Below are 41,682 nucleotides of genomic sequence, written 5' to 3'. Positions count from 1 at the left end.
TCCGAAGAAACCAAACAAGAAGAAAAGCATTTTGCTATTGTACTACTTGTATTGTTTATGTAATTCTATCAAAGAACGCTTCTTTTATTTTTGCTTTGTTTTCTAAAGCGGGTGCAAAGGTAAGGAGTTTAAAAGTAACAACCAAATGTTTTCGGAAGTTTTTTTTAAAAGTTTTTTTTTCGTTAAGCTACCTTCTAAAACTCTTTTAGCAAGAGCGAAGGTATCAACAAAAAGAAGATCCTTTTTTGCGAACCGGACTGCAAAGATAAAGACTTTTTAGATTCACTTCCAAACTTTCAGAGAAGTTTTTTTTAAAAGTAAAACCGCATAAGTCAAACCCTACAGGCGCTTTATCAACATTTCAAGAAAACACTTTGTCTCTCTTGCAAAGCGGGTGCAAAAGTAGAAGCTTTTGCCATACAAAGCAAGAAGATCATACTCTTTTTTTAGAGAAGAAAGGAGCCAAAAGGCTTAAAGAGCTAGGCATCAAGGGGTAACAGCAGGAAAATAAATGCAAAGAAAGAAGGAATGAGGGAAATACGAAGAATAAGTATACCTTATATTATATAAGGGGAAATGTAAGCAGAGGAAAAAGAGGGTTATTGCAATAGTAAGAAGGAAGGCAAGGATGGAAGAAAAAGACTCCAAACAAAGTGGGGGTCTCAAGAAAACAAAGCAGGAAGGTGGTAGTTGAAAGGCGAAAGGCAGACATTAGCGAAGGAGCAAGAAGAAGGAAGGACAGGATAGACTATTCAATAGCTCAAGCCAAAAGAGCCCGACGAAAAAAGAGCGGCTAACCTTGGTTGGACGACTGGCTAACCATCGTTGGACGACTGGCTAACCATCGTTGGGCGACTGGCTAACCTTGGTTGGACGACTTACCAACCATGGTGAGCCGATAAATGCAAAAGGAAGATACTTGAAAGAAAAAATAAGAAAAGAGAGAAAACAAGACTACTAAACACTTGCTAGTACATAATTATATAGAAGCACAAACAGTATACTTAGTTACTATAAAAAGATGCTACATAAAAAGAATATCGGCTTTTTTTTTATACTTTTGTCACAAGATACAGTCGACTACAAAAATCACATAGAAAAAATGAAGATCATTGATTTAATAAACTCCAACGAAAAAACAGCTTTTTCATTCGAAATTTTACCCCCACTAAAAGGTACGGGTATCGAAAAACTGTATACTACAATTGATACATTAAAAGAATTTGATCCCAAATACATCAATATAACGACTCACAGAAGCGAATATATTTATAAGGACTTGGGTGAAGGATTATATAAACGAGACAGGCAGCGTCGAAGACCAGGCACTGTTGCTGTTGCTGCCGCTATTCAAAATAAATATAACATCAAAACAGTTCCCCACATTTTATGTAGCGGGTTCACTAGAGAAGAAACAGAATATGTTCTTATTGATCTGCAATTCTTAGGAGTTACAGATTTGCTGGTTCTTCGTGGAGACAAAGCAAAGCATGAATCTGTATTTACACCTGAAGGAGATGGTTATTACCACGCCATACAGTTGCAAGAACAAATCAATAACTTCAATAAAGGAATCTTTGTCGATGGCACTTCAATGCAAAACATGGAACAGCCTTTTTCTTATGGAGTGGCTTGCTATCCAGAGAAACATGAAGAATCACCAAATATAGAAGACGATATTTACTGGTTAAAGAAAAAGGTTGAAGCCGGAGCTGAATATGCGGTCACACAGCTATTTTATGATAACAAGAAATATTTTGATTTCGTAGATAGAGCACGTCAAGCAGGAATCACTGTTCCCATTATTCCGGGCATCAAGCCTTTTAAAAAGCTGTCACAGTTAACAATGATTCCAAAAACTTTTAAAGTTGATCTTCCCGAAGATTTGACTAAAGAGATTCTTAAATGTAAGAATGACAACGAAGCTCAACAAGTGGGAATTGAATGGTGCATTGCTCAATGCAAAGAACTCATTGAATACGGAGTACCTAGCTTACACTTCTACACAATCTCAGCTGTGGACAGCATTAGAGAGGTAGCTCAGAAAATATATTAGATATGCAATTCGGAGATGTCATAGGACAAGACCACATTAAGCAGAAACTTATTGAGGAAGTAAATGAAGGTCGCATTCCTCATGCGCTACTTTTATGTGGTAATGAAGGGGTTGGAAAACTTCCATTGGCGATAGCTTACGCACAATACATTTGCTGCACTAACAAGCAATCAACCGACTCATGCGGAACTTGCCCTTCGTGCATCAAGTTCAAGAAACTAATACATCCCGATTTGCATTTCATGTTTCCCATCGTGAAAAATGCAAAAGCAAAAAAAGAAATTTGTGATGATTACATTTCCGATTGGCGCCATTTTTTAGAGAAGATGCCCTATATGAGCATTAACAATTGGCTGAATGAACTTCAGGCAGAAAACTCACAAGCCATAATTTATGCTAGGGAGAGCGATGAGATCATAAGAAAGCTTAGCCTTAAATCAAGTGAAGGAGGACATAAGGTTTCAATTATCTGGTTACCTGAAAGGATGCATGTAGTGTGCGCAAATAAATTGCTTAAACTTCTGGAAGAACCACCCCAGAAAACAATATTCATCCTTGTTTCCGAAAATCCAGAGATGATTTTACCTACCATATTGAGCAGAACACAACGTTTAAATATTCCTCGAATAGAAGAGAGTTGTATTGCCAATACACTACAGACCAAATATGCAATTGCTTCAGCAGATGCGCAAAACATTGCTCACACAGCTAATGGAAGTTTTGTTAAGGCTCTTGATGCCATCCATTTAAATGAAGAAAAAAGGCTTTTTTTTGATTTATTTGTTAGCCTAATGCGTCTTTCTTACCAACGGAAGATAAAGGAAATGAAAATATGGAGCGAAAGCGTAGCCGCTATGGGAAGAGAGAAACAAAAAAACATGCTTGATTATTGCCAGCAAATGATTCGAGAAAATTTCATCTTTAATCTGAAGCAAAAAGATCTTACTTACTTAACAATCGATGAAGAAAATTTTGCCAAACGCTTTTCTCCTTTCGTTAATGAGAAGAATGTTATAGGAATTATGAATGAATTGAGCCAAGCTCAAAGAGATATAGAACAAAATGTAAATGCCAAAATGGTTTTTTTTGATTTTTCCTTGAAAATGATTGTGTTATTAAAACAATAATGTATCATTGTAAAATCAAAATTAAGGCCCTATAAATATAAGAAACAATATGGACTATAAATTAAATAACGGTAGCGGAAAACTTTGTTGCAAAGGTTGTTCCCGACAAGATAAAAAACTTAATACTTATGATTGGTTGGCAGATGTCCCCAATAATGCCGAAGAATCAGATATGGTTGAAGTTCAATTTAAAAATACTCGTAAGGGGTATTATAAAAATAGCAATAAAATAAAGCTTGAGAAAGGTGATACGGTTGCCGTTGAAGCTACGCCTGGGCACGACATCGGGGTAGTAACACTTACAGGTAAGCTAGTACCTTTGCAAATGAAAAAGGCGAATAACCGCCCTGATGCTGAAATAAAACGTATCTACCGCAAAGCAAAGCCTGTAGATATGGAAAAATATAATGAAGCCAAAGCCAAAGAACATGCAACCATGATTAAGGCTAGACAGATTGCAGCCAATCTCAATCTTAACATGAAAATAGGAGATGTTGAATATCAAGGCGACGGTAATAAAGCTATTTTTTACTATATCGCTGATGAGCGTGTCGACTTTCGTCAATTAATCAAGGTACTTGCCGAAGCATTTAGAGTGCGCATCGAGATGAAGCAGATAGGGGCACGTCAGGAAGCTGGCCGTATAGGAGGTATTGGGCCTTGTGGCAGAGAACTCTGTTGCGCAACCTGGATGACAAGTTTTGTCTCTGTATCAACCAGCGCAGCTAGATTCCAGGACATATCTCTTAATCCACAGAAGTTGGCTGGTCAGTGCGCCAAATTAAAATGTTGCATGAATTATGAAGTCGACAGTTACGTCGAAGCCCAAAAGAAACTGCCATCTAGAGAAATTGAATTAGAAACTAAAGATGGCACCTATTATTTCTTCAAGGCAGATATTATGGCAAATCAGATAAGCTATTCAACAGATAAAAATTTCCCGGCTAATCTGATAACTATTAGTGGTAGAAGAGCTTTTGAAATTATAAGTATGAATCGAAAAGGGGTTAAGCCAGATACATTAATCGAATCTGAACGCAAACCTGAGCCTAAAAAGCCGATTGATTTACTGGAGCAGGAAAGCCTTACCCGCTTTGATAAACGTCATGGGAGTAGTGATAACACATCAAATAATTCCCAAAACAGAAAAAAGAAAAAAAGTAATAACAGGCCTCAGCAGGCGCAAATGCGTAACGAAAAAGAAAATTCTAGAGTCCAGGCCCAAGCGCCCAATGACGCTCAACAAGTAAAAGAAGAACAAGGTTCGCACAATAAACCCAATAGAAATAACAGAGACCGTAACGGAAGAAGAAATTTTCCTCGTCCTCAAGAGAGAAACAAAAAAGATGATCAGCAAGTTAAGGAATAGTATTATAATTACTCTTTCTACACTGTTTTTATTCAGTTGTGATAATGGCTCTGTGTATCATAGCTTTAAGCATGTTAATCCGAAAGGATGGAGCAAACATGATACTCTTTCGTTTGAAATTGGGCTAAAAGAAACTGCTTACCGATATAACATACGAGCACAAATAAGAAATTTGAGCTCGTATGCATATCAGGATTTATATTTGTGCATAAAAAGCAATATTCCTGATTCTACCATCTGGCAAACTGATACTATTAAGTTTCAACTGATTAATAAAGAAGGAGAAATTATTGGTAAAGGATGGGGAGATTTATATGAGCTATCAGTTCCATATAGAGAAAATATACTAGTAAAACCAGGCAAATATACGATAAAGATCTCTCATGAAATGAAGGATAATTACCTGAAAGGGATTAATGATGTGGGGATTAAAGTAGAATAAGGGCTTATCTAACGGCGACTTCTACCCGCATCAATTCTTAAAAAGATGAACAGTAAAATGCTAAATCCCCAAAGTGAAGAACCTCCATAGCTAAAAAAAGGTAAAGGTATACCAATTACGGGTGTAAGACCTAATACCATACCTATATTAATAAACAAGTGAAAGAGGAATATACTTACTACAGAATAACCATACACACGCCCGAAGGTTCCATGTTGCCTTTCAGAGAGTGCAATCAATCTTAAAATAAGGATCAAAAACAGGAGAAGAACAATTGAAGCGCCAACAAAACCCTGTTCTTCCCCTACCGTACAAAAAATAAAATCGGTATCTTGTTCGGGTACATACTTTAGTTTTGTCTGAGTTCCATTCAGAAAACCCTTGCCTGTTAATCCTCCAGAGCCAATGGCTATTTTGGATTGATTTACGTTATAACCGGCTCCTGATAAATCTTCCTCCATGCCTAATACAACCTTAATTCTTATTTGTTGATGAGGTTCCAATACTTTATTGAAAACATAATCGCATGAATATAAGAAACCGATAGACGTAATTGTAAACAAACCAATAAGTGCATAAGAAAGAAAGCGTTGGCTTAGGTACAAATAAAACAAGTAACACGCTGCACCAATACACAACGCCCACAGTATCCAAACCAGATTAAATTCGTAGACGTATTCAGAAACTAAAAAAGACAATCCCAAAGTTAAAACACTTACTCCTAAAATATTTCTTACCAATAACCATTTTCTTTGATAAACCCATAACATGCTCGCCGTAAACAGAAGAATAAGGCACAACACAACGAACTCGCCCAGCGGTGTAGGCGTTTCTGCAATGAACAATTCGCTAAAGCGAATACCAATGATAAAATATAAAACAGCACAAAGTCCTAGAAAAAGCACCGTACCAGACATGCCTTCTCTATATAATACAAGAAAGAAAGCTAAATAAACCAAAGCAGAGCCTGTTTCTCTCTGCATGATGATAAGTATCATTGGTACCATAATGATAGCGAGCAAGCCTACAAAATGCCTTAATTTATTTATACTAAACGAATATGAGTTCATATATTTTGCCAAGGCAAGCGCAGTTGCAAACTTAGCGAACTCAGCCGGTTGCAAACTAACTGGTCCTAATTGCAACCACGAGCGGGAGCCTTTCACATCTGGAGCAATGAATATAGTTACCAGTAATAGTAACAGCATTCCTATATATATAAAATAAGAAAACATATCAAACAACTTGTCTTCAAGCATAAGCAAAACAAAGCCTATTCCAAAAGAACATACAATCCAAACAAGTTGCTTACCTGCACGAGTTGAGAAATCAAGGAAGTCAGGATTGCCGTAATCATAACTCGCACCACAAACACTAAACCATCCACAAGTAATCAACAAAAGATAAATGATAATGGCAACCCAATCAATTGATTTCCATAGACTAATACTCCTTGAAGCCATACTGAATTAAATTAGTGTTACTGATTTCATCAACAGTTTTCATACGTTCGGGTGAAAGAGTTCCTTTTAAATATTTTTCCATTAACACTGAAGCAATAGGAACGGCCCACGTAGCCCCAAAGCCAGCATTCTCTACATAAACGGCAATGGCTATTTTAGGTTTATTCATCGGGGCAAATCCCATAAAAATAGAGTGGTCCTTACCTTTATTTTGTGCTGTTCCTGTTTTGCCGCACACCTCAATGTCAGGTAAATTGGCTCCACGGCATGTTGCGCCATATGCTGTTCCTACAACCGCTCCGCGCATTCCTTTTACTACTAAATCGTAGTATTGAGGCGAGATTGTTGTATATCTTGGGCAGCGATACAAACTGTCTAATTGATCATGCTGTATCTTTTTCACAATATGAGGAGTTATAAAATGTCCCCTATTCGCTATTGTTGCAGCCAAATTTGCCATTTGGACAGGCGTAAGCAATATCTCACCTTGGCCGATAGAGGTATGAATGATCCTCAGTCCTCCCCATCTCCCTTTACCATATATTTTATCATAGAATTGTGCATTAGGAATTAAGCCGCGCTTCTCACCAGGTAAGTCAACCCCAAGTTTATATCCAAATCCCATAGAAACCATATGATCTTTCCAAACAGTTAACGCTTTAGCAGAAGAACCGTATTTTTTATTATCTATCATTCGATACAGTCCCCAACAAAAATAAGAATTACAGGAAGTAGATATAGCCGGCATAAAAGAAATAGGTGAAGGGTGTGCATGACAGCCAACACGTAAGCCAGGCACAACAAAGCCATGATAACATGGGAATGTGGTGTTTTCATTTACAATTCCCTCCTGCAAAAAAATCATTCCTTGAGCAGTCTTAAAAGTTGATCCGGGGGGGTATGCAGCCATAAGTGGTCTATTAAACAATGGCTTCAAAGGATCTTTCTCTAACTCCAGATGATTTTTTCCTCGTTGGCGTCCTACCATAGCCATAGGATCATAAGAAGGCGCAGATACAAAACAGAGAATCTCGCCCGTTTCAGGTTCAATAGCCACTATACTTCCCATTTTACCATGCATCAGCTTCTCCCCTAACGTTTGCAGCTCCACATCTAAACTTAGTGTTATATCCTTTCCTGGAATAGGTACTTTATCGTAAATGCCGTTTTTATAATGCCCTTGAATACGACCATGGGCATCTCTTAAAAGAATTTCAACCCCTTTTTCTCCTCTTAAATACTTTTCATATGATTTTTCAACACCTTGTTTTCCTATATAATCCCCCCTCACATAATAGTCATCTTCTTCAATATCCCTCATTGAGACCTCACCAATATCTCCCAAAGCATGTGCAGCAACATTATATGTATATTGACGAATGGTTCTACGCTGTATATAAAATCCCGGAAAACGAAATAGTTTTTCTTGAAACACACCACACTCCGCTGCCGATAGCTGAGTCATAAAAACCTGATGTGTATATTTAGAATAACCTGGGTTCTGCTTCCTATCACGAATATCAAGCATCCTTTTCAAGAAAAATGCAGGTGTTATGTTCAGAGTCTTACACAGATCAGTTGTATCCAACTGCGTTATTTCGTTAGGAACAATAGTTATATCATATGCTGGCTGATTAAAAACCAACAATTTACCGTTTCGGTCGTAGATAGCTCCTCTAGATGGATATTGAGTCTTTTTAAGAAACGCATTGCTATCTGCATTTTTCTTGTAATCATCAGTCATTACCTGCAAAACAAGAAGTCGCAGAATATAGGTTAGCACAATAAATACAGCTATACCACCAATTACAAACTTACGTTTTTCTAAAAGATAATCTTTTGCCATTTTATTTCTTCACTCCTTCAAAAGCCAAAATACAACTCAACGTTAGCAACGTACTAGACGCTATTCGCAATATTAGAGATCCTATATCTGCAAAAGAAAAGAATTCAATCGTCAACAAGGCTCCATGGTGAATCAACAAACAAATTAATAAATACTTTATAAAAGAGAAATTTCCTATCGTTTTAAATGATGGAACTATATTATCAAAGCTATCACGTGGTGTAAACAGAGTTAATAAAGGAGGCCTGACAAAAGCCATCAAGACAGTAGCCGATGCATTAATACCTGGCGTATTTGAAAAGACATCAATTATTAAGCCTAAAAAGAATGCCCATAACAATAATTCATTACGAGAAACAGAAGACGGGAACTTCAAAATAAAGTAAGTATAAAGAAAAGGAGTTGCGTATCCTGCGAGATGAATGTTATTGAGAATGAGCACCTGCAAAAGCACCAACCCCACAAACCATAATATACGATATATGTAATTTATTATCATTGCGCCTTTGTTTTTAATTCAAGTTCTTCCTGCTCTATCCTCTGAACATCTGTTATAACCCTCACATTACTGATTTTACCAAAATTAGTGGCTAACTTCACTTTTAATAAATAAGAAAGTCCATCATTAGAATCGGCCATATCATCAACTGTGCCTACCATCACCCCTTCGGGAAAGACAGTGGAATATCCACTCGTTATGATTGTATCCCCCAAATTAAATTCTGCATGTCGAGGAAGATCTTTCAGATAAGCGTATCTAGAATCACCATGCTCCCACTTCAAATAGCCAAAATAGTCGCTGTTCTTTATCTTACAACTAATGTTTGATTTACTATTGAGCACAGAAATCACAACCGAATAATGTTCTGACGCCATATAAACAATACCTACAACCCCTTCTTCTCCTATCACCCCCATCTCAGGTAAAATTCCATCTGATTTCCCTTTATCAAGTGTCAAATAGTTATTAACCAAATTCAAACTATTGTTAATAACATGCGCCGGAATTGTTTTATATTGATAACTGCTTAGTTCTTCTAAACGATTAATTTCAAGAGAATCTACATTTCTATCTTTCAATGCATTACGCAGAAAAGTGAGTTGACGTTCTAGAATCGTATTACGTTCAAGAAGAGTTTCATTTGCCGATTTCAAGTAAAAATAAGACGTAATCCCTCCCGAGATCGCATATACCTTGCCTGATATCGCATTCGCAGAGGTGAAATAGACACTTTGCTGATAATTATTAAAGCGAAACAACATAACCAGACTAGCTATCTCCAATAAAAGAAACACAAACCAGTAGTTATATTTAATGAGAAAATTCAGTAAATTCCGCATAACACTAAGACGTCAAGAGCCAATGTATTAACAGATACATTCATCCGTAATACATTGGCACGTTCATATTTTCACTATCAATAGCCTTATTTATCTCATCAAGAATGAAAAACGATCCACATTTTTTAAAGCAACACCTGTTCCTTTTGCTACTGCATGCAAAGGATCCTCTGCAATATGAAAAGGAATGTTGATTTTATCAGTTAATCGTTTGTCAAGACCTCTTAACAATGCGCCTCCACCGGCTAAATAGATACCGTTATGAACAATATCCGCATAAAGTTCTGGCGGAGTCTTCTCCAATGCACTCAAAATGGCCGTTTCTATTTTTGAAATAGATTTCTCAAGACAATGAGCAACCTCTTGATAACATACAGGTACCTCCATAGGCAAAGCCGTAATACGGTTAGGCCCATGTACAATATAGTCCTCTGGGGCGTCATCACCCAACTCAGTTAAAGCAGCTCCAACATTTATTTTTATACGTTCGGCCATTCTCTCACTAACCTTCACATTATGCTGTCTGCTCATGTATTCCTGGATATCCGCAGTCAAGTCATCACCTGCTATGCGAATTGAGTTATTAGAAACAATACCCCCCAAGGAAATAACTGCAATTTCAGTAGATCCACCACCTATATCAACAATCATATTTCCTTCAGGCGCTTCCACATCAATACCAATTCCTATAGCTGCCGCCATGGGTTCAAAAAGCAAATACACATCTCGTCCACCAGCATGTTCAGCAGAATCACGTACAGCACGCAATTCAACTTCAGTACTTCCCGAAGGAACCCCTATCACCATTCGTAATGAAGGAGAAAATAGATGATTACGGGTATTAACCATTTTTATTAATCCACGCATCATTTGCTCACAAGCATAAAAATCTGCAATAACTCCATCTCTTAAAGGACGGATTGTTTTTATATTCTCGTGGGTTTTTTCATGCATCATCTTTGCTTTGTCGCCAACCGCAATCATTTTATCGGTTCTGCGATCTAAAGCCACAACAGAAGGTTCATCCACTACAATCTTACCATTTGAGATAATAATTGTATTGGCTGTCCCAAGGTCCATTGCTATTTCCTGAGTAAAAGAGAATAATCCCATTTTTATTTTCTTTGTTAGTGTTTAAAATGACGAATACCCGTGGTAACCATTGCAACACCATGTTCATTACAATAATCAAAAGTTTGTTGGTCTCTCACTGAACCACCGGGTTGAATTACCGCCTTTACACCTTCCTTGTGTGCAATTTCAACACAATCGGGGAAAGGGAAAAACGCATCAGATGCCATAACAGCACCTTCAAGTTCAAATCCAAAAGCTTTCGCTTTCTCTATCGCCTGCTTCAATGCGTCAACACGCGAAGTTTGTCCAACTCCGCTAGCTAACAATTGCTTTCCCTTTGCTAAAACAATGGCATTCGACTTACTGTTTTTTACAATCTTATTGGCAAAAAGCATGTCTGAAATTTCTTGTTCTGTAGGGATAGTATTTGTTACTGTCTTTAAATCGGCAGTTGTTTCTATATTTAAGTCTCTTTCTTGTACCAAGACCCCGTTCAACAAAGAACGGAATTGAGTCTTAGGCAATTTTTGTTCTTTACGGACTAAAATAATTCTATTTTTTTTCTGGCCCAATATTTCAAGCGCATCGACATCATAATCGGGCGCAATAATTACTTCAAAGAAAATTTTATCTATTTCTGCCGCGGCTTCTCTATCAATAACAGCATTGGTAATCAATACGCCACCATAAGCCGACACGGGATCACCTGCCAACGCATCTTTCCAAGCCTCCAATACAGTGGGTCGAGAAGCTAAACCACATGCATTATTATGCTTCAATACAGCAAAAGTCAGATCTTCAAATTCATCAATCAACTCAACAGCTGCATTGATATCCAACAAGTTATTGTAAGAAATTTCTTTTCCGTGAATCTGATCAAAGATAGCATCTAGATTACCGTAGAAGAAGCCTTTCTGATGAGGATTTTCTCCATAGCGAAGAGCCTTTTGATCATTTGCAGAACAACGAAATGCTGAATTTTCTGCTCCATCAAAATAGTTAAAAATAGCAGAATCGTAATGTGAAGAAACAGCAAAAGCCTCTTTCGCCATCCAGCGGCGCTCTTCCAACGAAGATGTTGCACCATGCTCCATCAACATATCCAACAAGGGCTTATATTGCAATTGTGAAGCAACAATCACCACATCATTGTAATTCTTAGCAGCAGCTCGAATCAAAGAAATCCCGCCGATATCAATCTTTTCTATGACGGTAGCCTCATCAGCCCCCGAAGCCACTGTTGCTTCAAACGGATACAAATCAACAATAACCAAATCTATTTCGGGGATTTCATATTCCTCTATTTGTTGTCTGTCTTGTTCCAGTTCACGACGACATAAAATTCCGCCGAAAATTTTCGGATGAAGTGTTTTCACTCTTCCCCCCAAGATTGAAGGATAAGAAGTCAGGTCTTCCACAGCTTTACAAGGGTAACCCAATGATTCAATAAACTGTCGTGTACCTCCGGTAGAGAGGAATTCAACTCCGTCTTCATGGAGTTTTGTAATAATTTCGTCTAATCCTTCTTTATGATAGACTGAAACAAGAGCGGTTTTTATTTTCTTCAATCCAGACATTTTACTAAGAGTTATGTAATTGATGTGCAAAGTTACAAAATATGTTCCATCAAACGTTATAAATAAGGTGTAAATTAATACTAAAAAAGCTCCGCTCCTCAGTGTGAGGAGCGGAGCTTAATCTATTTGTGTGGAAAAAGCAAATTCTTACCAGATAGATGCTCGTTGCTCAGCAGGCAAAAACAACTTATCTTTTTCGGTTACGCCAAAGGCATCATACCAAGCAGCAATATGAGGAAGAGCTCCGTCAACACGCCATTTCCCTAACGAGTGCGGATCAATTTTCGTCAGTCGCAGAATCTCTTCCGGACGGATATTCCCAGCCCAAACATTAGCATATGCTAAGAAGAATCTTTGTTCAGGAGTAAAGCCTTGTACGGTATTCAGCGGCTTATCTGATGTTGCCTTTTTAAAAGCTTGAAAAGAAACCTGCAAACCACCATGATCGGCAATATTCTCACCTAAGGTAAACTGACCGTTAGCATGTACTCCTGGTGCTACTTCAATACTATCAAAATGGTTAATCATAACCGCGGCTCTTTTTTCAAAATTCTTGGCATCTTCGGCAGTCCACCAATCCTTCAGGTTTCCATCCTTATCGTACTGGCGTCCCTGATCATCAAAGCCGTGTGTCATTTCGTGACCAATCACAACCCCAATGGCTCCGTAGTTAAATGCATCATCTGCATTCATATCAAAGAAAGGATATTGCAATATACCAGCAGGGAAACATATTTCGTTTGTAGTAGGGTTATAATAGGCATTTACAGTTTGAGGAGTCATCAGCCATTCATCCTTATCGACAGGTTTGCCTGCCTTTGCAACCATTTCGGCATATTGCCATGCACTGGCACGTTCTATATTAGCCCAATAAGAGTCGTTCTTCACTTCTAAAGAAGAATAATCTTTCCATTTGTCAGGATAACCAATCTTCACATGAAAAGTAGCTAGTTTTTCCAAAGCCTTTTCCTTGGTAGCCTCACTCATCCATTCAAGACCCTTAATACGTTCGCCCAAGGAAGTTTGCAAATTTCTCACCAAAGTTACCATGCGCTCTTTGGCTGCGGCAGGAAAATACTTTTCTACATACATTTGTCCAACAGCCTCTCCCAGCGAACTGTTTACCGTACTTACGGCACGTTTCCAACGAGGTTGCTGCTCTTGTTTGCCAGACATTGTCTTCTCGAAGAAATCGAAGTTCTGTTGTTCAAAATCATCACTCAAATAAGAAGCAGCTGAATTGATCACATTCCATTGCAAGTAGTCAATCTGTTGATCCATTGATACTGAATTAATCACATCATTCACCTCTTTCATTGCATTTGGCTGTCCTACATTAATTTCCTTAACAGCCGAGAGTCCTACAGACTTTAAAAGAGTATTCCATCCGAGTACCGGATATTCCTTGTTCAGTGCCTCTATGCTTTTCTTATTATAATTTGCCCGCGGATTACGAAGTTCCACTCTGGAACGTGCAGCTTTAGCCAAACGTGTTTCAATATTCATTACTGATTCAACCGCTTTCTGAGCCGATGCTTCATCGCGTCCTGCCAAGCGGAACATCTTTGCAACATGTTCTTTATACTTTTCGCGTATCTCTTTTGTTTTATCATCATTTTCCAGATAATAATCACGTTCACCCATACCGATACCACCTTGATATGTTTGTACCAGATTAACTGTACTATTCATATCATCGGCACTGACATACAAGACAAAATAAGGGAACATACCTTTTTGTTGCATCTCTGCTATCATTGAGACAATTTGAGCTTTGTCTTTGAGCGACGCAATCTTATCTAACTCAGCCTTAATAGGTGCTGCTCCCTCCTTATTTAATTTCACACTATCTAGTGCTATATTATATAAATCACCTACTTTTTGCGCTACGCTACCTTTTTCATGCTTTGCAGCTGCCAGTTCTTCTATTAATTCACGTAACTGCTTACGATTGTTTTCGGCCAACATATCGAAAGAGCCAAAGCGTGAATACTCATTTGTTAGAGGATGTTTCTGCATCCAACCACCATTAGCAAACTGATAGAAACTTGTTCCGGGAACAGCAGTTGTATCCAAGTTTGCCACATCAATACCCGAGGATAGTGTAGCATCTTTATTGCTACCACAGCTTGTGCCCATCAGGCACAGCGCCAAAATTGGTAAATAATTTCTCACTTTCATCATAAAATAACAATATACATACCGAGCCTTCAAGAGACTCAAATCTGTTTAGTTAATAAATAGGGGTTTATATCTATAGATAATCAAAAAAACGTTTTTAATCATCCATTTGTTTTTATTTCATCCAGTTCGATTGAAGATTGTTCCCACTCCTCAACTGTTCTATCAAGTTGCATTTTCAGTTTTTGATGCTGCTCATAAAGAGACATATCCGATGCTCCTTCTACAGTGCCCATTTTAGTTTCAACAATCGCTATAGCTGATTCCAGTTCTTCAATTGCTTTCTCGCAATCAGCGACTTGCTTCTCCATTTTCTTTATCTTCTTATTCAGCTCTTTTTGTGCCTCATAAGAAAGTTTATTATCGGAAACAACACCTTGTGAATCTGCAATTGTTGAAGTTGCACTACCTCCGGAAGGAATACTTTTCTGAAGTTCATTCAAGTCTTCCAATTTTTTCCGTTGCAGGAATTCATAGATTCCCCCCAGATGTTCTTTTACCAATCCGCTACCGAACTCATATACTTTAGTCGCCAGTCCATCTAAAAAGTCACGGTCATGGCTAACTAAAATTACCGTCCCCTCAAATTCACGAATTGCTTCTTTCAATACATCCTTGGAACGCATATCCAAATGGTTGGTCGGCTCGTCAAGTATCAACAGATTCACCGGCTGTAAAAGTAACTTAATCATAGCCAATCGGCTACGTTCGCCACCCGACAATACCTTTACTTTCTTATCAGAGGCTTCACCTCCAAACATGAAAGCACCGAGTATATCGCGAATTTTATTACGAATATCACCCACAGCCACACGGTCTATCGTATCGAACACAGTAAGTTCACCTTCAAGCATTTGTGCCTGATTTTGTGCAAAGTAACCTATTTGAACATTGTGTCCGATGAGTAATTTGCCATCGAAATCAATCTCATTCATAATGCACTTCACCAAGGTCGATTTTCCTTCACCATTTTTACCGACAAAGGCCACCTTATCTCCCCTATTGATGGTAAGATTGACATCGTGGAAAACAACATGATTGCCATACTTCTTCTGTACATCTTCGCAGATAACCGGATAGCTTCCAGAACGCGAAGCAGGAGGGAATTTGAGACGCAGAGCCGAATTATCCTCTTCATCCACTTCAATTCGCTCTATCTTCTCCAGTTGCTTGATGCGGCTTTGCACCTGCACAGCCTTCGTAGCCTTATAACGGAAGCGCTCAATGAAATCTTCCGTATCCTGTATTTGTTTTTGTTGGTTTTCGTACGCACGCAGTTGTTGCTCGCGACGCTCCTTACGTAGAATAACATATTGATCATAAGACACTTTATAATCATAAATGTGTCCGCACGAAATCTCAATGGTACGAGTCGTCACATTATTAATAAAGGCCCGGTCGTGACTCACCAGCACAACCGCATTGGCACGGGTAGAAAGAAATGTCTCCAACCACTGAATTGATTCTATATCCAAATGGTTGGTCGGCTCATCCAATAACAAAACGTCGGGCTGGCGAAGCAATAATTTAGCTAATTCAATACGCATACGCCAACCGCCACTAAATTCGGAAGTGGGACGATCAAAGTCTTCTCTTTTAAATCCCAAACCCACTAGAGTCCGTTCTATTTCTGCATGGAAATTGGTGCCGCCCATCATCAAGAAGCGTTCATTCTCATGTGTAAACCGGTCAATGAGTTTATGGTAATCTTCTGATTCATAGTCGGTACGTTCAGCCAGCTCCTGATTCATGCGCTCCAGCTCTTTCTGCATATCAAAAATATGTTCGAAAGCTTTCTCAGCTTCTTGCATCACCGTATTTTTATCGGCAAGTACCATGACCTGGGGTAAGTATCCAATGGTCGTGTCTTTAGGCAAAGCAACAACACCGGAAGTAGGTTGTTGCAAACCTGCCAATATTTTAAGCATAGTCGACTTACCGGCACCATTCTTGCCGACCAATGCAATTCTATCTTTCTTATTTATAACATAGGTAACGTCTTCAAATAGCGGAGTGGCGTTAAATTCTACTTTTAAACCTTCAACTGAAATCATTCATTTATCCTTTTTGTACGAACGGCAAAGATAATGAATTCTTGAATATTTATTTAACTATCAAGCATCTATAAAGCCTGAGTCACCAATCAAAAAACAAATTTCAAAGCAACTACACCTTATTATATAGAAAGAGGCTGCCTCTATGTGAAGCAGCCTCAACAAATTCTTTGTGAAATCAATGTGCCTATTTAGAACAACTTGGCAGGATATTCACCCGCATCAACCAAAGCCTGTATCTTATCAACTACTCCCTGGCGATCTTCAGCATAAGTCACGCCGAACCATTTAGATGTAGTATCCAACACTTTCACGCGGGCTGTATTTTCATTGATCAGCTTGTTGACCATCAGCGGAATGAAATATTCAGCTTTCAGATTACCCATGTTCTCTTTGAGGAATTCAACGAAATAATCTTCCGAATACTGAAAATAATCAGGAGTAAATCCCCACATATTCATAGAGACCGGTGTGTTGTCTGCAATCGACACCAATTGACCATTCTCATCAGTAAAAGAAACTTTTCCATCGATACGCTCAATAGCAGTACGCTCAACAACCGTTGTAAGATAGCCTTCCGCATTTGTTTCGCATACCCCACGTGCCACAGAACCACTTTCCGACAATGTATTACCTACACGATAGCCCACCATGCAGTAATCATTCTTTTTGCCGGTCATTGCTGATAATTCTTTTCCCAATACGGCAAAACTGTCGCGACCATAAAAGTCGTCGGCATTGATAACGGCAAACGGTTCATTAATAACCTCTTTACCCATCAGTACGGCATGATTGGTACCCCAAGGTTTCACACGGTCGGCCGGGCAAGTGAAGCCTGCCGGCAATGAGTCGAGTGATTGAAACACCAATTCTACCGGGATGTGATTTTCATATTTGCTTAAGATCTTATCTCTAAAATCTTGTTCAAAGTCTTTACGAATAACAAAAACGACTTTACCAAATCCGCCGCGTATAGCGTCGAAAATAGAATAATCCATAATGGTTTCACCATTAGGACCTAGTCCGTCAAGTTGTTTGAGTCCCCCATAACGGCTGCCCATACCAGCAGCCAACACAAATAAAGTTGGTTTCATATGTACCTGAATATTAAAAGATTAATAGTACGGTTTGTAACTGTTTGCAAAAATACAAAATTTACCTTCTACACGGGTCTAATTATGATTCATTTCTTTCTAATATAACGTATTTAATTAAAACGGATAGCCTATAGCCAAGTGCCAGCCCAGTCCGTCTTTGAACTTCGGAATGTTATAATACCCTTTACGTGATGTAGTATAAGGCAAGTGCAAAGCCACTCCGCAATCCACCCTAATTACAAGGAAAGAAAGATCGTAACGGAGTCCGGCACCGGTTCCAACTGCAATTTCATCGGCCAGCCCTTTCCATTGAAACTTACCACCGGGTCGTGTTGCGTCTTCTCTAAGAAGCCAGACATTACCTGCATCCATAAACACCGCTCCATGCAAATCTTGTATAATACGAAAACGATATTCCATGTTCGCTTCCAAACGAATGTCACCTGTCTGATCAATGTACGCATATTTATTATCCGCTGCCGGATGATAACTTCCCGGTCCTAAGCTACGTATTGTAAAAGCACGTATACTATTGGCTCCACCTACATAGAACTGCTCACTATACGGAGCTACATCCGAGTTTCCATAAGAATAAATGAGTCCGCCTGCCACCCGCGTTGCAAGCGATTGATTCTTATCAATATTCCACGTGTAGCGCAGCTCCGAATTTATCTTCATGAATTGTGCAAAAGGCGCACCCAGCAAGTCTTTCTGTTCGCTGAAACTCTTCCCGAAAGCCCTATAAATGCACGAAGTAATATTACCGGCCGAAGTCAGTGTTGTTTCCCACCACAACCTATTTCGCGCATTTCTTTTTCCGCTGGTATCATACGTGTACGTATAACTCATGGAAGGAATAAACTGATTATTCAAGCTCAAGTAGAGCGATTTGTTCTCATTAGCTATGGAATCAAACAAATGCGTGGTACTTTGCAGCACATTGAATTTCAGTTTAAACGGAATGATAGTATGCTTGCTCGTACGCGTAGGGTTAAACACATACGTTGCATCGCCTCCAAAAGCCAATATCTTGAAGAAGCGAGCCCGGTTCAATTGGTCGGCATACAGATTAAAGGTAGTACTTGCCGGGAAATCATAATCTTTTTTGCCCAGTCGGGGAAACAGAACCCGGGGAATAAACAAGGAAGCCGACACCCCGTATTCATAAGAGTTCATTAACGAACCATTATCGGTGTTCTGCGCTCCCGTTTGCCATTCATACGAACCCTTCAGTCCAAGAGTCAGATTCTCGCCACCGCCAAACAGATTCTTTCTTGTCACACTGAAAGAAGCTCCCGGACCTGTTTGGTCATTACTTTTTGTTGTAATGTTGAGATCGAGTTCACCGTCGAGAGGCAAGTCATACGCCGTGCGGATATTCACGTTCAGCACATTGCATGCATCCGTCGAGTCGCGTGGCGTGTAATTCATCTCCACATAGCGAAACATACCCAACTGCGTGATACGCTCTTGCGTACGCGTATCTCTAAAATAAGAATAAGTCTGGCTCGGATGGAAACGCAACTGCTTGTATAAAACATCCGGTCGCACCTTCAGCTTGTCGTAATAATAAATCTTCAAGTCCTTGTACATCATCGAATCATTGGGCGCTTCGCCATACACACCGTTCAAGTGCACAGCTATGTCGCCCACATTCCATTTTCTCAGCGCCTCTTTAGGCACGCCCGCCTTGGGCACTATCTTCATTGAAATCTTACCGGGAACCAAAGTCGTATCGGCCAGAAAAGAAAAATAATCGGGCCGGTAATAATAATACCCGCGATTACGCAGCAAACTACTCAGTCGGGTACGCTCTTCGTCGAGGGTGATAACATTAAATTGTTTCCCAACATGCAACAACGTTCTCTGCTGTCCGGCTTGCAAAGTATTCAATAAATCGGGAGTAAACCGTTCGTATGTTACCGTGTCTATCAGATACGGGTTCTTCATATCTACCAAATATTGCACCTTTGCCTTCCGTGGATTCTTTTCATCGGGTATGATCTGATACCCCACTGTTCCGTTAAAGAAGCCATAATCGTGAAGCAAGTTGGTACCTACCTTGGCACGAATATCAGGATTGACAGTAGAAATAAATACAGGCTTAGCCGCCAGTTTATTGAAAATGAACTTCCCCAGTCCCTTTTGTCTGTTGACAAAGCTATTATAAATCCACAACCCATAAGGAAACGGAAACCGATGCACCGAACTTCCTAAAATAGAATTGTTGGGAGCCGTAGCCAATGCGGCCGTCAGCTCGGTCATAGTCTCTGCCCCTGCTCTGTCTTTCGCCTCGTTCCTGACCACCATTTTTTTCTGTCCCGTATACAAAACTTCGCCTTCGGGCAGGTTGCGCGTAGTAGAGCAACCGGCAAGCACAAGCAGGAAACAGGTGGTTATCGCAGCCAGATAAAGAGTATTTCTTACCTGCAACTGTTGAATGGTGATTCTATTCTTTTTCATCATGTTACTTCTTCCGTTTAAAGATAAAGAGTTCGCTTAACCGGCTCATTTTCTTGCGGAGCACAATACCCACTCCGGTCTCGGTAATCTCTCCTTCCAAAATACTTTCGTTGTCCTTGTTGTGGAACAGTCTGACATAGCGTGTGCCCGAATTATCCAACCGATACTCAAGCGACACATTATCAATGAACGATTCGTCTTGCTGCGTTTCATTTCCGGTTGAGATCGTTCCTCCGATCACAACCTGCACACGGTTATTAAAGAAACGCTGGGCATAACGGAAATTGTAATCCGTACGTTTACCACCCGCATCAGCTCCATCATAATTTTCCATTCCGAAGGAAATGTTGACTGTCTTCAGTGCCGAACCCGCCACATTAGCAATCTGCTTCTGCAATACGGAGTTCAATGCAGCACCCATATCCAGTCCGCCGCTTTTGTTTCCTGCGCCTGCCATGTAAACACCTGTGGCCAACAAAGCGATGGCTTGCTTGCTGCGCTCTTCGACCGACATGGCCGCCAGTTCATTTTGTACGCTCATGTCTTCGGGAGCTTCCAGGTTAAACAGAAGTTCCAGGTTTTCCATGCGGTTTTTAACCCCCACACTGACATCAAAGTTAACCATGCGTGGCGATCCTCCCTCCTGAGAAACAGAAGCACGCACCCTTTCGGTAGCCTTAAAGTTCAGCGAAGGATCCATGGGATTGCCACTCCACTCCACATAACTACCGTCGTTAATCTCAAATTCTTTAAGTGGAATAACCGGAAGCGCATACTTTAAAATGCCGCCCGATAAGGTGTATCTTCCCGAAAGTCTTAAATCACCACGGGGAGAATATTGCAGCGAGAGATCACCGCCGCCCTCCAGTTCCACGCGACTGTTCCTGTCGGGACTCAAATCAGCTTTCAGTCGCACAGCAGGATCAATGTGTACCGTCATCAACATATCCAGTCCTCCCAAAGAGACAACCCGTTCATCTTGTTTTTTCTGCGACAGCGTATCGGCAAACGAAGTGAAAGTAACCAAATCGCCCAAACGATCCTGCACGGTAAGCGGAGAGTCTTTCAACACATACGTAACGTCCGTATTGCCCAATACATTCATATTTCCCCGCATCACCAGCGCATCAAGCGGTCCGCGCACAGTGGTATTCATATCGACAAACACTTTTCCGTAAACCAGGCTTTCTTTGGTGCGGGGAGCATCAAGCAGGGTATAGTTGGAAGCCTTCAACGTTAAATCGGCCGTAGGGCGCGACAAGTTGCGGAAGTCTACCAGACCGTTTACTGCAAACGGATTCTTGCTGGTAGTATAAATAGAAAATTGGTTAAACAACATGCGGCTATTCTCAATCTTCACCGGACGGTTATCAAACCAATAGCGGGCACCGGCCTGACTGGCGTACACCGACACGCTATCGAGCATCAACTCTCCGTTGGCCAAAGGTTTAGAGGTTGAACCTCTCAGCTGAAGATTCCCGTCGAGATCGCCCGAAAGGGTAACGACCTGGTCAGGAATAAACACATTGGCAATCTGAAGCGGGAAATGTTCCAGTGCCGACTCCACGTCCAGACTGTCGTTCCGGGAGAAGTAATTGCCGTTAAGCGTCATCACCTCCTTGCCCTCGTGCGTAAGGTAGCTGTTCACATAATGCATTCCGTCGCGGCCGGGCAGCCAAGTTGCGCCCAACCCTACATCGCCTACACGTTGATGTTCATAAACCAGTTCATCAATAACCGATTCTGTCGAAATCTGTAAGGAGGTGGCCGTCTGCACCAAATGAGCCTCAGCCGATAACACCCCGGCAAACTGGGGAAGATAAGGCAATGCCTCACTTATTTCCGCCAAACGAATGCGGCGCAACTCTATATCCATGTTTTGCAGAAACGTAGTGTCGGGCAACGAATGAATACGCACTCCCATGCCGTCTTTATCGAGCATCTCTACATTAGCCAATACATGCTTATCGTGACGGAGATACACCCCGTTGTCTTCATTGAAACGAAACTTTCTGAACGCAACAATGGGCTCTTCGGGAATAAACTTCAGCAAAATCCCCCTGTCTCTGGGGCGGGCATTGACGCCCAGCAAAACACCGGTTTCTCCTTTCTCATTGAGGTATTCAACCATCAGCTCAGCATCTTCGTTTCTAATCTCACCGGTCAGGAATGCCTTGAAGACAAACTGCGGATTACCGGGCATGTTAATAACGCCACCCCGTATATTGAGGCGTGTCGTGTCTTGGCGAATATTCAGAAATACCGTGTCGAGCCGGGTGGAGTCGACCGAAAGTCCGCTAACCGTAGCCCTTCCGTTGATGCCTCGGGCGGGCGTTGTTCCGAAAAGAACATTCACTTGATTATACGTAATGTCCTTCATGGCCAGGTACCGACTGAAAGGATTGTCGGGACCTGCCGTCAGACGCAAGCCGGCCGAAGGCAATACTTTACGAAGCGCTGCGTGATCCAACCGTTTGTTGTTGACTTGCTTCATTAATACTTCGGAGAAAAGTGCCGATTGCTTCATCAACTTCTCGAGCGTGGTGCGGCTGCGGAAGTTAAGTTTCAAGTCGCCCGACTGCAATGTCATTCGCACAGAGTCTTTACGCGTTTGACCCTCCAACTGAAAGGCGAACGGCTTTTTCATCGGTCTGGGGAAATAGCCCAGTTTGTACCAGTTAATCTCTTCCACATTGAGCAGCAACGAGGCATCCGTATAAGAGCGCCGGAAATGATAACCGGCATCTGCGGTCAGTTTCACCAACTCGTTGTTACTCGTGAGGTTCGTCGTAAGCAGTGTGTTTTTCAGCGCACCTTTCAATGCCACATCGGCTATGTGAAACCTGCTGTAAACCAACTCTTGCAAATGAAAGTCAAAGCGGGCAACAGCTTTGGGCGACATAAAATCAATGCCCTTACCGCTTGCTTCGGCCCGGGCCGACAAAGAATAAATGGAGTCGCGAGGCAAGAAGTGTTTCACCTGCACACCTTCTGCCATCAGTTGGGCGGAATAAGCTTCCGTCACCGTATGATATGAACCAGTAAGCGATAGCGAGCTTTCACCGTCTTTTGCCCGCAGAAGTGCAGTCAGACGGTCGCCCCGCAGTTCGGCACGGGTGATGAATGTCATGTTGGCGGGTATGGCGAAACGACCTTTGGCCGACGAAGCCAGCGTAGTAAGGAAGTCCAGGTTCTGTCCCAGCATTTGCAGATGAAATTGAGCGTATCGCTTCACAGAGTCCGAGAAGTTAATCAGCTCTCCCCCACCGCTGGCAGAAAATGCCCCCGGCAGTTCAGCCTTCAGCTGCGATAATTGCATGCCCGACAAATTTCCTTTCAGTGTCGCCCGCACCATCAGCGGGCGAAACGGATATTCTTTTCTAAAAGCCTCGGGCAAAGCTCCGGCAAAAAGCAACACATCTTGCTTGCCAATGCGGGCATCGAACAGCATGTCTACATCGCCCTTATCGGGATTTTCCACAAAACTCCACGTGGTATTTGCCGTTAATTCCAATTGCGAGTGGGGTGTTTTCAGGGCTAACTGCGGCAAACGAATGTTTTTTTGGTTGGCAAGAAGCCGACCGCTGAGCGACTGAACAGTCAGCCCCGACCGCTCATTCATGGAGAACGAGCGAATAACCGCCTGTATGTTGTGCCCCTGTGCCGATAAAGAATCCAACCGGAAGTTGACATCACGCAACTGAATGTGTGAGGGGTCGAAGCCCGGGTGTGCTTTTCTTTGCCCAACTAAATAACGAACCGACGAGCCATTGACAGCCAACTGCCTCAACGCATAGGCTTCTTTGTGAAGATCCACATGTAGCTTCTGCAAGTTTGCTCTGCCCAAGTGCGCACCGATTTGTGTCGAATCATCGTCGAGCTGCATAGAGAAAGATACATTTTTCACCTCCATTTGCTGCAAAATAATCTTCCAGGGAATCTTGGCGGCAGTAGTGTCTTTGGGTTCAGGAACCGTGTCCTTCAACATTTTCAGTCGAACGTGCGTGTCGCTCAGTTCGAGGGCGTTGACTAGAGCCGTCTCGTGCGACAGGTCTACTCCGTGGCTTCGAAGAGAAAACGTACCGAGAACACCTTGCAACTGCATGCCTTTTATGAGATGCGCCGAATTAAAGCTGGTGCTGCGCAACGTTAAGTCGTCCACCTCCACTTCACCCCGAAACAACGGCAACACCTGTATGCGAACATTTAAACTGCCCATAGACAACAGAGTGTCTTTGTGCTGAATAACCCCCACGTCACTCAGCTGCAAATTAAACGGAAAGCGAAGATCGATGCGCCTCATGCTTATTTGCATTCCTGTGGCTTGAGAAGCGTACCGGGTGAGTTCCTTGCGTAATAAATTCTGTACAGGCGGAATGTAGAGTGACAGCATCAGCACAACAAACAACAGTATCGGTGCCAAGATAATGATAGCCGTTCTTTTAATCCATTTCCGTTTCATAAGAATCTATATTGGTAGCGTTTACTACACAAATTAAATAATTAAAATCAGAACAGAAAAACTTCCTACAATAAAAAACAAAATAAAGTATGCTAACCTGCCAAACAAGCCGCTTTATTGTGGTGAACCGGGATTTTTTTTGTTGAAAGAAGGAATCATTGAATGACAAAGCACACCCCACTTGAATTGCCGGTGAACAAATTGCGTATACACCCGGGTGTACAACCTTTGTAGACCCGGGTGTACAAGGTCTGTACATGGGGGTGTACAGCAACTGTACACCCGGGTGTAGAAAGAAATTGTAAACGAGCAAATCGGATCATTGCAACCGGCATTTCAAAAAACGGCTGCCTGTGTTTCGTGCGGGTTGTTACACCTCCGGTTACAGCGTATATTGACTTTTGATGAGTAATGCCTGTTCCACTACCTCTTCAGTGGCACGCAACGCAGCAGCAATCTTGGTGTTTATTTCCTCGCAATAAGCGGTTCCTCTTTGTTGTTCCAGCCAAGCAAGCAAAGCAGCGGCCTCAGCAGCTTGCAACAGGGTGAACAACGGAAGCATTTTGTGTGCCAAGGCAGCTACCTTGTCGGCATCGGCAGTCTGCCCGGCTTCGGTCAGCAACGCCTGATTCTTACGGGTTTCAGTAATAAAGCTGTCTATGATGCTCAGCGCTGCCTCGGCATCATCGGCCGAGAAGGCCAGCAAAGCGTCAAAGTCAAACCGCCCGACACGATTTTCTACAGCCTCAGCGGGTGCAACAAATGTAGGCACTTCCCGACTGGTGCACTTCAATACTTCAAGCAGTTCCTGTACGGTGAAAGGTTTATGCAGACGGCCCGCGAAACCGTGCTCACGGAAAGATTCTTCACTCATATCACTTCGGGCAGTAACCGCCACCATGGGTATGTTCTTTGCCTGAGCAATGTTCGATGCACGAAGGAGTTTTAGTAAATCGAATCCGTTGATGGCGGGCATCTGTACGTCGGTCAGCAACACATCGAATGTGTTTTCGCGCAATTGGTTCGTGAGTTCTTCCAGCTGCTCGCAACAGGTAGCCGATATGCCGTAGGCTTCCAGCATGGAAGCCGTGAGGTTGAGTTGTATTTTGTCATCGTCAATCAGCAGCACGCGGAGGTTCGTACCGGGAACGGTGGGGGTTGCCCACTGTGGTTCACGTGGTCCTTCGGAAAGTGCATCTTCTTTGTCGCCCTTATCCACCATGGGGAGTGGCAGCGTAACGCGAAACGAACTTCCCTGCCCGGGCTGCGATTCCACTTCGATGTTCCCTTTGAGCAGATGCACCAGCTTGTGCACGATGGAAAGTCCCAGGCCGAAACCTTCTTCTCCCTGCGCACCGGGAAGGCGGGTGAATTCTTGAAAAATGCGCTGTTTGTCGGCTTCTTCCATGCCTTTACCCGTATCGGTTACGGTGAGGTGCAAGTAGCCTTCTTGGTAATCCGTATGCAAAGTAACACTACCGCTGGCGGTAAACTTTACCGCGTTGGACAGAAGATTGTTGGCTATTTGCCGTATGCGCAACGGATCACCTTTAAAATAACCGTTAAGTGCAGGGTCTGTCTCACAAATCAGTTGCAGCTGTTTAGCGCGGGCAAGTGGTGTGAAGCTCACTTTAATTTCGTCAAACAGGTGAGCGGGATTAAACGTGATGTTATTCACTTCGGTCTTGTTGAGGTCCAGACGGTGGAAGTCGAGCAAATCTGTCACCAGCTTCAACAGGTGTTCCGACGAGCTTTTCATGTTTTCCAAATAGAACGCCTGCCGATCGTCGGCAACAAGTCGGGCAAGCAAATCGGTGTATCCCATAATGGAACCCAACGGTGCTTTGAAATCATGTGTAATGGTCAGCATCATCTTCTCGCGCGCTTCGAGCAGTTCGCCCGCCCGTTTATTGGCTTTCTCCAACTCTTTTCGGTAACGGTTACTGCGGGTAATGTCGCGCCAAATGAGTGTAAGGAAGATGACCGACAACAATACGGCTCCCAGCGCTATAAAACCGATGGTTTGTATGGAGCGTTGCCGCACCTCGCGCCCCAGCTGTGCCTGTTGCAGACTTCGTTCGCTGACTTCCTGTTCCAGTCCTTTGATCAGGCTGTCTATCCGCATGCTCAGTATGCTGTCAGTTTGTTGAAGCAGTGAGTTATTGGCGGCTTGTGCCTTGCGCGCCTTTTGTTTTATCTGACTGATGCGGCGTATTTTCTGGTGCAAAGAATCGGCCGCATTATAAGGTTGCAGCACCGTATCTGTTCTGAATTCGAGGGAGGTATTAAGCACAACGGCAGTATCTTTGGAAGGCACAAACGCTTCGGCCAGGCGCTTAAAGAATCCTTTCTTCTTAACGGGTCTTATCACCGAATCGCGCTTGGTGATTACACGATGCTGCACGCGCTGCCGATTGATGTCTCTGTCTTGCTCGGAGATGATGCGCTCTAAATCTTGTGTAGACAATAAGGAACTGTTGGCATTACTCAGTTCTTGCAGCATGGCAATGGTATTGTTGTCTTTCTCGCGCAAGAGGAGCAGCAGACTGTCGGTTTTTGAACTTTCTTCCGTATCCGAAGCAACCAGACTCTGCATTTCGTTATAGATAAACAACAAAGAAAAGAACAGTGCGGCCAGCAAAAACAAATAACCGGCTGCAACTTTCATTTTAGTAACTATGTCATTCTTTACCTTTTGCATGCTTTCTAAATCGTAACCAGAACATGACGCCTGCACTAGTTAAGCCGAACGGAAGTGCCATCCACACGCCCACGGTGCCCCAGTGAAGCACAAAACCGAAGAAATACCCCAGAGGCAAAGATATAATAAAATAAGAAATAAAGGCAATAAACATCATCGGTTTCACATCGGCCACCCCGCGAAGAGCATTGGCAAAGGTAATCTGCAGGCCATCGCCAAACTGAAACAGCAGCATCGGTATCATCAGGGTTGCCACCAGCGCAGAGACTTCTGTGCTTTCTGTAAACCAACCGCCCATGACATTACGCAAAAGGAAGAGCACGGACGAGATGGAGACGGCCAACACAAGGATGATTCGCAAACCGGAATAAGCCACCCGACGCACATTCGCCCAATCGTTCTGCCCGCTAAAGTGACTCACCCTAACTGCTACAGCGGCTCCCATGCCATAGTACACCAAGAATGCCACGGTGGAGATGGTGCACATAATTTGGTGCGCCGCCAGCGGAAACGTTCCCAGCCAACCAATCATTACGGCACTAAGGTTAAACGAGGCTGTTTCCATGCCCATTTGCAAACCGATGGGCCAGCCAAGGGCATTGAGTCGGCGAAACGTTCCCGATAGCCGAACGGAACGGAAGAAGCCTATTTTGTAACGGGTGTAACGTTTACTTAGAAAAAAGATCCACACGAAAGCAGCCAGCATGGCTATGCGCGAAAACAGGGTACTGATGCCGGCACCCAGCAAACCCATCTCGGGGAATCCGAACTTTCCGTAGATGAGCAGGTAATTGCCGATGATGTTCATGGTATTGCCCGCCAGCAAAATCCACATGGCTGTTTTGGTATCGGTTATGCCGTCGGCAAATTGTTTGAAACCGTTAAACAGCATAATGAATACCAGCGAGGCCAACAAGGTGAGGTAATAGGGCTTAATGAGTGGAATGAGTTCCGCCGGTTGCCCCAGGTTCCCCACGTTGAGATAAAGAATATAAAAGAATAAGGTAAGCAATAAACCAACCAGTGTGTTGGCCAGCAGGCTCGATTTCAATGCCGCACCTGCTTCGTGAAACTTCTTGCTGCCATAGAATTCTCCGATTACCGGTGTTAATCCGTACGAGAAACCGGTGCAGAAAATGATTCCCAAGTTAAACATGTTATTTACAAACGACGCGGCTCCCAGTTCGGGTGTGCTGTGATGCCCTATCATTAGGGTATCGGCAAAGCTTAATACGATAACACCTACCTGTCCGATGATGATAGGCCATCCCAGATAAATAAGCGCTTTGTAATGTCCGGCGTTCGAAATCATGTTCTTTGGTTGGTTCATTGTCATTACGACTCTATTTTTTTATATATAAGTACGGAATAATTAGTTCGTGTAAAAGCCTTACGGGCTACATCCATCAGTTGCTGTGAGGTCACGGCACGGTAATTTTCCACTTCTTTATCCATGTCTTCCGCACGACTCAACATCTCGAACCAGGCTAAATTAGTTGCCACGTTGAGGTAGTTGAGGTTGCCGAATATTTGTGTGGACTCAAATTTGTTTTTCACCTTCTCGAGTTCTTCCTCGTCAATCAGCTCGTTACTTATTATCTGTAGTTCTTCCCAAACAGCTTTCTCGGCATCTTCCAGGCTAACTCCGTTGGCGGGCTTGCCGGTGATATGAAACAAACCGGCGTCAATACTACCCGAGATGTGGGCGTCAATGCTGGAGAAGATCTGCCGGTCGTGCACCAAATGCTGAATGAGTCGGCTTGATCTTCCGTTACTGAGTATGTCCGATAAAATATCGTAAGCATAGTAATCCGGGTGCATACGGTCACACATCCGGAAAGCCATGTACAGAGATTCAATGGGCACGTTACGCTCTACCGTCAGACGCCTTTCTTCTGTCTGCTGAGGTTCAGCAGGAAGGTTGCGCTTTTTCAGTTCTCTTCGGGGAATAGGGCCGAACCATTTCTCCGCTAACCGCACAGCTTCTTCAAAAGTGATGTTGCCGGTCACGGCAAGTATGGCATTGTTGGGCGCATAAAAGCTAAAGAAGAAATCTTCAACTTCTTGGAGCGTTGCTTGCGCAATGTGATTCAGTTCTTTGCCAATAGTAGGCCATTGGTAAGGATGTTCCTTGTAAACGAGCGGACGAAGCAGGTGGCCTGTATCACCGTAAGGGCGGTTGAGGCATCGCTGCTTGAACTCTTCCATCACTACGCCGCGCTGCACCTCCAGACTTTTAGAGCTAAAGTCAAGGCAAAGCATCCTGTCGGACTCCAGCCAAAAGCCTATTTCTACATTTTGTTTAGGTACTGTAAGGTAATAGTTGGTGATGTCATTGTTAGTCCAGGCATTGTTTTCTCCACCGGCCAGTTGCAGAGGCGTATCATAATCGGGAATGTTTTGCGAACCGCCAAACATAAGATGCTCAAAGAGATGAGCAAACCCGGTATGATCCGGATGCTCATCTCTTGCACCTACCTGATAAAGTACGTTTAGTGCCACCATCTGCGTGCTCGCATCTCGATTGTGAACGAGCTTCAGACCGTTGGCCAAAGTATGTTTGTTTATCTGCAACATCAATTAATCAATTACAGATACTTTAATAATCTTCACATCTTCTTGAGGACGGTCGCTGCGATCTGTTTTTACCTGCTGAATTTTATCTACCACGTCCATTCCTTCAACAACTTCTCCAAAGACGGTATATTCATTATCTAGATGGGGGGTTCCGCCTACCGTTGTATATGCTTTCACTTGTTCCGGAGTAAAGTGGAACTGTGGCTGTTTGGCAACTTCAGCTTCTGCCTGAGCGTAGAGTTTTTCTTGCAAGTCATACAAACCTTCCTCGTCGTTTGCCTTACGCATCTTATATATATCTTTCATGTGCTTCTGCGCCAACGCATTAAAGACTGTAGCCAGTTTGTTTTCGTTCAGCTTTTGCTCCATGCTCAACAAAGTGGAGTCGCTGTATACTTGTCCGGTAACAATATAAAACTGACAGCCCGATGAAGCTTTTTCCGGGTTTACATTATCTCCCTGACGGGCAGCACTCAATACGCCTTTCTTATGAAAATATTTAGGATACACAAACTCGGCCGGAAGAGTGTAACCAACATCTCCTGAGCCCAGCATCTTTCCTTTGGGAGCGTTTTTAGATTCGGGATCGCCGGCCTGAATCATAAAATCTTTAATAACACGATGGAAAAGGGTTCCTTCATAAGTACCTTCTTCGGCCAGCTTAATGAAGTTGTCGCGATGACGGGGTGTCTCGTTATATAACTTCACCGTAATATCTCCCATGCTTGTCTCTATTTTCAACAGCGTTTCTTTGTTTTGATCCATATTGGTTTGTTTCTTATTGCCCGACTGACACGCCATAAGCCCGCCCGCCAGAATGATTAATAAAAGTATAGTATTCTTTTTCATACTGTTTCAAGATTAAAAATTACTGCAAAAGTACTACTTTAGTACGTTCACTTCCAACAAAACTTCTTAATAATACCTATGTGATATAGAAGTTAGACTAAAACTTTTTAACTTTGTAGTTCGTTTAATGCACTAAAAACAACAAAATGACAAAGTCGGTACTCATAGTTGAAGATGACATCACCTTCGGAATGATGTTGAAAACCTGGTTAACCAAGAAGGGGTTCCTTGTTTTTTCTGCTAGTAGCGTAGCCAATGCACAAAAAGTAATTGCTGCGGAAAAAGTTGATCTGATTTTGTCTGACCTACGGCTGCCCGACCGCGACGGGATTGATCTGCTCAAATGGCTCACAGCTAAAGCAACGCCGGTTCCGCTGATTATAATGACGGGCTATGCTGACATCCAATCGGCCGTGCAAGCCATTAAACTAGGTGCGAAAGATTACGTAGCCAAGCCTGTTAATCCGGATGAGTTATTGAAGAAAATGAATGAGGCTCTTGAACCGGTTGAAGTGAAAACAACACCAAACCAGCCAACGCCCTCATCAACCGGCACAGCGAAAGCGGAACTTGCAGCGGGTTATCTAAAAGGAGAAAGTGACGCCGCCAAACAATTATATCGTTATGTGGAACTGGTAGCACCTACCAACATGTCTGTTTTGCTGATTGGTGCCAGTGGAACAGGGAAAGAACACATCGCACATCTCATTCATCAGTTAAGTCATCGCAATGATGCGCCTTTTATGGCAATAGATTGTGGCGCCATGCCTAAAGAGCTGGCTGCCTCCGAATTTTTCGGGCACAAAAAAGGAGCCTTTACCGGAGCGTTGACAGATAAAACCGGCGCTTTTGTTTCGGCCAATGGCGGAACTCTTTTTCTTGATGAGATTGGAAACCTTAGTTATGAGGTACAAGTACAGTTGCTGAGGGCTTTGCAGGAAAGAAGAGTGCGCCCGGTAGGATCCAACGAAGAGATACCGGTTGACATTCGTCTCGTAGCGGCCACAAACGAGAACTTGGAAGAGGCCATTGAAAAAGGGAACTTCAGAGAAGATTTGTTTCATCGCATCAATGAATTTATGCTGCCTATTCCGGAATTAAAAGAACGAAAAGAAGACATTTTGCTCTTTGCCAACTTTTTCTTAGATCAGGCAAACAGGGAACTGGGGAAACATGTTACCGGATTTGATATGAAAGCTTCGGCTGCTTTGCAAGGGTATCACTGGCCCGGCAATCTGCGTCAGATGAAAAACATCATTAAAAGAGCTACTTTGCTGGCGGAACAAGAGTATATTTCATTAACTGAACTGGGAACTGAGTTGCTGACTCCTGCTGCTCCTACGCTAGCACTTAAGAATGAAGATACTGAGAAACAACAAATACTCGAAGCTTTAAGACAAACTGCAAATAACAAAAGCAAGGCTGCACAGCTTTTGGGCATTGATAGAAAGACATTATATAATAAGCTCAAACTATACGAAATAGGTCTTTAATAAGATGGATAATTAAACTCAACGCTCAGCAAACAGCCAACAATGTTAGCGATGCGCCTCTATTTGTGGAACTATTCCACAAATATGCCTCAACTTCCACAGGATTCTACAGAGTGCCACATTCTCCTAAATGTCACCACAAAGCCTATTACAGGCTGGTTTTCAAGCATTTAAAGCTGCACGCTTATTTATGGCACAGCATTTGGTTATACTTTTACAGAAGTTATTCAATAAACAGAATGTAAATTAAGTATAAACAATTTTTAAAGCAAATGATTATGAAAAAGTTAGTATTATTGGTGGCCATGTTCCTATGTGGAACTTCCATCTTTGCTCTTGCACAAGATCCGGTAAAGAAGAACCAACCGGTAACAGAGCAAAACGAGAACAAAACTGACAGTACAGTAACTGAAGAGCCTGCTCAGGAAGATACTGTAAAAGAGGAACCTAAGTCAGAAGAGCCTGCTAAAGACGCTCCTGCAACAGGTGAAACTCCTGCTCAGTCTGCCGAATAACAGTAAGCATACTTATATAAAAAAACCGTCCCTACTTTGTCTATTCAGGGGACGGTTTTTTTATGTGTTACTTATTGACTTTATAGAAAGCTGAATCCATTCCAAAGACTACCGGGCGGAACCGGAGCCTCAAGGTCTATCTGCTCTTTGGATACCGGATGAATAAAAGATATTCTACGAGCATGCAAGCAAATACTTCCATCGGGATTAGAACGGGCAAAACCATACTTTAAATCCCCTTTAATAGGACATCCCATTTTTGCCAACTGGCATCGTATTTGATGATGTCTGCCTGTCTTCAGGTCAACCTCTAACAAGTTATAATTCTGTGAACGGGCAATCAAACGATAATGCAAAATGGCTTTCTTTGAGTCAGGCACTTCCTTATCGTATGCGTAACTCTTATTCTGCTTTTCATTACGCACCAAATAATGCACCAACTCACCCTCCAGCTCTCGCGGACACTCTTTCACAATGGCCCAATAGGTTTTCTTCACCTCACTGTTCTTGAACATTTCATTCAAGCGTGAAAGAGCTTTGCTGGTTTTAGCAAAAACAACAAGACCACTCACCGGACGATCCAAGCGATGGGTAACCCCAACAAAAACATTACCGGGCTTCTGATACTTTTCCTTCAGATACTGCTTTACCGTTTCAGAAAGAGGTATATCACCGGTCTTGTCACCCTGCACAATCTCAGAGCTGGTCTTATTAACTACTATAATATGATTATCTTCGTAAACAACAGTCATTTACTACATATTCATTCCACCACAACAGTGAATAACCTGACCGGTTACATAAGAAGAAAGATCAGAAGCCAAGAATGTTGCTACATTTGCTACATCTTCAGGTGTTCCTCCACGACGCAAAGGAATTTGTTTTGCCCATTCAGCCTTCACCTCTTCTGAAAGAACAGCTGTCATCTCAGTAATAATGAAACCGGGAGCAATAGCATTGGCGCGTACACCACGTGAACCTAATTCTTTAGCAACAGATTTTGCCAAACCTATCATACCAGCTTTTGATGCTGAATAATTGCTTTGACCGGCATTTCCCGATACACCAACTACAGAAGCCATATTAATGATACTGCCTGTTTTTTGACGCATCATTATAGGTGTACATGCATGAATAAAGTTAAAAGCAGATTTCAAGTTCACGTTGATAACCATATCCCACTGTTGTTCAGTCATACGCATCATCAAGCCATCACGAGTAATTCCGGCATTATTAACCAAAATATCAATGCTTCCGAAATCTTTGTGTATCTCGGCAACAACTTTTGCAGTATCTTCAAAATTGGCTGCATTAGAAGCATATCCTTTTACTTTAACACCTAAGGCTGCAAGTTCTTTTTCAGTATTTTGAGCGTTTTCGTCAATAACCAAATCGGTGAATGCAACATTAGCACCTTCAGACGCAAACTTTAAAGCGATAGCCTTACCAATACCTCTTGCAGCACCAGTCACAATGGCTGTTTTTCCACTTAATAATCCCATACTAATTTATTATTTATTAATTTCAGTTTTATGTAGTGCTCCAAACACAATGTTGGAAACATATTTTTTTCGCGTAGCCACATCAAGATTGGCACCAATCTGTCCACGGATATATGGTACCTCAATGCCCTTCACACAATAATGAACCAATAAAGCAGTCATTTCAACATTGTCAATAAGAAAGACTCCTTTATCTTTTCCTTCCTGTAACACAGCTCTGAATAGCTGGATTTCTTTTGCATCAAAGCGCTTACGCACTTTCTCCACTTTCCAAATGTCGCGAAAGAAATTTGCCCGAAGCGTACCATTACGGAAAACGACTTCCTTTACAGCATCCAAGCGGGTATAAATCATTTCTATTATCTTTTCGTCGGGCGATATATTCTTTTCGGCAACACGCTTCATCACATCAGAAAGAATATCCAATTCTGATTCTACTACGGCTAAATAGATCTCATCTTTACTTTTAAAATAAGTATAAAGAGTTCTTCTACCTTTCTTAGAGGCCACAGCAATATCATTCATGGTCGTATTCTCCACTCCCATTTTAGCAAACAGTTGACGAGCTACGTCAACCAACTTAGCTTTGGTTTTTGATACTGTCATAGATTGATAAATTGCACATTGCTGAATAATGTGAGCAAAAATACTCCTTTTAGTTAAATCTTACAAGAAATAAAGTATTTATTCGCTTTAAAACACGATTCAAATCAATATACATAGATTTTATATAAAATAAATAATTATCAAACGAATCCATATACGCCTAGGAATCAGACCATTGAGATGATTTATAAAATAAATGCAAAAAATATCCATAGAAAAGTTTGCTATTTAAATAGATTGTAGTACCTTTGCATCATCAAAATATCGCGGAGTGGAGCAGTTGGTAGCTCGTTGGGCTCATAACCCAAAGGTCGTCTGTTCGAGTCAGGCCTCCGCAACTAAGTTCAGCAAATAAGGCATTCCTTTTGGAATGCCTTATTTATTTGTACCATATTAAAAATAGATGGGATCATGGATCATACCGAAATCCTGAGGGATTGCCATTTAAGCATAAAGATGGTTCACCCAAACACAAAAGAGAAAAGGCTGTCCTAAAACAACCTTTTCATTAACAACGACAAACAACTAAAAATTACTATTTGATGCCTTCCAATGCTTTCTTTGCAGTAGCGTTAGCAGGGTCGATAGCCAATATTTTGTTCCAAAATTCTTTTGATTGAGCTACAGCATTGTTAACTAAACAATAATATCCCAAATAGCTATAGCATTCTACTAAAACAGAATTATAACGAGCGTCATTCTTACTAGCCAACAATGAAATCACCGACTCGTAGTAAGGTTTAGCTAACCCTTGAGTTGTTTCCGGATCTAACGCCGAGTTAGTTCGCGCACGCCAAAAATAGCCCAAATAACTATCAGCAGCTTTCTGGGTAATAATTGTAAATACAGAATCAGCCTTTTGTAAACTTGTGATTTTCTCAGCGCTACTTACTGATTTTGTAGTTCCTTCACCGTAATACAGCTTACCTAATTGAAATAGTAAATCCGGTGTTTGTTTTTCCGAAGATTGTAAGCTCAAATATTTTGTATAAGCTTCAATAGAGCCTGTATAATCGTTTAGGCTCTCATAAGAAGATGAAATCTCTCTCCACAAATCAATCTTTGTAGTGTCAAGTTTCAAGGCATTCTGATATTGAGCTATTGCCTCATTATATTTTTTACTTTCACTGAGTAGGTGACCATAGTACATGTAATCCAAATAAGTAAAGTCTGATTTTTCGGGATGATTGAAGAAAGAATCAGCAGCCACAATCCCTTCATCATATTTCTTTAAATCAGTAAGGTTATACATTATCAAGCGGTAGAAAGTAGTGTTTTTTGCATTTTTCTCTACGCCCATACGTGCTACTTCTAGTGACTTTTCAAAATCATGGTTTAAAAATAACGCAAATGCATATTTTACCATGTCATCTTCCTTGGCCTCGGTCGTATGAATGAAAGATGAATAAGCTTCTATAGCTTGAGAAAAACGATTACGACTATAATAGATATTGGCAAGAGCCTTATAAACCGGTAAATAATCAGGAGCCATCTCCTTTAATTGAAGAAGTTTGTCAATAGCCTGTTCGGGACTGGCATCCTTATATACTTGAGCATATTTTAAATAAGCTTCTTTGCAATTTGAATCAAAATATATGGCCTGTTCATAGAACTGGCATGCAGTCCCAGCATCTTGTTTTGTTAGTGCAATATCGCCCTCAAGTACATATATACCTGGAAATTTATTATTTGCTTTTTTGGCATATTCAACGTACTTCTGAGCTTCAGTTATCTGCATCGCATCAAAATAAACACGAGCGACAGCAACAAGTAATGCAGGATCTTTTTTATTCTTCCCTTTAATAAGTTGCCCCAACTCATCTGAAGCTTGTTGTGGATTAGTCGTAATTAATTCTTTTATACGATCCAAGCGATTTTGCCAATCGCTATCGGCCGACTGCGCCCAAAGTGTACCGGCGACTAAAAAAAGCCCTAATAAAAAAATATAAAGTCTTTTCATTACTATGTATTTAAGTTACTATGTTATTCATCTTTAATATCTACCACACGTACTGGTTGGGTAGCAGGCACTAAGCCTGATTTCAATATAATCCTTTGTCCTTTATCTGATGTTAGAAAAGACGCAAATCCCCAAGGTAAAGCATTGCGAGGATCGTTGAGTAAAATGTAAATGCTACGAGTTAACGGATAATCACCATAAAACAAATAAGCTTGATAAGGTTTATAGCTATTATCCTTCGTTGCAATATCGTCTTCGCTCACAGACATTACCCTGATTTCGTTTCTGAATGATAAATTCGTTGTGTCACTCCGATTACCTAACCAATTAACTCCAATCACCCCTATTGCATGCGAGTTTTGAGCAACAAAATCAATAACCTCTTGATTATTATTCAATGCTTTGAGATCTTTTGAAAGCTTTTTGCCTTTACAGATAGAGTCTACTGCAAAACGAACCGTACTTGAGTTTTTATTATCAAATACAACTTGAATGTTTTTTAAAGATGAAGAAGGGTAAATTTCTTTCCAGGTTTTCACCTCACCAGTCAGCATACGTTTTATATCACGCAGACTAATCAATGAATCTTTATTGGCTCGGTTAATAATCAGAGCCAAACCATCCGTTGCCAATTTTATTTCTCGAGGAAAAAACTTACGACTATGGAACGAACTCATTTCTTCCGCCGATAGTGTACGTGTGGCAATAGCCAAACGTACACTATCTTTTAGCAGAAGATTAATAGCATTTACTTCTGTTGTAAATTTGGGAACAATTCCAGCCAAGGCAAAAGTACCTTCGAAAACATCAATTTCCTCTTGTATAATTGGCCGGAAACTTTCATCAGCAGCAATAGCAATTACCCCTGAAGTATAAGTATCCGTAAAACCGTCTTTCGGTTTATTATTACACGCTGAAATTAACATAACAAGCGCAAAAGTGCCAAGCCAAAACTGTTTCTTCATATTTACTGCAATCTAAATGTAATAGGTACTGTATATTTTACTGTAACGGGTTTACCGTTTTGCTTACCAGGAATCCATCTTGGCATAGAACGAATAACTCGAATTGCTTCTTTATCACAATATGGATCAAGAGATTTAACGACTTGAACATCTCGCACCGTACCATCTTTCCCTACGATAAACTGACAGATAACTCTACCCTGAGTTCCGTTTTCCTGTGCAATAGTAGGATATTTAAGGTTCTTCCCTATAAAAGAGAGCAACTCAGCTTGTCCTCCGGGGAAAGTTGGCATCTGCTCAACCATATCAAAAACCTTCTCTTCTTCAACAGGAGCTTGTGTAACTACCTGTTTCAAGTCTGCAATATCTTTACCATTAGCTTCGTCATTACCCTTAACATCGGCAATAGAAATACTTACCTTAGTCTGTGTTAACTCTTCCTGACTCTTAATTTCATCTTCATCAGCTACCTCAGAATCTTTTTTTATAACTGGGGCAGTGAACTTGATAGAACTTTTCAGAGCAGGAGGTGGCGGAGCCACAGGTTCTACTTTTTTCATTTCATCTTGCTTAACTTCGGGTTCTTCCAATTGCGACAAAGCAGTTACTTCAGTCATCACCTCTTTCTGTTTAGGAGTAGCCAACCGTATCAAAGTTGGTATACTAAAACCAATCAAAGCAATGACAAGAACAATAATCATAGCCATATTATGACGTTTAGAAGAATCTCCACGCATTTTATATGCACCATAGGCTTTATTCTTGCCATTAAATATCAGCTCACACCACTCAGAAGATGTCAAATCAATTTTTGCCATTTTTTACTTTAATTTTAGGTGTTAATCAGCTACATTTTGTGAAAGTCCACCTCTTGACTCAAAATTCTTCAGCAAGAATTCGTCACCACTAGTAATATCAACTATCACATATTTACCTATACTGCATATTTGCATTTCATCAAGCGCATCAATAAGATTTACATACTTTGATTTCTCAGTAGCTTTAATGATAACAACCGGAGTATTTTTACCATTTTTTATTTCACTGAGCTGTTGGGTATATTCTTCTTCTGATATTTCCATATTCAACTTTTTCTGTTTCAGCTCATTAACCTTACGTACAGCTTCTTTATTACGTTTAAGCAATAAAGAACGAATTCCGTCGGGTTTGTAAGATGTTTCTTTCAAAGAAGAATAATCTTTGTAGTCTGGTTCGCCTTCGTAATAATATAACTTATCATCACTTCCTAACAGTAAAGTTATAGCCTGTGAGGCTTTTACTTTAGTTTGTTGTTCTTCAGTTATATCTTTATCATTACTGGGCATACTTATCTCCATCGTTTGAGGTTTGCTCAACGAGGTACATAACATAAAGAAAGTAATAAGAAGCATATTCATATCAACCATAGGAGTAAAATCGACACGTACGGTCATTTTTTTCTGCTTACCCTTTCCGCCTTTCTTTTTATTGCCACTCTCTTGTACTTCAGCACTCATAGTTTATTCGATTTTTAATTTTCAGAAGTTGTTTTCAACGAAGTAATCAAGTTGTATCGATTCTCTCTGAGATCCTGAAGTGAATTCATAACCTTCTTAATTACCGAATAGGGAGTTGACTCATCTGCTTTGATAGCAATACGCAATTCGGAATTAACCAGACGTGCATTCCTAACCCATGATTTAAATTGATTATCTACACTATCACAAGGAATTCCTTCATTCTTTAGCACGGCATCTTGTTTCTCTGCCGGTAAATCAAGATATGTTTTCATACTTTTGATTGGTACACCAAATGTAGTTGAAACCATAAACTTCTTTATTTGTTCCGGAGAAAATGTAATACCATACTCTTGCCCCATCCCTTCTAAAGTTGCTTTTAAATCAGCTTGTTTATCCAAGCTCATAAAGATCTTGCCATCGGGATTTACCAATATTTGCAAGATGTCCTTTTCAGGGATCTTAATTTCAGAGACAGACGCTGGAGTTGTTACTTGTACCGGTTCCTTCTTTACAAATGTTGAAGTCAACATGAAGAAGGTAAGCAATAGCACAGTAACATCACTCATAGCTGTCATATCTATGAAAGTACTTTTTTTCTTAATTTTGGCTCTACCCATAATTTTAAGCGTTTAAAATGAACTCTTACTTATGAGTTGCTGCAAATGTTTGTACAATTGAAAAGCCTACTTCATCAAGGCTATAAGTCAGTTTATCAATTTTATTAGTATAATAGTTATAGGCTATTACTGCTAAAGCACCTGTTAAGATACCAAACGCTGTATTTATTAACGCTTCAGAAATACCTTGCGATAATGCCATTGAATCAGCAGCCCCACCAGCGGCCAAAGCAGCAAATGAACGAATCATACCGATAACCGTACCAAGCAACCCCATCAAAGTACCCAAAGTCGTTATAGTACCGATAATAGGTAAATTTTGTTCCATCATTGGCAATTCCAAAGCGGTAGCTTCTTCCAGTTCTTTTTGAATAGCCAATAGTTTTTGGTCTTTAGAAAGAGTCGCATCACGTTCCATTTCATCATACTTCTGAAGAGTAGACGTAACTACATTTGCAACAGAACCTCTTTGTTTGTCACAAATAGCTTGAGCCTTTTTAAGATCACCAGCTGTCAAAGCTTCTTTGATATTCTTAACGAACTTTACAAGAGAACCTTTGCCAAAAGCAGAACGAAGAGCAAAGTAACGTTCAATACTTAGCGCAAGTACTGTAAGTAACAAGGTCTGAATAATCGGAACAATAAAACCACCTTTATAAATAGTACCTAAAAAATTTCCTGGCAGCGGATGATTGTTAGGATCATTGTTCATAAAGTTAGCCGGGTTACCTAATAAGAACTGATAAATACATACTGCAATTATAAAGCAGAAGATAATTACCAAACCTGCAGATCTAATACCTGTAAATGAATAAGCTTTTTTTTGATTAGTTTCCATAATGTGTAAGTATAAAAAGATATGTTTAAAAATAAAATAATTCTGATAAGCATAATATCTCCTAGCAGACAAGATAATACAAGCCTGCTAAACATATTAGAGATAAAAAAGTCTTGGAACTAAATAAGAATTCGTCTTAAGAGGTAGACGTAATAATCGCACACACCTGAAAGACAATGGTGTGAGGTATTTGAGTAGAATAATTTGCTTCTGTCAGTAACTAACTGATTCTCTCTGATACTCAAATGCAATAATAAATCTCTTATCGCACTAAGATACTCAGCAGCACGACGTGCACGATAATGATTTGCATGTAAGAGAGATTCTGAAACTCCTTTTATACTTAAATCAGCATATGATACGGTCAGTGTTTTATAGAGCATATCCATATTCAGCGATGAATATAAGCTAGCACTTTCATCCTCCGATGAAAACGATTCAGCTGCTTCATTGCATGCATGTACTGCACATACAGTATTTGCACCAGCACTCAAAGGAAGTACCAGCAATGCAATTAACAAAAGACATCTAAGCATAAACTTCATCACTCTCTGCTATTCGAATTTTCATTGGCAAAATTACGAAGTATATTAATACCAAATTCATTATTCACATCTTTTAAGTCGGATATAATCGTATAAAAAAACATAAATAGGAAGTCTTTAATCTAATAATTATAACCTCCTTAAACGCAAAAAAGTCCCACAGCTTTGAGCTGCAGGACTTCTTCAAAAAACGGCGACTACCTACTCTCCCACTGTTACGCAGTACCATCGGCGTGACAAGGCTTAACTTCTCTGTTCGGAATGGGAAGAGGTGGAACCCTTGTGCTATAGTCACCTTAATAAGATAGACATAATGTACACAAAAAATAAATCAATCAATCAGCTAAACGTATATAAAAACCATACTGACAAGAAGAAAGTGAACGGGCAATTAGTATTGCTCGGCTGTGATATTTCTATCTATACACCTGCAACCTATCAACGTCATCGTCTTTGACGACCC

At 41.2% G+C, this 41,682-nt stretch carries 31 protein-coding genes, 1 tRNA gene and 2 rRNA genes; 7 read left to right on the top strand and 27 right to left on the bottom strand.

Annotated elements, in window-relative coordinates:
- Window positions 1-1,102: 1,102 nt before the first annotated feature.
- The 4 genes from metF to C511_RS0111585 are packed head-to-tail and all read left to right on the top strand — an operon-like array spanning window position 1,103 to window position 4,994.
- Complete coding sequence (gene metF / locus C511_RS0111600) at window positions 1,103-2,056, top strand: methylenetetrahydrofolate reductase [NAD(P)H] (RefSeq protein WP_024997289.1); 954 nt, start codon at window positions 1,103-1,105, stop codon at window positions 2,054-2,056.
- A gap of 2 nt (window positions 2,057-2,058) precedes the next feature.
- Entirely contained in the window at window positions 2,059-3,183 is a 1,125-nt protein-coding gene (locus C511_RS0111595; protein ID WP_027318170.1) for a DNA polymerase III subunit, read from the top strand.
- 49 nt (window positions 3,184-3,232) lie between these two features.
- Entirely contained in the window at window positions 3,233-4,552 is a 1,320-nt protein-coding gene (locus C511_RS16745) for a PSP1 domain-containing protein (protein WP_051260512.1), read from the top strand.
- Window positions 4,530-4,994, top strand: a complete 465-nt coding sequence (locus tag C511_RS0111585; RefSeq protein WP_024997290.1) for a gliding motility lipoprotein GldH — start codon at window positions 4,530-4,532, stop codon at window positions 4,992-4,994. Before C511_RS16745 ends, C511_RS0111585 begins: the two co-directional genes overlap by 23 nt.
- Window positions 4,995-5,002: 8 nt before the next feature.
- On the opposite strand, the gene rodA is transcribed toward C511_RS0111585, so the two are convergent.
- From rodA to C511_RS0111510, 15 genes are all read right to left on the bottom strand, one after another.
- Window positions 5,003-6,457: a rod shape-determining protein RodA gene (gene rodA, locus C511_RS0111580; RefSeq protein ID WP_024997291.1), complete on the bottom strand. Its 1,455-nt coding sequence runs from the start codon at window positions 6,455-6,457 to the stop codon at window positions 5,003-5,005.
- Complete coding sequence (gene mrdA / locus C511_RS0111575) at window positions 6,438-8,303, bottom strand: penicillin-binding protein 2 (RefSeq protein WP_027318169.1); 1,866 nt, start codon at window positions 8,301-8,303, stop codon at window positions 6,438-6,440. Before mrdA ends, rodA begins: the two co-directional genes overlap by 20 nt.
- 1 nt (window position 8,304) lies before the next feature.
- Window positions 8,305-8,802 carry a rod shape-determining protein MreD gene (mreD, locus tag C511_RS0111570; RefSeq protein ID WP_024997292.1) on the bottom strand — a complete coding sequence of 166 codons (498 nt, stop codon included), beginning with the start codon at window positions 8,800-8,802 and terminating at the stop codon, window positions 8,305-8,307.
- Window positions 8,799-9,644, bottom strand: coding sequence for a rod shape-determining protein MreC (gene mreC, locus C511_RS0111565; RefSeq protein WP_024997293.1), 846 nt, complete (start codon window positions 9,642-9,644; stop codon window positions 8,799-8,801). The genes mreD and mreC overlap by 4 nt, the downstream gene beginning before the upstream one ends.
- A 90-nt stretch (window positions 9,645-9,734) precedes the next feature.
- On the bottom strand, window positions 9,735-10,757 hold the full coding sequence (locus tag C511_RS0111560; RefSeq protein ID WP_024997294.1) for a rod shape-determining protein: 1,023 nt from the start codon (window positions 10,755-10,757) through the stop codon (window positions 9,735-9,737).
- Between the two features lie 14 nt (window positions 10,758-10,771).
- Complete coding sequence (purH, locus tag C511_RS0111555) at window positions 10,772-12,295, bottom strand: bifunctional phosphoribosylaminoimidazolecarboxamide formyltransferase/IMP cyclohydrolase (RefSeq protein WP_027318168.1); 1,524 nt, start codon at window positions 12,293-12,295, stop codon at window positions 10,772-10,774.
- A gap of 147 nt (window positions 12,296-12,442) precedes the next feature.
- Window positions 12,443-14,476, bottom strand: coding sequence for a M13 family metallopeptidase (locus C511_RS0111550; RefSeq protein WP_024997295.1), 2,034 nt, complete (start codon window positions 14,474-14,476; stop codon window positions 12,443-12,445).
- A gap of 101 nt (window positions 14,477-14,577) precedes the next feature.
- Window positions 14,578-16,530, bottom strand: a complete 1,953-nt coding sequence (gene abc-f, locus C511_RS0111545; RefSeq protein WP_024997296.1) for a ribosomal protection-like ABC-F family protein — start codon at window positions 16,528-16,530, stop codon at window positions 14,578-14,580.
- Window positions 16,531-16,721: 191 nt separating this feature from the next.
- On the bottom strand, window positions 16,722-17,624 hold the full coding sequence (locus C511_RS0111540; RefSeq protein WP_027318167.1) for a glycosyltransferase family protein: 903 nt from the start codon (window positions 17,622-17,624) through the stop codon (window positions 16,722-16,724).
- 117 nt (window positions 17,625-17,741) lie between these two features.
- On the bottom strand, window positions 17,742-20,090 hold the full coding sequence (gene tamL, locus C511_RS0111535) for a translocation and assembly module lipoprotein TamL (protein WP_024997297.1): 2,349 nt from the start codon (window positions 20,088-20,090) through the stop codon (window positions 17,742-17,744).
- A 4-nt stretch (window positions 20,091-20,094) separates the two neighbouring features.
- The gene (locus C511_RS0111530) at window positions 20,095-24,552 is read right to left on the bottom strand and encodes a translocation/assembly module TamB domain-containing protein (RefSeq protein ID WP_027318165.1); all 4,458 of its coding nucleotides are present in this window, start codon (window positions 24,550-24,552) and stop codon (window positions 20,095-20,097) included.
- A gap of 382 nt (window positions 24,553-24,934) precedes the next feature.
- Window positions 24,935-27,253, bottom strand: a complete 2,319-nt coding sequence (locus tag C511_RS0111525) for an ATP-binding response regulator (RefSeq protein WP_027318164.1) — start codon at window positions 27,251-27,253, stop codon at window positions 24,935-24,937.
- On the bottom strand, window positions 27,234-28,583 hold the full coding sequence (locus C511_RS0111520; protein WP_024997298.1) for an MATE family efflux transporter: 1,350 nt from the start codon (window positions 28,581-28,583) through the stop codon (window positions 27,234-27,236). The genes C511_RS0111525 and C511_RS0111520 overlap by 20 nt, the downstream gene beginning before the upstream one ends.
- A gap of 5 nt (window positions 28,584-28,588) precedes the next feature.
- Window positions 28,589-29,830, bottom strand: a complete 1,242-nt coding sequence (locus tag C511_RS0111515; RefSeq protein WP_034782342.1) for a M16 family metallopeptidase — start codon at window positions 29,828-29,830, stop codon at window positions 28,589-28,591.
- 3 nt (window positions 29,831-29,833) lie between these two features.
- The gene (locus C511_RS0111510) at window positions 29,834-30,679 is read right to left on the bottom strand and encodes a peptidylprolyl isomerase (RefSeq protein WP_024997300.1); all 846 of its coding nucleotides are present in this window, start codon (window positions 30,677-30,679) and stop codon (window positions 29,834-29,836) included.
- 146 nt (window positions 30,680-30,825) lie between these two features.
- Between C511_RS0111510 and C511_RS0111505 the strand changes: the two genes are divergently transcribed.
- Both C511_RS0111505 and C511_RS0111500 read left to right on the top strand, forming a co-directional pair.
- Entirely contained in the window at window positions 30,826-32,172 is a 1,347-nt protein-coding gene (locus C511_RS0111505) for a sigma-54-dependent transcriptional regulator (RefSeq protein WP_024997301.1), read from the top strand.
- Window positions 32,173-32,450: 278 nt separating this feature from the next.
- On the top strand, window positions 32,451-32,687 hold the full coding sequence (locus tag C511_RS0111500) for a hypothetical protein (protein ID WP_024997302.1): 237 nt from the start codon (window positions 32,451-32,453) through the stop codon (window positions 32,685-32,687).
- A gap of 80 nt (window positions 32,688-32,767) precedes the next feature.
- Here the strand turns inward: C511_RS0111500 and C511_RS0111495 are convergent, their stop codons facing one another.
- From C511_RS0111495 to C511_RS0111485, 3 genes are read right to left on the bottom strand one after another with little or no spacing between them, the layout of a single operon-like run.
- Window positions 32,768-33,439, bottom strand: a complete 672-nt coding sequence (locus C511_RS0111495) for an RluA family pseudouridine synthase (protein ID WP_024997303.1) — start codon at window positions 33,437-33,439, stop codon at window positions 32,768-32,770.
- A 3-nt stretch (window positions 33,440-33,442) separates the two neighbouring features.
- Window positions 33,443-34,189, bottom strand: coding sequence for a 3-oxoacyl-[acyl-carrier-protein] reductase (fabG, locus tag C511_RS0111490; RefSeq protein WP_024997304.1), 747 nt, complete (start codon window positions 34,187-34,189; stop codon window positions 33,443-33,445).
- A 9-nt stretch (window positions 34,190-34,198) separates the two neighbouring features.
- On the bottom strand, window positions 34,199-34,795 hold the full coding sequence (locus tag C511_RS0111485; RefSeq protein WP_027318162.1) for a TetR/AcrR family transcriptional regulator: 597 nt from the start codon (window positions 34,793-34,795) through the stop codon (window positions 34,199-34,201).
- Window positions 34,796-35,060: 265 nt separating this feature from the next.
- Between C511_RS0111485 and C511_RS0111480 the strand changes: the two genes are divergently transcribed.
- Window positions 35,061-35,133: transfer RNA gene (locus tag C511_RS0111480), tRNA-Met, on the top strand.
- A 197-nt stretch (window positions 35,134-35,330) separates the two neighbouring features.
- On the opposite strand, the gene C511_RS0111475 is transcribed toward C511_RS0111480, so the two are convergent.
- The 9 genes from C511_RS0111475 to C511_RS0111435 form a co-directional block, all read right to left on the bottom strand.
- On the bottom strand, window positions 35,331-36,755 hold the full coding sequence (locus C511_RS0111475; RefSeq protein ID WP_024997305.1) for a tetratricopeptide repeat protein: 1,425 nt from the start codon (window positions 36,753-36,755) through the stop codon (window positions 35,331-35,333).
- 23 nt (window positions 36,756-36,778) lie between these two features.
- Entirely contained in the window at window positions 36,779-37,720 is a 942-nt protein-coding gene (locus tag C511_RS0111470) for a PstS family phosphate ABC transporter substrate-binding protein (protein ID WP_024997306.1), read from the bottom strand.
- 2 nt (window positions 37,721-37,722) lie between these two features.
- Complete coding sequence (locus C511_RS0111465) at window positions 37,723-38,538, bottom strand: energy transducer TonB (protein WP_024997307.1); 816 nt, start codon at window positions 38,536-38,538, stop codon at window positions 37,723-37,725.
- Window positions 38,539-38,559: 21 nt separating this feature from the next.
- Window positions 38,560-39,216: an ExbD/TolR family protein gene (locus C511_RS0111460; protein WP_027318161.1), complete on the bottom strand. Its 657-nt coding sequence runs from the start codon at window positions 39,214-39,216 to the stop codon at window positions 38,560-38,562.
- 14 nt (window positions 39,217-39,230) lie between these two features.
- A complete protein-coding gene (locus C511_RS0111455; RefSeq protein WP_024997308.1) occupies window positions 39,231-39,836 on the bottom strand; it encodes an ExbD/TolR family protein in 606 nt (201 codons plus the stop codon).
- Window positions 39,837-39,861: 25 nt separating this feature from the next.
- Window positions 39,862-40,674, bottom strand: a complete 813-nt coding sequence (locus C511_RS0111450; RefSeq protein WP_027318160.1) for a MotA/TolQ/ExbB proton channel family protein — start codon at window positions 40,672-40,674, stop codon at window positions 39,862-39,864.
- Between the two features lie 119 nt (window positions 40,675-40,793).
- Complete coding sequence (locus tag C511_RS17300) at window positions 40,794-41,210, bottom strand: hypothetical protein (RefSeq protein WP_148297757.1); 417 nt, start codon at window positions 41,208-41,210, stop codon at window positions 40,794-40,796.
- A 197-nt stretch (window positions 41,211-41,407) separates the two neighbouring features.
- Window positions 41,408-41,518: ribosomal RNA gene (gene rrf / locus C511_RS0111440) — 5S ribosomal RNA — on the bottom strand.
- A gap of 71 nt (window positions 41,519-41,589) precedes the next feature.
- Window positions 41,590-41,682 (bottom strand): 23S ribosomal RNA (locus tag C511_RS0111435); the annotation flags it as partial.

Source organism: Bacteroides graminisolvens DSM 19988 = JCM 15093 (genome assembly GCF_000428125.1).
GTDB classification, from domain to species: Bacteria; Bacteroidota; Bacteroidia; order Bacteroidales; family Bacteroidaceae; genus Bacteroides; species Bacteroides graminisolvens.
Note: the sequence above shows the minus strand (reverse complement) of the source record. Positions and strands in the feature narration are given on the sequence as shown.

What these genes read in the sequence shown, in the direction of transcription:
- metF (WP_024997289.1), top strand. Translation starts at nt 1,103, where the DNA reads ATGAAGATCATTGATTTAATAAACTCCAACGAAAAAACAGCTTTTTCA.
- C511_RS0111595 (WP_027318170.1), top strand. Translation starts at nt 2,059, where the DNA reads ATGCAATTCGGAGATGTCATAGGACAAGACCACATTAAGCAGAAACTT.
- C511_RS16745 (WP_051260512.1), top strand. Translation starts at nt 3,233, where the DNA reads ATGGACTATAAATTAAATAACGGTAGCGGAAAACTTTGTTGCAAAGGT.
- C511_RS0111585 (WP_024997290.1), top strand. Translation starts at nt 4,530, where the DNA reads ATGATCAGCAAGTTAAGGAATAGTATTATAATTACTCTTTCTACACTG.
- rodA (WP_024997291.1), bottom strand. Translation starts at nt 6,457, where the DNA reads ATGGCTTCAAGGAGTATTAGTCTATGGAAATCAATTGATTGGGTTGCC.
- mrdA (WP_027318169.1), bottom strand. Translation starts at nt 8,303, where the DNA reads ATGGCAAAAGATTATCTTTTAGAAAAACGTAAGTTTGTAATTGGTGGT.
- mreD (WP_024997292.1), bottom strand. Translation starts at nt 8,802, where the DNA reads ATGATAATAAATTACATATATCGTATATTATGGTTTGTGGGGTTGGTG.
- mreC (WP_024997293.1), bottom strand. Translation starts at nt 9,644, where the DNA reads ATGCGGAATTTACTGAATTTTCTCATTAAATATAACTACTGGTTTGTG.
- C511_RS0111560 (WP_024997294.1), bottom strand. Translation starts at nt 10,757, where the DNA reads ATGGGATTATTCTCTTTTACTCAGGAAATAGCAATGGACCTTGGGACA.
- purH (WP_027318168.1), bottom strand. Translation starts at nt 12,295, where the DNA reads ATGTCTGGATTGAAGAAAATAAAAACCGCTCTTGTTTCAGTCTATCAT.
- C511_RS0111550 (WP_024997295.1), bottom strand. Translation starts at nt 14,476, where the DNA reads ATGAAAGTGAGAAATTATTTACCAATTTTGGCGCTGTGCCTGATGGGC.
- abc-f (WP_024997296.1), bottom strand. Translation starts at nt 16,530, where the DNA reads ATGATTTCAGTTGAAGGTTTAAAAGTAGAATTTAACGCCACTCCGCTA.
- C511_RS0111540 (WP_027318167.1), bottom strand. Translation starts at nt 17,624, where the DNA reads ATGAAACCAACTTTATTTGTGTTGGCTGCTGGTATGGGCAGCCGTTAT.
- tamL (WP_024997297.1), bottom strand. Translation starts at nt 20,090, where the DNA reads ATGAAAAAGAATAGAATCACCATTCAACAGTTGCAGGTAAGAAATACT.
- C511_RS0111530 (WP_027318165.1), bottom strand. Translation starts at nt 24,552, where the DNA reads ATGAAACGGAAATGGATTAAAAGAACGGCTATCATTATCTTGGCACCG.
- C511_RS0111525 (WP_027318164.1), bottom strand. Translation starts at nt 27,253, where the DNA reads ATGCAAAAGGTAAAGAATGACATAGTTACTAAAATGAAAGTTGCAGCC.
- C511_RS0111520 (WP_024997298.1), bottom strand. Translation starts at nt 28,583, where the DNA reads ATGAACCAACCAAAGAACATGATTTCGAACGCCGGACATTACAAAGCG.
- C511_RS0111515 (WP_034782342.1), bottom strand. Translation starts at nt 29,830, where the DNA reads ATGTTGCAGATAAACAAACATACTTTGGCCAACGGTCTGAAGCTCGTT.
- C511_RS0111510 (WP_024997300.1), bottom strand. Translation starts at nt 30,679, where the DNA reads ATGAAAAAGAATACTATACTTTTATTAATCATTCTGGCGGGCGGGCTT.
- C511_RS0111505 (WP_024997301.1), top strand. Translation starts at nt 30,826, where the DNA reads ATGACAAAGTCGGTACTCATAGTTGAAGATGACATCACCTTCGGAATG.
- C511_RS0111500 (WP_024997302.1), top strand. Translation starts at nt 32,451, where the DNA reads ATGAAAAAGTTAGTATTATTGGTGGCCATGTTCCTATGTGGAACTTCC.
- C511_RS0111495 (WP_024997303.1), bottom strand. Translation starts at nt 33,439, where the DNA reads ATGACTGTTGTTTACGAAGATAATCATATTATAGTAGTTAATAAGACC.
- fabG (WP_024997304.1), bottom strand. Translation starts at nt 34,189, where the DNA reads ATGGGATTATTAAGTGGAAAAACAGCCATTGTGACTGGTGCTGCAAGA.
- C511_RS0111485 (WP_027318162.1), bottom strand. Translation starts at nt 34,795, where the DNA reads ATGACAGTATCAAAAACCAAAGCTAAGTTGGTTGACGTAGCTCGTCAA.
- C511_RS0111475 (WP_024997305.1), bottom strand. Translation starts at nt 36,755, where the DNA reads ATGAAAAGACTTTATATTTTTTTATTAGGGCTTTTTTTAGTCGCCGGT.
- C511_RS0111470 (WP_024997306.1), bottom strand. Translation starts at nt 37,720, where the DNA reads ATGAAGAAACAGTTTTGGCTTGGCACTTTTGCGCTTGTTATGTTAATT.
- C511_RS0111465 (WP_024997307.1), bottom strand. Translation starts at nt 38,538, where the DNA reads ATGGCAAAAATTGATTTGACATCTTCTGAGTGGTGTGAGCTGATATTT.
- C511_RS0111460 (WP_027318161.1), bottom strand. Translation starts at nt 39,216, where the DNA reads ATGAGTGCTGAAGTACAAGAGAGTGGCAATAAAAAGAAAGGCGGAAAG.
- C511_RS0111455 (WP_024997308.1), bottom strand. Translation starts at nt 39,836, where the DNA reads ATGGGTAGAGCCAAAATTAAGAAAAAAAGTACTTTCATAGATATGACA.
- C511_RS0111450 (WP_027318160.1), bottom strand. Translation starts at nt 40,674, where the DNA reads ATGGAAACTAATCAAAAAAAAGCTTATTCATTTACAGGTATTAGATCT.
- C511_RS17300 (WP_148297757.1), bottom strand. Translation starts at nt 41,210, where the DNA reads ATGCTTAGATGTCTTTTGTTAATTGCATTGCTGGTACTTCCTTTGAGT.